General features: G+C 62.5%; 62 protein-coding genes and 1 tRNA gene (1 of these 63 cut by a window edge). 41 read left to right on the top strand and 22 right to left on the bottom strand.

The window, feature by feature from the left end; all coding sequences use genetic code 11:
* The 5 genes from uvrA to NKI61_RS15510 all read right to left on the bottom strand — a co-directional run.
* A protein-coding gene (uvrA, locus tag NKI61_RS15530) for an excinuclease ABC subunit UvrA (RefSeq protein ID WP_023739983.1) crosses the window boundary here: on the bottom strand, positions 1-2,436 show its 5' portion. It extends 486 nt beyond the left edge of the window; 2,436 of the gene's 2,922 nt are visible here — the first part of the coding sequence; it begins with the start codon at positions 2,434-2,436; the stop codon falls past the left edge of the window.
* A gap of 783 nt (positions 2,437-3,219) precedes the next feature.
* Positions 3,220-3,441: a hypothetical protein gene (locus tag NKI61_RS15525; RefSeq protein WP_033003135.1), complete on the bottom strand. Its 222-nt coding sequence runs from the start codon at positions 3,439-3,441 to the stop codon at positions 3,220-3,222.
* Positions 3,442-3,587: 146 nt separating this feature from the next.
* The gene (locus NKI61_RS15520) at positions 3,588-4,196 is read right to left on the bottom strand and encodes an ATP-dependent Clp protease proteolytic subunit (protein ID WP_023734315.1); all 609 of its coding nucleotides are present in this window, start codon (positions 4,194-4,196) and stop codon (positions 3,588-3,590) included.
* A 29-nt stretch (positions 4,197-4,225) separates the two neighbouring features.
* Complete coding sequence (locus NKI61_RS15515; RefSeq protein WP_023734316.1) at positions 4,226-4,693, bottom strand: SRPBCC family protein; 468 nt, start codon at positions 4,691-4,693, stop codon at positions 4,226-4,228.
* On the bottom strand, positions 4,690-5,004 hold the full coding sequence (locus NKI61_RS15510) for an ArsR/SmtB family transcription factor (protein ID WP_023670944.1): 315 nt from the start codon (positions 5,002-5,004) through the stop codon (positions 4,690-4,692). The genes NKI61_RS15515 and NKI61_RS15510 overlap by 4 nt, the downstream gene beginning before the upstream one ends.
* A gap of 133 nt (positions 5,005-5,137) precedes the next feature.
* Between NKI61_RS15510 and NKI61_RS15505 the strand changes: the two genes are divergently transcribed.
* From NKI61_RS15505 to NKI61_RS15490, 4 genes are all read left to right on the top strand, one after another.
* Positions 5,138-5,539 carry a hypothetical protein gene (locus NKI61_RS15505; protein WP_023734317.1) on the top strand — a complete coding sequence of 134 codons (402 nt, stop codon included), beginning with the start codon at positions 5,138-5,140 and terminating at the stop codon, positions 5,537-5,539.
* Between the two features lie 210 nt (positions 5,540-5,749).
* Positions 5,750-6,283 carry a single-stranded DNA-binding protein gene (gene ssb, locus NKI61_RS15500; RefSeq protein ID WP_023670946.1) on the top strand — a complete coding sequence of 178 codons (534 nt, stop codon included), beginning with the start codon at positions 5,750-5,752 and terminating at the stop codon, positions 6,281-6,283.
* 37 nt (positions 6,284-6,320) lie between these two features.
* Positions 6,321-6,719 carry a DUF2306 domain-containing protein gene (locus NKI61_RS15495; RefSeq protein WP_460221574.1) on the top strand — a complete coding sequence of 133 codons (399 nt, stop codon included), beginning with the start codon at positions 6,321-6,323 and terminating at the stop codon, positions 6,717-6,719.
* Between the two features lie 23 nt (positions 6,720-6,742).
* A complete protein-coding gene (locus tag NKI61_RS15490) occupies positions 6,743-7,168 on the top strand; it encodes an OsmC family protein (RefSeq protein WP_023734318.1) in 426 nt (141 codons plus the stop codon).
* A 16-nt stretch (positions 7,169-7,184) separates the two neighbouring features.
* On the opposite strand, the gene NKI61_RS15485 is transcribed toward NKI61_RS15490, so the two are convergent.
* The 3 genes from NKI61_RS15485 to NKI61_RS15475 all read right to left on the bottom strand — a co-directional run bounded on the left by NKI61_RS15485 (position 7,185) and on the right by NKI61_RS15475 (position 8,869).
* Positions 7,185-7,814, bottom strand: coding sequence for a MarC family protein (locus NKI61_RS15485; RefSeq protein WP_023670949.1), 630 nt, complete (start codon positions 7,812-7,814; stop codon positions 7,185-7,187).
* Positions 7,815-7,920: 106 nt separating this feature from the next.
* The gene (locus tag NKI61_RS15480) at positions 7,921-8,298 is read right to left on the bottom strand and encodes a VOC family protein (RefSeq protein WP_023734320.1); all 378 of its coding nucleotides are present in this window, start codon (positions 8,296-8,298) and stop codon (positions 7,921-7,923) included.
* 34 nt (positions 8,299-8,332) lie between these two features.
* Complete coding sequence (locus tag NKI61_RS15475; protein WP_023734321.1) at positions 8,333-8,869, bottom strand: hypothetical protein; 537 nt, start codon at positions 8,867-8,869, stop codon at positions 8,333-8,335.
* A gap of 87 nt (positions 8,870-8,956) precedes the next feature.
* Here NKI61_RS15475 and NKI61_RS15470 point away from each other — a divergent pair, with 87 nt between their 5' ends.
* Both NKI61_RS15470 and gyrA read left to right on the top strand, forming a co-directional pair.
* The gene (locus tag NKI61_RS15470; RefSeq protein WP_352512613.1) at positions 8,957-9,808 is read left to right on the top strand and encodes a helix-turn-helix transcriptional regulator; all 852 of its coding nucleotides are present in this window, start codon (positions 8,957-8,959) and stop codon (positions 9,806-9,808) included.
* 223 nt (positions 9,809-10,031) lie between these two features.
* Positions 10,032-12,821: a DNA gyrase subunit A gene (gyrA, locus tag NKI61_RS15465; RefSeq protein WP_023734322.1), complete on the top strand. Its 2,790-nt coding sequence runs from the start codon at positions 10,032-10,034 to the stop codon at positions 12,819-12,821.
* A gap of 57 nt (positions 12,822-12,878) precedes the next feature.
* On the opposite strand, the gene NKI61_RS15460 is transcribed toward gyrA, so the two are convergent.
* Positions 12,879-13,025: a hypothetical protein gene (locus NKI61_RS15460; RefSeq protein WP_023700785.1), complete on the bottom strand. Its 147-nt coding sequence runs from the start codon at positions 13,023-13,025 to the stop codon at positions 12,879-12,881.
* A gap of 194 nt (positions 13,026-13,219) precedes the next feature.
* On the opposite strand from NKI61_RS15460, the gene coaD reads away from it, so the two are divergent.
* From coaD to tgt, 7 genes are all read left to right on the top strand, one after another.
* Entirely contained in the window at positions 13,220-13,720 is a 501-nt protein-coding gene (gene coaD / locus NKI61_RS15455; RefSeq protein WP_023670954.1) for a pantetheine-phosphate adenylyltransferase, read from the top strand.
* Positions 13,721-13,888: 168 nt separating this feature from the next.
* Entirely contained in the window at positions 13,889-14,383 is a 495-nt protein-coding gene (locus NKI61_RS15450; RefSeq protein WP_245270985.1) for a peptidylprolyl isomerase, read from the top strand.
* Between the two features lie 43 nt (positions 14,384-14,426).
* Positions 14,427-14,939 carry a peptidylprolyl isomerase gene (locus NKI61_RS15445; protein ID WP_023730156.1) on the top strand — a complete coding sequence of 171 codons (513 nt, stop codon included), beginning with the start codon at positions 14,427-14,429 and terminating at the stop codon, positions 14,937-14,939.
* 12 nt (positions 14,940-14,951) lie between these two features.
* Positions 14,952-15,401: a DMT family transporter gene (locus tag NKI61_RS15440; protein WP_023730155.1), complete on the top strand. Its 450-nt coding sequence runs from the start codon at positions 14,952-14,954 to the stop codon at positions 15,399-15,401.
* A complete protein-coding gene (gene queA, locus NKI61_RS15435; RefSeq protein ID WP_352653616.1) occupies positions 15,401-16,489 on the top strand; it encodes a tRNA preQ1(34) S-adenosylmethionine ribosyltransferase-isomerase QueA in 1,089 nt (362 codons plus the stop codon). Before NKI61_RS15440 ends, queA begins: the two co-directional genes overlap by 1 nt.
* Complete coding sequence (locus NKI61_RS15430) at positions 16,479-16,748, top strand: hypothetical protein (RefSeq protein ID WP_023684641.1); 270 nt, start codon at positions 16,479-16,481, stop codon at positions 16,746-16,748. The genes queA and NKI61_RS15430 overlap by 11 nt, the downstream gene beginning before the upstream one ends.
* Positions 16,741-17,871, top strand: a complete 1,131-nt coding sequence (gene tgt, locus NKI61_RS15425; RefSeq protein ID WP_352839983.1) for a tRNA guanosine(34) transglycosylase Tgt — start codon at positions 16,741-16,743, stop codon at positions 17,869-17,871. Before NKI61_RS15430 ends, tgt begins: the two co-directional genes overlap by 8 nt.
* Positions 17,872-17,877: 6 nt before the next feature.
* On the opposite strand, the gene NKI61_RS15420 is transcribed toward tgt, so the two are convergent.
* Positions 17,878-18,300 (bottom strand): DUF4864 domain-containing protein, encoded by a 423-nt coding sequence (locus tag NKI61_RS15420; protein WP_023684643.1) that lies wholly within the window; start codon positions 18,298-18,300, stop codon positions 17,878-17,880.
* Positions 18,301-18,493: 193 nt separating this feature from the next.
* Here NKI61_RS15420 and NKI61_RS15415 point away from each other — a divergent pair, with 193 nt between their 5' ends.
* The 18 genes from NKI61_RS15415 to NKI61_RS15330 all read left to right on the top strand — a co-directional run bounded on the left by NKI61_RS15415 (position 18,494) and on the right by NKI61_RS15330 (position 36,562).
* A complete protein-coding gene (locus NKI61_RS15415; RefSeq protein WP_023700783.1) occupies positions 18,494-19,105 on the top strand; it encodes a DsbA family protein in 612 nt (203 codons plus the stop codon).
* A 68-nt stretch (positions 19,106-19,173) separates the two neighbouring features.
* Positions 19,174-19,410, top strand: coding sequence for an Lrp/AsnC family transcriptional regulator (locus NKI61_RS15410; protein ID WP_023670963.1), 237 nt, complete (start codon positions 19,174-19,176; stop codon positions 19,408-19,410).
* 273 nt (positions 19,411-19,683) lie between these two features.
* Complete coding sequence (locus tag NKI61_RS15405; RefSeq protein WP_023688618.1) at positions 19,684-21,096, top strand: circularly permuted type 2 ATP-grasp protein; 1,413 nt, start codon at positions 19,684-19,686, stop codon at positions 21,094-21,096.
* 147 nt (positions 21,097-21,243) lie between these two features.
* Positions 21,244-22,185: an alpha-E domain-containing protein gene (locus NKI61_RS15400; protein WP_023693403.1), complete on the top strand. Its 942-nt coding sequence runs from the start codon at positions 21,244-21,246 to the stop codon at positions 22,183-22,185.
* A gap of 85 nt (positions 22,186-22,270) precedes the next feature.
* Positions 22,271-23,065 (top strand): transglutaminase family protein, encoded by a 795-nt coding sequence (locus tag NKI61_RS15395; RefSeq protein ID WP_023670966.1) that lies wholly within the window; start codon positions 22,271-22,273, stop codon positions 23,063-23,065.
* 32 nt (positions 23,066-23,097) lie between these two features.
* Entirely contained in the window at positions 23,098-23,829 is a 732-nt protein-coding gene (locus NKI61_RS15390) for a proteasome-type protease (protein ID WP_023684646.1), read from the top strand.
* 90 nt (positions 23,830-23,919) lie between these two features.
* On the top strand, positions 23,920-25,335 hold the full coding sequence (locus NKI61_RS15385; protein ID WP_352839981.1) for a pyridoxal phosphate-dependent decarboxylase family protein: 1,416 nt from the start codon (positions 23,920-23,922) through the stop codon (positions 25,333-25,335).
* A 14-nt stretch (positions 25,336-25,349) separates the two neighbouring features.
* Positions 25,350-25,796: a hypothetical protein gene (locus NKI61_RS15380; RefSeq protein ID WP_352839979.1), complete on the top strand. Its 447-nt coding sequence runs from the start codon at positions 25,350-25,352 to the stop codon at positions 25,794-25,796.
* Between the two features lie 115 nt (positions 25,797-25,911).
* Complete coding sequence (locus NKI61_RS15375; protein WP_023670971.1) at positions 25,912-26,679, top strand: DeoR/GlpR family DNA-binding transcription regulator; 768 nt, start codon at positions 25,912-25,914, stop codon at positions 26,677-26,679.
* A 117-nt stretch (positions 26,680-26,796) separates the two neighbouring features.
* Positions 26,797-28,317, top strand: a complete 1,521-nt coding sequence (gene glpD / locus NKI61_RS15370) for a glycerol-3-phosphate dehydrogenase (RefSeq protein ID WP_352512604.1) — start codon at positions 26,797-26,799, stop codon at positions 28,315-28,317.
* A gap of 38 nt (positions 28,318-28,355) precedes the next feature.
* On the top strand, positions 28,356-29,435 hold the full coding sequence (locus tag NKI61_RS15365; protein ID WP_023684650.1) for an ABC transporter ATP-binding protein: 1,080 nt from the start codon (positions 28,356-28,358) through the stop codon (positions 29,433-29,435).
* Positions 29,436-29,445: 10 nt separating this feature from the next.
* Positions 29,446-30,537, top strand: coding sequence for an ABC transporter ATP-binding protein (locus NKI61_RS15360; protein ID WP_023730147.1), 1,092 nt, complete (start codon positions 29,446-29,448; stop codon positions 30,535-30,537).
* Entirely contained in the window at positions 30,538-31,404 is an 867-nt protein-coding gene (locus NKI61_RS15355) for a carbohydrate ABC transporter permease (protein WP_023670975.1), read from the top strand.
* 1 nt (position 31,405) lies between these two features.
* Positions 31,406-32,320, top strand: coding sequence for a carbohydrate ABC transporter permease (locus tag NKI61_RS15350; RefSeq protein ID WP_023670976.1), 915 nt, complete (start codon positions 31,406-31,408; stop codon positions 32,318-32,320).
* Positions 32,321-32,387: 67 nt separating this feature from the next.
* Positions 32,388-32,675 carry a DUF2160 domain-containing protein gene (locus NKI61_RS15345; protein WP_352839977.1) on the top strand — a complete coding sequence of 96 codons (288 nt, stop codon included), beginning with the start codon at positions 32,388-32,390 and terminating at the stop codon, positions 32,673-32,675.
* A 77-nt stretch (positions 32,676-32,752) separates the two neighbouring features.
* Positions 32,753-34,480, top strand: a complete 1,728-nt coding sequence (locus tag NKI61_RS15340; RefSeq protein ID WP_023684654.1) for an ABC transporter substrate-binding protein — start codon at positions 32,753-32,755, stop codon at positions 34,478-34,480.
* Positions 34,481-34,569: 89 nt separating this feature from the next.
* Complete coding sequence (gene glpK, locus NKI61_RS15335) at positions 34,570-36,063, top strand: glycerol kinase GlpK (RefSeq protein WP_023684655.1); 1,494 nt, start codon at positions 34,570-34,572, stop codon at positions 36,061-36,063.
* Between the two features lie 22 nt (positions 36,064-36,085).
* Positions 36,086-36,562: a DUF6882 domain-containing protein gene (locus tag NKI61_RS15330; protein WP_023684656.1), complete on the top strand. Its 477-nt coding sequence runs from the start codon at positions 36,086-36,088 to the stop codon at positions 36,560-36,562.
* Positions 36,563-36,652: 90 nt separating this feature from the next.
* On the opposite strand, the gene NKI61_RS15325 is transcribed toward NKI61_RS15330, so the two are convergent.
* Positions 36,653-37,144, bottom strand: a complete 492-nt coding sequence (locus tag NKI61_RS15325; RefSeq protein ID WP_023739972.1) for a BA14K family protein — start codon at positions 37,142-37,144, stop codon at positions 36,653-36,655.
* 322 nt (positions 37,145-37,466) lie between these two features.
* On the opposite strand from NKI61_RS15325, the gene NKI61_RS15320 reads away from it, so the two are divergent.
* Positions 37,467-37,542: transfer RNA gene (locus NKI61_RS15320), tRNA-Lys, on the top strand.
* A 49-nt stretch (positions 37,543-37,591) separates the two neighbouring features.
* Here NKI61_RS15320 and NKI61_RS15315 read toward each other — a convergent pair.
* From NKI61_RS15315 to NKI61_RS15290, 6 genes are all read right to left on the bottom strand, one after another.
* Positions 37,592-38,653: an ABC transporter ATP-binding protein gene (locus tag NKI61_RS15315; protein WP_352839974.1), complete on the bottom strand. Its 1,062-nt coding sequence runs from the start codon at positions 38,651-38,653 to the stop codon at positions 37,592-37,594.
* Positions 38,654-38,692: 39 nt separating this feature from the next.
* A complete protein-coding gene (locus NKI61_RS15310) occupies positions 38,693-39,514 on the bottom strand; it encodes a carbohydrate ABC transporter permease (protein WP_023700756.1) in 822 nt (273 codons plus the stop codon).
* A complete protein-coding gene (locus NKI61_RS15305; protein ID WP_352512600.1) occupies positions 39,515-40,453 on the bottom strand; it encodes a carbohydrate ABC transporter permease in 939 nt (312 codons plus the stop codon). It lies immediately after the preceding gene.
* Positions 40,453-41,790: an ABC transporter substrate-binding protein gene (locus tag NKI61_RS15300; protein ID WP_023819934.1), complete on the bottom strand. Its 1,338-nt coding sequence runs from the start codon at positions 41,788-41,790 to the stop codon at positions 40,453-40,455. Before NKI61_RS15300 ends, NKI61_RS15305 begins: the two co-directional genes overlap by 1 nt.
* A 66-nt stretch (positions 41,791-41,856) precedes the next feature.
* Positions 41,857-42,516 (bottom strand): GntR family transcriptional regulator, encoded by a 660-nt coding sequence (locus tag NKI61_RS15295; RefSeq protein WP_352839972.1) that lies wholly within the window; start codon positions 42,514-42,516, stop codon positions 41,857-41,859.
* Between the two features lie 23 nt (positions 42,517-42,539).
* Positions 42,540-43,424 (bottom strand): dihydrodipicolinate synthase family protein, encoded by an 885-nt coding sequence (locus NKI61_RS15290; protein ID WP_352839970.1) that lies wholly within the window; start codon positions 43,422-43,424, stop codon positions 42,540-42,542.
* Between the two features lie 250 nt (positions 43,425-43,674).
* Between NKI61_RS15290 and NKI61_RS15285 the strand changes: the two genes are divergently transcribed.
* A complete protein-coding gene (locus NKI61_RS15285) occupies positions 43,675-44,817 on the top strand; it encodes a hypothetical protein (protein ID WP_352839967.1) in 1,143 nt (380 codons plus the stop codon).
* 218 nt (positions 44,818-45,035) lie between these two features.
* Here NKI61_RS15285 and dprA read toward each other — a convergent pair whose 3' ends face one another.
* The 4 genes from dprA to NKI61_RS15265 are packed head-to-tail and all read right to left on the bottom strand — an operon-like array spanning position 45,036 to position 49,067.
* Complete coding sequence (gene dprA, locus NKI61_RS15280) at positions 45,036-46,163, bottom strand: DNA-processing protein DprA (protein ID WP_027049461.1); 1,128 nt, start codon at positions 46,161-46,163, stop codon at positions 45,036-45,038.
* A complete protein-coding gene (gene plsY / locus NKI61_RS15275) occupies positions 46,160-46,765 on the bottom strand; it encodes a glycerol-3-phosphate 1-O-acyltransferase PlsY (protein ID WP_023696534.1) in 606 nt (201 codons plus the stop codon). The genes dprA and plsY overlap by 4 nt, the downstream gene beginning before the upstream one ends.
* A gap of 56 nt (positions 46,766-46,821) precedes the next feature.
* Complete coding sequence (locus NKI61_RS15270) at positions 46,822-48,108, bottom strand: dihydroorotase (protein ID WP_352839965.1); 1,287 nt, start codon at positions 48,106-48,108, stop codon at positions 46,822-46,824.
* Positions 48,105-49,067 (bottom strand): aspartate carbamoyltransferase catalytic subunit, encoded by a 963-nt coding sequence (locus NKI61_RS15265; RefSeq protein WP_352839963.1) that lies wholly within the window; start codon positions 49,065-49,067, stop codon positions 48,105-48,107. The genes NKI61_RS15270 and NKI61_RS15265 overlap by 4 nt, the downstream gene beginning before the upstream one ends.
* A 195-nt stretch (positions 49,068-49,262) precedes the next feature.
* Between NKI61_RS15265 and NKI61_RS15260 the strand changes: the two genes are divergently transcribed.
* The 3 genes from NKI61_RS15260 to NKI61_RS15250 all read left to right on the top strand — a co-directional run bounded on the left by NKI61_RS15260 (position 49,263) and on the right by NKI61_RS15250 (position 51,944).
* Complete coding sequence (locus tag NKI61_RS15260) at positions 49,263-50,891, top strand: DNA alkylation response protein (protein WP_031253397.1); 1,629 nt, start codon at positions 49,263-49,265, stop codon at positions 50,889-50,891.
* A gap of 124 nt (positions 50,892-51,015) precedes the next feature.
* On the top strand, positions 51,016-51,603 hold the full coding sequence (locus NKI61_RS15255; RefSeq protein ID WP_352839961.1) for a hypothetical protein: 588 nt from the start codon (positions 51,016-51,018) through the stop codon (positions 51,601-51,603).
* Positions 51,603-51,944 (top strand): DUF6105 family protein, encoded by a 342-nt coding sequence (locus tag NKI61_RS15250; RefSeq protein ID WP_023693426.1) that lies wholly within the window; start codon positions 51,603-51,605, stop codon positions 51,942-51,944. Before NKI61_RS15255 ends, NKI61_RS15250 begins: the two co-directional genes overlap by 1 nt.
* On the opposite strand, the gene ruvX is transcribed toward NKI61_RS15250, so the two are convergent.
* Positions 51,862-52,368 (bottom strand): Holliday junction resolvase RuvX, encoded by a 507-nt coding sequence (ruvX, locus tag NKI61_RS15245; RefSeq protein ID WP_352839960.1) that lies wholly within the window; start codon positions 52,366-52,368, stop codon positions 51,862-51,864. The two genes, NKI61_RS15250 and ruvX, sit on opposite strands and share 83 nt — an antisense overlap.
* Positions 52,369-52,531: 163 nt before the next feature.
* Here ruvX and NKI61_RS15240 point away from each other — a divergent pair, with 163 nt between their 5' ends.
* The 5 genes from NKI61_RS15240 to NKI61_RS15220 form a co-directional block, all read left to right on the top strand.
* Positions 52,532-53,239: a metal-dependent hydrolase gene (locus tag NKI61_RS15240; protein ID WP_352674498.1), complete on the top strand. Its 708-nt coding sequence runs from the start codon at positions 52,532-52,534 to the stop codon at positions 53,237-53,239.
* A 44-nt stretch (positions 53,240-53,283) separates the two neighbouring features.
* Positions 53,284-53,700, top strand: a complete 417-nt coding sequence (locus NKI61_RS15235) for a hypothetical protein (RefSeq protein ID WP_352674499.1) — start codon at positions 53,284-53,286, stop codon at positions 53,698-53,700.
* Between the two features lie 110 nt (positions 53,701-53,810).
* The gene (gene gatC, locus NKI61_RS15230) at positions 53,811-54,098 is read left to right on the top strand and encodes an Asp-tRNA(Asn)/Glu-tRNA(Gln) amidotransferase subunit GatC (RefSeq protein WP_352839958.1); all 288 of its coding nucleotides are present in this window, start codon (positions 53,811-53,813) and stop codon (positions 54,096-54,098) included.
* Between the two features lie 7 nt (positions 54,099-54,105).
* Positions 54,106-54,561 carry a GNAT family N-acetyltransferase gene (locus NKI61_RS15225; protein WP_023671000.1) on the top strand — a complete coding sequence of 152 codons (456 nt, stop codon included), beginning with the start codon at positions 54,106-54,108 and terminating at the stop codon, positions 54,559-54,561.
* Positions 54,561-55,129 (top strand): amidase (locus NKI61_RS15220; RefSeq protein ID WP_352839957.1); only part of this gene is annotated, 569 nt, incomplete at its 3' end. The genes NKI61_RS15225 and NKI61_RS15220, both read left to right, overlap by 1 nt.

The raw sequence follows: 55,129 nt of genomic DNA, 5'->3' as shown, positions 1-55,129 counted from the left end.
CATGTCCAGGACGTCGGCGATCGACTTGCCCTTGAACAGGACGTCGAGCGTCTCGCGGTTGTAGCGCTTGCCGTGGCAGACGTCGCACGTGACGTAGACGTCGGGCAGGAAGTGCATCTCGATCTTGATGACGCCGTCGCCCTGGCAGGCCTCGCAGCGGCCGCCCTTCACGTTGAAGGAGAAGCGGCCCGGCTGATAGCCGCGGGCCTTGGCCTCGGGCAACCCGGCAAACCAGTCGCGGATCGGTGTGAAGGCGCCGGTGTAGGTGGCCGGGTTCGAACGCGGTGTGCGGCCGATCGGCGACTGGTCGATGTCGATGACCTTGTCGAGGAATTCGAGGCCCTCGATGCGGTCGTGATCGGCCGGATGCTCGCGCGAGCCCATGATGCGGCGCGACGCCGCCTTGAACAGCGTCTCGATCAGGAAGGTCGATTTGCCGCCGCCAGACACGCCGGTGACGGCGGTAAAAGTGCCGAGCGGGATTTCGGCAGTGACGTTCTTGAGATTGTTGCCGCGCGCGCCGACGATCTTCAGCCGGCGGTTTTTCTTGGCCTCGCGCCTGACACCGGGCGTGGCGACTTCGAGCGCGCCCGACAGATATTTACCGGTGATCGAGTTGGGATTGGCCATCACCTGCTGCGGCGTGCCCTGGGCGATGATCTCGCCGCCATGAATGCCGGCGGCCGGACCCATGTCGACGACATAATCGGCATGCAGGATGGCGTCTTCGTCATGCTCGACGACGATCACCGTGTTGCCGATGTCGCGCAGATGCTTGAGCGTGTCAAGCAGGCGGGCATTGTCGCGTTGGTGCAGGCCGATCGACGGCTCGTCCAGCACATAGAGCACGCCGGTGAGGCCGGAGCCGATTTGCGACGCCAGACGAATGCGCTGGCTCTCGCCGCCCGACAGCGTGCCGGAATTGCGCGACAGCGTCAGATAGTCGAGGCCGACATCGTTGAGGAAGCGCAGGCGGTCACGGATTTCCTTGAGAACGCGCACCGCGATCTCGTTCTGCTGGTCGTTGAGATGTGGCGGCAGTTCGGTGAACCACTGGTCGGCCTTGCGGATCGACAGCTCTGTGACTTCGCCGATATGCTTGCCGGCGATCTTCACCGCCAGCGCTTCCGGCTTCAGCCGGTATCCCTTGCAGACCGGGCAGGGCGTCGCCGACATGAAGCGCTCGATCTCCTCGCGCATCCAGGCGGATTCGGTTTCCTTCCACCGCCGTTCGAGATTGGGAATGACGCCCTCGAACGTCTTGGTGGTCTTGTAGGAGCGCAGGCCGTCATCATATTGGAAGGTGACCTCGCGCTCGCCGGTGCCACGCAGGACGGCATCCTTTGCCTCTTCGGTCAGGTCTTTGAACTTGTCGCCGAGCTTGAAGCCGTATGCCTTGCCCAGCGCTTCCAGCGTCTGCGCATAATAGGGCGAGGTCGATTTCGCCCACGGGCTGACGGCGCCGTCGCGCAGCGAGACGTTTTCGTCCGGCACGATCAGGCTGGCGTCGATGGCGCGCTGATTGCCGAGGCCGTCGCAGGTCGGGCAGGCGCCGAACGGGTTGTTGAACGAGAACAGCCTGGGCTCGATCTCCGGAATGGTGAAGCCGGAAACCGGGCAGGCGAATTTTTCCGAGAACAGGATGCGCTCATGCGTCTCGTTCTTCGATTTGTTGACCGAGTCCTCGCCGGTCTGGCTGGCGTCGAGCGGCCGATCGGCGAACTCGGCCACCGCCAGCCCTTCCGCCAGCTTGAGCGCCGTTTCGATGGAATCGGCAAGCCGTGTCGCCAGGTCACCGCGCACGACGATGCGGTCGACGACGACGTCGATGTCGTGCTTGTACTTCTTGTCCAGCGCCGGCACGTCGGCGATCTCGTAGAAGACGCCGTCGACCTTGACGCGCTGAAAGCCCTTCTTCTGCAGCTCCAGCAGTTCCTTGCGATATTCGCCCTTGCGGCCGCGCACGATCGGCGCCAGCAGGAAAAGGCGCGTGCCTTCCTCGACAGCCAGCACCCGGTCGACCATCTGGCTGACCGTCTGGCTTTCGATCGGCAGGCCGGTCGCCGGCGAATAGGGGATGCCGACGCGCGCGAACAGCAGGCGCATGTAGTCGTAGATCTCGGTGACGGTGCCGACTGTCGAGCGTGGGTTCTTCGACGTGGTCTTTTGCTCGATCGAGATGGCCGGCGACAGCCCGTCGATCTGGTCGACATCCGGCTTCTGCATCATTTCGAGGAACTGGCGCGCATAAGCCGACAGGCTCTCGACGTAACGGCGCTGGCCCTCGGCATAGATGGTGTCGAAAGCAAGCGACGATTTGCCGGAGCCCGACAGGCCGGTCATGACGATCAGGCTGTCACGCGGCAGGTCGAGATCGACATTCTTCAGGTTGTGTTCGCGTGCCCCGCGAATGGAAAGGTATTTATGGTCGGCCATCGCCGGTCGCCGCCTCAGGTCTGGTGTCAGTGGGATCGGCGGGTTTTCCCGGCCATTCCCTATGTAGGTATTTTTGCCGCCACGTCGAGAGACGCCACACTTCTCGACCAAAGCCGTTTAACCGTCTTTCGCGCGAAGGGGCAAGCGGAAAGAACAAAGGCCGAACACGCTCCTGACAAAGCTGTGCAGAAACTGACAAGGGTGTTTCAGAAACTGACCCTGACGTAAGCTCCCGGCGATCACATTTTCCGTAACCGGCTATTCAAGGTTGACGTCGTCGAATCGGGGGCGCACTCTGCCGGAGTCAACGGAGCCGGCCGTCTTTGATGGCCTCGCCGCCCATAGCGGCCTGCGAGACGCCGCAGGTTTTTGCGATTTGTGCTTCGGATTGACACCAGTCGCAACGGACATAGGAGCGGAGCATGACGCCACCGGATAGTCCCTTGAGGCTCCACCTGCTAGTGGAGCCGCGGCGGGCATAAGTGCCAGGTAGTTTCAAGGCATTGGAGTGTATGCGTCCAAACGAACGCATCGCGTCAGTCCAACAAACCACCAGACAAACCGTGACCTGCCGAATCCCACAAAAATCAGAGACGGATAGTCGGATCGTCGGCTGAATGCCGCGAAGCATCCGAAGTCAAAGTCGGTATAACACTACCGGCAGTTTGGATTTGGAATCCAAGAAAAGCCCCGACCGTTAGCGGAAGCAACGGCGGGGCTGTTCTTTTGCGAGGAAGTCGTCGGCGCAGGCTTTCTCTCCCGTATAGTAGCTGGGAGAAGGGGCTACCGGCGCGGCGGCTTGATCCCACCCGTGCCGACATCGACAGTGATGCTGCCGGAAATCTTGACATCGGTGTCGCCGATCTTGAACGTGCCGTTCTCGCCGGCAGGCAGCGCGTCGTCCGGCTCCGGCTGCGGCGCGGGCTTGGCGATGCGGTAGTCGCCGGTCACGCCGGGCAGGGCGCCTTTCCGCGACGTGCTGGTGCTGCCCCCGGCAAAGGCCATGCTCGATGTCGCCGCCGTGATGGCAATGGCTATGGTCAGTCTGTTCAGGTGGTAGCGCATGGCAAGACTATAGTGCCGCGCTCAAGGCGAGGCCAGACCAGCGGCGTTGAAATTGAGGGAACACCGGCCTGCATTCAATCCGCCGATCAGGCCGCCGCCTTTTTGCGGGTGTCGAACACATGGTCGACGAGGCCCCACTCCTTGGCCTCCTTGGCGGTCATGAAGAAATCGCGGTCGAGCGTGCGTTCGACCTCTTCATAGGTGCGGCCGCAATGCTGCGCATACAGTTCCGTCATGTGCCGTTTGGTGCGCAAAATGCCTTCGGCATGGCGCTGGATGTCGGAGGCCTGGCCTTGGAAGCCGCCCAGAGGCTGGTGCAGCACGATGCTGGCGTTGGGGAGCGCGATGCGCCGGCCCGGCGTTCCCGCCATCAGCAGGAACGAGGCCATCGAGGCGGCAAAGCCCATGCACACCGTCGATACCGGGCAACTGACAAATTGCATCGTGTCGTAGATGGCGAAGCCGCTGGTCACCACGCCGCCCGGCGAGTTGATGTAAAGCGAGATCTCCTTGTCGGGGTTTTCGGATTCCAGCGACAGGAGCTGGGCGCAGACCAGCGCCGACATGCCGTCATTGATCTCGCCATTGACGAAGATGATGCGCTCGCGCAGCAGCCGCGAGAAAATGTCGAAGGCGCGTTCGCCGCGGCTCGATTGCTCGATCACCATCGGCACCAGATTGGCAAAGCCGCTCATCTCATTGTCTCCGTTTTGATTTTTCCGGTTCAGGCAGCGCACAGCAACAGGCGTGGCGCGTTGGCGGCGACAGGCGGTTTGGGCTTGTATGCGCGCAGCGAGAGCCGGCAGCCGGCGCCGGCCATCGCAACCGCAGGCGTCAGGACAAACCCGTCATGGACGATGCGCAGATGCGTGCCGCCGGAAACGGTGCGGGCGAGTGTGAAGGTGACGATGCTCTCCAGCTCCTCGCGGTCGGCGTCGCCGGAACGCTCGCGCCAGGAATAGCGCAGCAGGCGCCCCGGTTCGGCATCGAGCACTTCGCACTCGATCGGCTTCTCAGGCCGGGCAAAGGCAAAGCGGCTGCCGGTTTCCGGATTGATGTCGTTCGGCATCATCCATTCCGCCAAGAGGTCCGGCACGGTCAGTGCCCGCCACACCTTTTCCGGTGCGTCCGGCAGATCGCATTCGAAGGCGAGGGCATCTTTGGCGGTCTGCGTCTGCTTTTCGTCGGTCATTGGTCCATGTCCTTCAAAACGGCCTTCAGTCTTTCGATGCGCTCCGGCCAGAATGCGCGGTAGCGTTCGATCCAGCCGAGCAGCGGCTCGAGCCCTTGCGGATCGGCGCGATAGTAGGCGTTGCGGCCGGCGCGTCTTTCGCTGACCAGGCCTGCGCCGCGCAGCACGGCAAGGTGCTGCGACACCGCCGGCTGCGACACGCTCATGCCAGTGCGCAACTCCGACACGCTCATCTCGCCGGAAGTCAGCCGCTCGTAGACGGCGCGTCGCGTCGGGTCGGCCAGGGCGCGAAAAATCTCTGCTTCGATCATGGCAAAAGCATAAGTCGATACTTATCGATTTGGCAAGGGGTGTTTTGAATGCCCGGTATTGATTGGATCCTGCCGGGCCTCTAATCCACGGGGAACAAGATGGGCCGATCATCGCGAGGCAGGAGTAGTATTTATGAATTCCAACGTCGATCTTTCGTCCGCCGAGAACCTCAACGAGGCTCTGAGGCTCTATCGCCGCCTCGTCCTCGGTATAGGCGCCATCGCCGTCATCGGTTTCGTGGCCGTGATCTTGTTGGCCAAGTTGGGTACGGCGCTATCGCCGCCATACGGGATTTACATCTTCGGCGAAGGATTGGGGACCTGGGGCCTGATCGCGGTGGTAGCGGCGCTCGTCGCTCAGGTCTGGTGGCACGGGCGCGCGATCGGGAAATTGCTGAATGACCCGGCTCTGAAATCTGAACCTGCAGTCGGGCTGATGTCGGCACCAACCGTGATCGCACAGCGCGCCCATACCATGGGCATGGAGTGGAGCGGCTTTTTCGGTCCGTTGCGACCAGCTAAAAAACGGCGCTGACGACACCGCTTCTCGCCGCTGCGTGTCAGCTAAATCCACGCGCCCGCGTCGGCGATTGCTGCCATTCCTTGACAATCCGTGGTTAACAGTATAGGAACGAAAAGGGAACAAAAACCTTGTGGGAAAAGCCAGCCGCGGCAAGCCAGGATTGTCCGCGGCCTGTAAGGTGAACGACTTGAAATTTGTTTCGGATGAGCGCGGAGAAGTGTCATGGCGGGTAGCGTCAACAAGGTCATTCTGGTCGGTAACCTCGGCGCGGACCCTGAAATCCGCCGCCTGAATTCTGGTGACCCGGTCGTCAACATCCGCATCGCCACGTCGGAAAGCTGGCGCGACAAGAACTCCGGCGAGCGCAAGGAAAAGACCGAATGGCACAACGTGGTCATTTTCAATGACCAGATCGCCAAGGTCGCCGAGCAGTACCTGAAGAAGGGCATGAAGGTTTACGTCGAAGGCCAGCTGCAGACACGCAAATGGCAGGACCAGACCGGCGCCGACAAGTACACGACCGAAGTCGTGTTGCAGAAATTCCGCGGCGAGCTGCAGATGCTCGATTCTCGCGGCGAGGGCGGCGGTCAGGTCGGCAACTATGCCGGCGGCGGCGGCGCGAGCCGTGGCTCGGATTTCGGCCAGTCTGGCCCCAATGAGAGCTTCAACCGCGGCGGCAACAGCGGTGGCGGCGGTTCCAAGGGCGGCGGTGGCGGCGGCTCGTCGCGCGAACTGGACGACGAAATCCCGTTCTGAGCTGACGATAGTCAGCGATATCTGAGGAGAGGGCGCCATGTCGCTCGGACCGCTTCTGTCGGCGCGCCCTCCCATTCCATGGCACGCCTTCGCGGCCCTTGCCGCGCTGGCCATTGGCGCTACGCAACTGGCACTGCCGAAAGGCACGACGCGCCATCGTGTCGTCGGCTATACCTGGGCGGCGCTGATGCTGGTCGTCGCCATCTCCAGTTTTCTGGATCCAGCAGATACGCCTCGTCGGTCCGTTCAGCCCGATCCATCTCTTGTCGATTTTAGTGTTGATCGCCGTGCCGCTGGCGGTCTGGCACGCGCATATGCATCGGGTCGCCAACATCGCAGGGTCATGATATCGCTGTATGTTTTCGCCCTGATCGGCGCCGGCGTGTTCACGCTGCTGCCAGGGCGGATCATGCACACGGTCGTCTTCGGCCAGTGACGCTTTCTGAAAGGAAGATTGCCGTGAAAGCGCGGATCAAATGGGTCGAGGAGCGCACCTTCGTCGGCGAGTCCGGCAGCGGCCACAAACTGGTGCTGGGGACCGCCCCCGGGCCGGAAGGCAAGACGCCGGGTCCGAGCCCGATGGAACTGGTGCTGATCGGCACCGGCGGCTGCTCGGCCTATGATGTCGTCCACATCCTCGAAAAAGGCCGCGAGGCGATTGAGGACTGTGTTGTCGAACTCGACGCCGACCGGGCCGAAACCGACCCGAAAGTCTTCACCCGCATCCACATGCATTTCATCGTCACGGGCCACGCGCTGTCGCACGACAAGGTCCAGCGCGCCATCAACCTATCGATCGAGAAATACTGCTCGGCCTCGGCCATGCTGGCCAAGACGGCTGTCATCACCCACGATTTCAAGGTCGTCGATACGGCGGTGGAGTAGGGAGTAGGGCTGCCGTTTACCCCGCCATCAGCGCCTTGATGCCATCCGCGACGAACTGAACCGCAAGCGCGGCCAGGATGACGCCGAGCAGGCGGGTCAGGATCGAGCGGCCGGTCTGGCCGAGGATGCGGTCGATGCGCTCCGACAGCACGAACACCAGATAGGTGATGGCAAGACAGACGAAGATGATGCCGACAAGCGCCGCTTGTGCGGCAAAACCCTGGAAAGAGCCCGACAGTAGCACGGTCGCCGAAATCGCACCGGGGCCGGCGATCAGCGGGATCGCCAGCGGGAAGGCCGCGATATTGTGGATCATGTCCTTGGTGATGGCGACGTCGCCGATCTTCTCCTTGCGGTCCTGGCGGCGCTCAAACACCATTTCGAACGCGATGAAGAACAGCAAAAACCCGCCGGCGACGCGGAAAGCCGGCAGCGTGATGCCGAACACCGACAGGATGGACGCCCCGGCCACCGCAAACAGCGCCATCACCAGGAAGCCGATGATCGAGGCGCGCACCGAAACCTGCTGACGTTCCTCGCGGTTCATGCCGCGTGTCACCGCGAGGAAGAGCGGCGCGAGACCTGGCGGGTCGATGGTCACCAGAATGGTGACGAAGGCGTTGAACAGGCTGTCGAAACTCGGCATCGCTGACCCCTCCCGCCGGGCCGGACCCCTGCGCCACGATAGTGGTAGAGCAAAGCCTGGCCGGTGGGAACCGTCTGAGATGCCGATACCGGAGACGCCGGCTATGTTAGGCGGCAGCGTTGCAACAGGCCTCCAGACGATAGCCGTCGGGATCGACGACGAAGGCAGCGTAATAGTTCTCGCCATAGTCGGCGCGCAGGCCCGGCGCGCCATTGTCGCTGCCGTCTGCACGCAAGGCGGCGGCATGGAAGGCAACGACACTCTGCCTCGTCGGCGCGGTAAAGCAGAAATGCAGACCGGACTTCTCGTCCGATGGCACTGGCCGCGCCGCGTCGTTCACCCACAGCGCCACGGTTTGCGCACCATAACCCAGTGAGCCTGGCGACTGGCTGAGGCAGGAATAACCGAGCGGCTTTAGCGCGGCATCGTAGAAGGGCTTCGAAACGTTGGTGTCGCGGACGCCGATCGAGACATGGTCAAGCATGCTTTTTGTCACCTTTTTGCAATATGTTGCGTCATCAGTCGTGGGCGACGCGGCGCGCCAGGAACTCGACTTCGAGACGCCATGTCTTGCCATCGTCGTGCGAACGCTCGCCGAGCCAGCGGAAGCTGTCTTTGGTGATGCGCGAAAAGCTCCAGCGGACCGAGGAACCAGTGCCGTCGGCGCCGACCTGCACAATTGTGTCGCCTTCGGCGCGACCAAGCTGGCGGCTGTAGTATTGGTTTCGCGGGTCGCTCCAGAAGATGTGCCAGGCATCCGAGCCGGGATCATAGGCCCGCAGCGTTGTGCCATAGAAAGTCCATCTGCCGACCGAGGGCGAGGGGCTGGCATCGCGCGCGGGCAGGATCCATACATCCTGGATCGCCCTGCCTTCCAGGACCCAACCGAAATGCACCTCGCCGCGTCCGGTGAGAACCGTGCCGTCCTCGAGATGGCGCGTGGCATCGAATGTCCAGGCGCCGACGAAGCGGCCGTAGAGATCCAGCTTTTCAGCCAGGCCGGGATTGGGGCCGTCGCTATGGAGCGCTTTGGCAAAGGAGGATGTACCGATCATACTTGCTGCCTTCGTTGTGTCAGGAGGCTGCAAGCGATAGGCCCCGACCGGGTGTCGCGCTTGGGAAAAATTGCTATCTTTCAAGCCATGACGACGAGCGAACAAAACCTGGCATCGGGGCAGGGCTGGCATGTGTCCGACGTGCTGTGCACGGCCGGCGCCGGCGACCGCCCGTTCGAGGAGGCGCACGACACCTTCTGCGTTGCCGCTGTCACCAGCGGCACCTTCCGCTACCGCACCAGGCAAGGCGCCGCCATGCTGGCGCCGGGCGCGATCCTGCTCGGCAATGTCGGCGCCTGCTATGAATGCGGGCATGAGCATGGCGCCGGCGACCGTTGCCTGTCCTTCCACTTCGCTCCGGCCTATCTCGACCGCATCGCCAGCGACGTGCCCGGCGCGAGCAAGCTCGCCTTCGGCGTGCCGCATATGCCGCCTTTGCCGGCGCTCGCATCGCTGCTGGCCGAGGCGGAAGCGGCGCGCGAGATGGTCGACATCGACGCCTTTGAGGAGCTTGGCCTGCGAATTGCCGGCGCAGCACTGGCTGTTGCCGGCGCAGCACTGCCTGTGGCCAGCGATGCGGTGCCGGGCGTCCGACCGCCGAGCCGCCGCGACCAGAAACGGGTTGCCGAGGCGGTGCGGCAGATCGAGCTCAATGCCGGCAGGCCGGTCTCGCTTTCCGAGCTTGCCTGCGCGACTGCGACCAGCCCGTATCATTTCCTGCGCACCTTCCGGCAGGTCGCCGGCATGACGCCCTATCAGTTTCTGCTGAGAACCCGGCTGCACCGCGCGGCGGTGCGGCTGCGCATGTCAGGCGATGCCATCTCGGAAATCGCCTTCGAGGCCGGTTTCAACGATTTGTCGACGTTCAATCGCCGTTTCCGGCGCGTCATGGGTGAGACGCCTGGCCACTATCGCTCCCGGCGGGTGGCTACCCGCTGACGCGTCTGTCTGCCTCCAGATACGCTCTTGACTTGGAAAACTGTCCTTCGCAGGCTTTTGCCCCTGGCGGCGGCGAATGCGTTATGGCCAAATCGTCGCAATCAGAGGTATCCATTTGAATTTACCGCTGAAATTGTCGTTGGAAAAGCACCACGAATATTGGAGTTTCGGCCGTGCTTCCTATATAAGCGGTCAATGATTCCTGATTAGATTGTGATCCGATTTGACCGACCAAAAACCCCCGCGCGGCGCCGACGGCGGCCCCACCGGCATCGAGCCCATCTCCATCATCGAGGAGATGCAGAGCTCCTACCTCTCTTATGCCATGAGCGTGATCGTCAGCCGTGCGCTGCCCGATGTGCGCGACGGCCTGAAGCCGGTGCACCGCCGCATTCTCTATGCGGCGCATGAGAGCGGTTACCACTGGAACCGCAAATATGTGAAGTCGGCCCGCCCGGTCGCCGACGTGATGGGCAAATACCATCCGCATGGCGACGCCTCGATCTACGACGCCTTGGTGCGCATGGCGCAGGACTGGTCGCTGCGCGTTCCGCTGATCGACGGGCAGGGTAATTTCGGCTCCATCGACGGCGATCCGCCGGCGGCGATGCGCTACACCGAATCGCGGCTGACCAAGGTCGCACATGAACTCTTGGAGGACATCGACAAGGAAACCGTCGATTTCCAGGAGACTTATGACGCATCCGACACCGAACCGAAGGTGCTGCCGGCCCGCTTCCCCAATCTTCTGGTCAACGGTTCCGGCGGCATCGCCGTCGGCATGGCCACCAACATCCCGCCGCACAATCTGGCCGAGATCTGCAACGGCGCCATCGCCATCATCGACAATCCGGCGATCGATTTGCCGGCGCTGATGGAGATCATTCCGGGTCCCGATTTCCCGACCGGCGGCATCGTGCTCGGCCGTTCCGGCATCTACAGCGCCTATGCGACTGGCCGTGGCTCTATCGTCATGCGCGGCAAGGTCAATGTCGAACAGCGCGGAAACGACCGTGAATCGATCATCATCACGGAAGTCCCGTACCAGGTGAACAAGGCCTCGATGATCGAGAAGATGGCCGAACTGGTGCGCGACAAGCGCATCGAAGGCATTTCCGACATTCGCGACGAAAGCGACCGCCAGGGCTACCGCGTCGTCATCGAGCTGAAGCGCGACGCCGTCGCCGACGTCATTCTCAACCAGCTTTATCGCTTCACGCCGCTGCAAACCTCCTTCGGCGCCAATATGGTGGCGCTGAACGGCGGCAAGCCGGAAGTGATGAACCTGACCGACATGCTAAAGGCATTTGTCGGCTTCCGCGAAGAGGTGATTAGCCGGCGCACGAAGTTCCTGCTGCGCAAGGCGCGTGACCGTGCCCATGTATTGGTCGGTCTCGCCATAGCCGTCGCCAACATCGACGAAGTGATCAAGCTGATCCGCACCGCGCCCGATCCGCAGACGGCGCGCGAGCAGTTGATGGAGCGGCGCTGGCCCTCCGGCGACGTCGAGTCATTGATTCTGCTGATCGACGATCCGCGCCATCGCATCAATGAGGATGGCACCTATAACCTGTCCGAGGAACAGGCGCGCGCCATCCTCGAACTGCGCCTGCAGCGCCTGACTGCGCTCGGCCGTGACGAAATAGCCGACGAGCTGAACACCATCGGCGACGAGATCAAGGATTACCTCGACATTCTGTCGTCCCGCGCCCGCATCCAGCAGATCGTCAAGGACGAGCTTGCCGCCGTGCGCGACGAGTTCGGCACGCCGCGCCGCACCGAGCTCACCGACGGCGGCGCCGACATGGAAGACGAGGATCTGATCCAGCGCGAGGACATGGTCGTCACCGTCAGCCATTCCGGCTACATCAAGCGCGTGCCGCTGTCGCTCTACCGGGCGCAACGCCGCGGCGGCAAGGGCCGCTCCGGCATGTCGACCAAGGAAGAGGATTTCGTCACCCGGCTGTTCGTCGCCAACACGCATACGCCGGTGCTGTTCTTCTCCTCGCGCGGCATCGTCTACAAGGAAAAGGTCTGGCGGCTGCCAATCGGCAATCCGCAGTCGCGCGGCAAGGCGCTGATCAACATGCTGCCGCTGGAGCAGGGCGAGCGCATCACCACCATCATGCCGCTGCCCGAGGACGAGACCAGCTGGGGCGAACTCGACGTCATGTTCGCCACCACGCGCGGCACCGTGCGCCGCAACAAGCTGTCCGAATTCGTCCAGGTCAACCGCAACGGCAAGATCGCCATGAAGCTGGAGGAGGAGGGCGACGAGATCCTCGGCGTCGAGACCTGCACAGACAATGACGATGTGCTTTTGACCGCCAGCTCCGGCCAGTGCATCCGCTTCCGCGTTGGCGATGTGCGCGTCTTCCAGAGCCGCAATTCGGTCGGCGTGCGCGGCATAAGCATGGCCGAGACCGACCGCATCATCTCCATGTCGGTGATCGAGCATGTCGATGCTTCGCCGGCGGAACGCTCCGCCTACCTCAAGCGGGCAGCACTGGAGCGGCGGCTTGCCGCCGAGGTGACCGGCGAGGAAGAAGAGATTGCACTCACCAATGAGGAGATTGGCGAGGAGACCGAGCTTTCCGACAGCCGTTACGAAGAGCTCAAGGCGCATGAGCAATTTGTGCTGACGGTGACCGAATATGGCTACGGCAAGCGCTCGTCATCCTACGATTTCCGCCTGACCGGACGCGGCGGCAAGGGCATCCGCGCCACCGACGTGTCGAAGGTGGCCGAGATCGGCCAGCTGGTGGCGACTTTCCCGGTCGGCAATGACGACCAGATCATGCTGGTTTCGGACGGCGGCACGGTCATCCGGGTGCCGGTCAACGGTATCCGTTTCGCCAGCCGCGCCACCAAGGGCGTGACCATCTTCAACACCGCCGAAGGCGAAAAGGTGGTTTCGGTCGAACGGATCTCGGAGCCGCAGGCCGACGAGGATGTCGAAGAGAGTGTCATTGAGGCCGTGGCCGGAGATGCCGTACCGGACAGCGCCGAATAGGTTTTGACCAACAACGCCGGCCCGATGGGCCGGCGCAAACAAGAAACTAGCAATAAATCAGGGGTGACGGTGGGGCCAGCGAGCGCCGAAACCTTCGAACCGCTTTGTCCGGACACGGACGCGCTCTGCCTCGCTATGCAATCCGAATGCGGTGGCGATCAGCATGGCGACGGTCATTGCGGTGGCGAGCATGTAGATCAGCATGTGCGTGTTCTCCTGCGCCTATCCAACGGTTAGATCGGGTTTTGGTTTCATCTTCCGAAGTGCAAACTAGCGAACGCGGCGTGAAGTCTTCGTGATCAAGGCATTCATCTGTCGTTCATGTCTGCGAAAAGGTTCACGCAGATGTTCCCAATCGCATTTGCCTTCCGCCCAATGCCCCGCTAGAAGCACCTCCCATGACCGATCGCATCGCCCTTTATGCCGGCTCCTTCGACCCGCTGACCAACGGCCATCTCGATGTGCTGAAGGCATCGCTGGCTGTCGCCGACACGGTTTATGCGGCGATCGGCACCCACCCCGGCAAGACGCCGCTGTTTTCCTTCGACGAACGGGTGAAGCTGATCGAGGCCGCGACCAAGGCCGAATTTGGCCGCGACGGCGACCGTATCAAGGTCGTCGCCTTTGACGGGCTGGTCATCGACGCGGCCCGCAAGCATGGCGCCTCGATCATGATCCGCGGCCTGCGCGACGGCACCGATCTCGATTACGAGATGCAGATGGCCGGCATGAACGAGACCATGGCGCCGGAACTGCAGACGGTTTTTCTGCCCGCCAGCCCATCGGTACGCACCATTACCGCCACACTTGTGCGCCAGATAGCCTCGATGGGCGGAGACATCCGTCCCTTCGTACCGGCCGCCGTTGCCGGTGCGCTCACCGCCAAATTCGCGAAATAGTGCATGTCGCCCCAAAGTGGATGCCGGTTTTTGGGCAACGACATGCACCCTAACAAAGACCTTCGGAGATCCCTTATGCAGCTGAAAAAGCTCGCCTCGTTCCTCGTCGTGCTTGCCGGTCTCGTGACCGCATCCGTTTCGGCCTTCGCCGCCGAACCGGAAAACACCATGGTCATCACCTTGAAGAACGGCGACGTCACCATCGCGCTACGCCCCGACCTGGCACCCAAGCATGTCGCGCAGATCAAGAAGCTGGTGCGTGAAGGCGCTTATAACGATGTCGCATTCCACCGGGTCATCAACGGCTTTATGGCGCAGACCGGCGACGTCAAGTTCGGCAACATGAAGAAGGGGTTCAGCCCCGAGGCCGTCGGCACCGGCGGTTCAGACCTGCCCGACCTGCCGGCCGAATTCTCGCAGAGCGAACATTTCAAGCGCGGCACGCTCGGCATGGCCCGCTCGCAGGACCCGAACTCCGCCAATTCGCAGTTCTTCATCATGTTCGCGCCGGCGCCGAACCTCGATGGCCAGTACACCATCGTCGGCAATGTCGTCAGCGGCATCGAACTGGTGGACAAGATCAAGAAGGGTGACGAGGCCGACAACGGCACGGTCAGCGAGCCCGACCGCATGATCAAGGTACGCATCGCCGCCGACAAGTAAACCAATCAAATCAATCTGTTTTCTGAGATAAAGGATATACGACATGGCTGAGATCAAGGACCGCGAAAACGCGCTCATCCTGGAAACGACCAAGGGCAAGGTCGTCATCGAACTGTTTCCCGACCTGGCTCCCGGCCACGTCGCCCGCATCAAGGAACTGGCGCGTGAAGGCGCCTATGATGGCGTGGTCTTCCACCGCGTCATCGAAGGCTTCATGGCGCAGACCGGCGACGTGAAGTTCGGCAATTCGACCAAGCCCACTTTTGCCCCCTCCCGCGCGGGCATGGGCGGCTCGGAAAAGCCGGACCTGAAGGCTGAGTTCTCCAACGCCAACCATGGTCGCGGCACCTGCTCGATGGCCCGTTCGCAGAACCCGAACTCCGCCAATTCGCAGTTCTTCATCTGCTTCGACGATGCCGCCTTCCTCAACCGCCAGTACACGGTCTGGGGCCAGGTCATCGAAGGCATGGACAATGTCGACAAGATCAAGCGCGGCGAGCCGGTGGTCGATCCCGACAAGATCGTGTCGCTGAAGGTCGCGGCCGACGTCAAGTAAGGACAAACGACGATGATGGGCGTGGTCTGGTCGCTGCTCGGCATCCTGTCCGGCGCCTTCATCGCCATTCAGGCACCGATCAACTCGCAGCTGGCGCGCGGCCTGGGGCTCCCGGTCGCGGCGGCGGCGTTTTCGTTCCTGTCGGGTGCGGTTGTGCTCGGCATCATCTCCGTCGCCGTTGTGCGGCTGCAGGACATCTCGCTCGACTGGAAGGCGCCGGCGCCCTGGCTGTTCATCGCCGGCGGCATGCTCGGCGGTTTCTATGTCACGCTCTCGACCATTCTTACGCCGCGCATTGGTGCAGCCGCGCTGATGGCGTTCCTGGTTGCCGGCCAGTTGCTGGCCGGCATGCTGATCGACCGCGTCGGCTTTCTCGGAGTGGCGGTGCGCGAGATTTCGCTCGGCCGCATCGCCGGCGCGGTGCTGCTCTTGGCCGGAGCGCTGCTCGTTCGGCTCTACTGATGCGCGTCGACCTCTTCGACTTCGACCTGCCTGAGGAGCGCATCGCGCTTCGCCCGGCCGAGCCGCGCGACAGCGCCAGAATGCTGGTGGTCAGGCCGGGCGAGGGTCTTTCGGATCGCACGGTTGGCGACCTGCCGTCCCTGCTCAGGGCTGGCGATGTTCTGGTCTTCAACGACACCAAGGTCATACCTGCCCAGTTAAGAGGCATCAGGCGACGCGGCGAAGCGCAGGCGCAGGTCGACGCCACGCTGCATATGCGCATGGCGCCTGACCGCTGGCTGGCCTTCATGCGGCCGGGCAAGCGCGTCGCCGCCGGCGACCGCATCCATTTCGGCCATGACGGCAATTCCTGTTTTCTCGGCCAACTCGACGCCACGGTGATCGAGAAGGGCGACGCCGGCGAGGCGTTGCTCGGCTTCGACCTCTCCGGCCCGTTTCTCGACGAGGCGCTGCATGCCGTCGGCCACATCCCGCTGCCCCCCTATATCGCCTCCAAGCGCGACGACGACGCGCGCGACCTGACCGACTACCAGACCATCTATGCCAAAGAGGAAGGTGCTGTGGCAGCGCCCACCGCCGGCCTGCATTTCACGCCGGAACTGTTTGCAGCACTCGACGCTAAAGGCATCGAACGCCGCTTCGTCACCTTGCATGTCGGCGCCGGCACCTTCCTGCCGGTCAAGGCGGACGACACCGCTGACCACAAGATGCATGCCGAGACCGGCTCGGTCAGCGAAGCAACAGCCGACGCTCTGAATGGCGCCAAGGCGCGGGGCGGGCGCATCATCGCTGTCGGCACGACCTCGCTGCGCCTGCTGGAGAGCGCGGCACGGCCTGATGGCTCGCTGACCGCCTGGTCCGGCCCGACCGACATCTTCATCACGCCGGGCTATCGGTTCAAGACCGCCGACCTGCTGATGACCAATTTCCATCTGCCGCGTTCGACGCTGTTCATGCTGGTTTCGGCCTTCAGCGGCCTAGATACGATGCGTGCGGCCTATGCTCATGCCATCGGGAACGATTACAGGTTCTATTCCTACGGAGATGCAAGCCTGCTTTATCGAGCGGAGATGAGCGATGGACGATGACTTGCAGGCCTTTGATCGCGAAAGCCTGATCGCCGAAGTGAAGAAATTGCGTGCCGGCATTCGCCAGCACCGAGATTCTACCGGCCATGATTTATGCTGGCATCATCCCAACCTGTGGGACCTGCTGCCGGAAAAGACCGATCCATCGATTGCTGTGCCGCCATGGCCGAAATTCATGCGCGGCTGCATCCAATACCGGCAGTCGCTCGACAGGCAGGCGCCAGGCGCGCCTGTCCATGACAAGGAATTCAATGGCTGAGACATTCACCTTCAAGATTCTCGCCACCGACGGCAAGGCGCGGCGCGGTGTCATCGACATGCCGCGCGGCGAAATCCGCACGCCGGCCTTCATGCCGGTCGGCACCGGCGGCACGGTCAAGGCCATGTATATGGACCAGGTGCGCGGCGTCGGCGCCGACGTCATTCTGGGCAATACCTATCATCTTATGCTGCGGCCAGGCGCCGAGCGCGTGGCGCGGCTTGGCGGCCTGCATGAGTTCGCCCGCTGGCCACAGCCGATCCTGACCGACAGTGGGGGTTTTCAGGTCATGTCGCTGTCGAAGCTCAGAAAATTGACCGAGAAGGGCGTCACCTTTCGCTCGCACATTGACGGCGCTGCCTACGAGATGTCGCCGGAGCGCTCGATCGAGATCCAGGGCCTGCTCGATTCCGACATCCAGATGCAGCTCGACGAATGCACAGCGCTGCCGGCCGACCTCAAGCAGATCGAGCGCGCGATGGAGCTGTCGATGCGCTGGGCCGAGCGCTGCAAGACAGCGTTCGGCGACCAGCCCGGCAAGGCCATGTTCGGCATCGTCCAGGGTGGCGACAACGCAGCACTCAGGGTGCGCTCGGCGCAGGCGCTGAGCGCGATGGAGCTGAAGGGCTATGCCGTCGGCGGCCTGGCCGTCGGCGAGCCGCAAGCGGTGATGCTGGATATGCTGGAGATCACCTGTCCGGAATTGCCTGACAACAAGCCTCGATATCTCATGGGCGTCGGCACGCCGGACGACATCGTGAAATCGGTGGCGCGCGGCATCGACATGTTCGACTGCGTGATGCCGACCCGCGCCGGCCGCCATGGCCTGGCCTATACCAGGCGCGGCAAGGTCAATCTCAGGAATGCCCGCCATGCGGACGATCCGCGGCCGCTGGACGAGGAGAGTGACTGCCCGGCGGCACGCGACTATTCACGCGCCTATCTGCATCATCTCGTGCGCTCGCAGGAGGCGCTGGGCGCGATGCTTCTGACGTGGAACAACCTGTCTTACTATCAGAAGCTGATGCAGGACGTTCGCGCCGCGATCGAGGCAAAGGCCTTCGAGGCGCGCACATCAGACATTTCAGAGGGATGGGCGAGGGGCGATATTCCGGTGCTATAAGCACATCTAGGTGCTGAGCGAATTCGCTGCGCGCAAGCTGCAGCCGGTGATTTGAAAGCTGCCGTCGGGCTGCTGTTCCAGCGTGTAGACCGCCTCATAGTCCTTGCCGTCGGGCCCAACGATCAGCACTTGCTGGATTAGCGAAGTTGGCCCCATCTGCTCGACCTTGCCGAAGGAATAGCTCTGCGGCTGGCGCACCGGCGGATAGCCGTTGGTCACCATGTTCATGAAGGTGTCGACGGTCGGAAAGATGCGCTTCACATTTGGAGCGGCGAAACTGTACGCCTTGGCGCCATCATTGGCGATGAGCGCCTTCAACTGACCATCGATGACGGCCTGGCCGGCCTTGACTTCGGCGTCGCCGGCAAGGGCTGCCGACACGAACAACGCGAACAGCAATGAAACAACTGCGAATGCGGTGCGGCGCATGGCCTGTCTCCATTGTCCCCCAACAAAACCTGTCCCGGGACGCATCATACCATACGCTTTGCGGAGCCTCACGGTTTCAGCAACCGCAATATTCGCCACGCAAGTGCCACATGATCATGCTTAAGCCTCCTTTAACGCGGGGCGCGCATCGTAGGGACGGGTGGGGACCCGTTCGCGCAACCAGGGGACGACCATGTTCAAGCAGCCGATCGACCGGCGCCTTTTGCTGAAGGGCGCGGCAAGCCTCGCAGTTTTGGCCCCCTTGCCCGCCTGGGCAAGCACTGGGCCGACCGTCACGGAAGTCGCCTTTGATCCCGCCATTCCAGCGCTCGGCAACCCCGATGGCGACGTCACCATCGCCGAATTCGTCGACTATCAGTGCCCGATCTGCAAGCTCGTCTTCGTCGAACTGAAGAAGTTGATGGAAGAGGACAGCGGCGTTCGGCTTGTGATGAAGGACTGGCCGATCTTCGGCGACGTGTCGCGCGACGCGGCGCGGGTGACGCTGCTGAGCGGCGAACACTATGGCGCGGCGGTCGATGCGCTGATGACCAACCAGCGCGGCCTTTCGGAACGCCGCACCAACGACATCCTTTCTTCCGTCGGTGTCGATGTGGCGATGGTGCGTGCCGACCTCGCCATCCGTGAACCCGATATCGACGCTGCCCTTGTCCGCACCGAAGTCCAGGCGACGGCGTTCAAGCTGCGCGGCACGCCAGCCCTGGTCATCGGCGGCAACTTGTATCGGCGCGGCATGCCGGTGTCCGAACTGAGACAAGCCGTCGCCAAGGCGCGCTCGGCCTGATGCTTGAAAGCAGGGCGGCAGTCTGCCACAAGGGCCGCTTGTGTGCTGAAGCTTGATCGGGACCGGCAATGAAGACGTTTTTCATGCAGATAAAGTGCGATCTGGGCAAGTCCTACGAGGTCGCCAGCGCGCTCGCCGATGCCGAAATCGCCTCGGAAATCTACTCGACCGCCGGCAATTACGACCTGCTTGCCAAATTCTACGTCGACGACGAGGAAGATGTTGGTCACTTCGTCAACGAGAAGGTACAGATTATTCCCGGAATCAAGGACACCTTCACGGTCGTCACTTTCCGCGCTTTCTAAAGCAATTCCAGGAAAAGTGTGAAGCGGTTTTCCGTCCGGAATTGCGTCGAAGCAAAAAGCCATGGCAGGTCGCCGTTGCCATGAAACGGTGAACTGCTATGGCCGCATCAGGCACTTGCCCGGCGACAAGGCAGAGCCTGATTAAGGTCCCGTTCCGACTGCCCGAATTTTGGGCAGTCGAAACATACTGATCGCCGATATCCTCCAAATCACCGATTGCGCTTGATTTTCTCCCGCGACGCCAGTGAAATGGCGTCACAGGGGAGTATGCGATTGGCAGCGTTCGATGAAATGCTTCCGGAAGTTTCCGGGCTGAGACAACCGTATACGGCTTACGACCGCTGGCTGAAGGAGCAGGATCCGGCCAGGCTTACCGAAAAGATGCAGGACGCCGAGCGCGTCTTCCGCAAGACCGGCATTACCTTCGCCGTCTATGGCGAGCAGGAAGCCTCCGAGCGGCTGATCCCCTTCGACATCGTGCCGCGCATCATCTCCGGCAATGAATGGCGAAGGCTGACGCAAGGCATCGAGCAGCGCGTGCAGGCGCTGAACGCTTTCCTCGACGACATTTACCACCGCCAGGAAATCCTGCGCGCCGGCCGCGTGCCGAGGGAGCTGATCGCCAGGAACGAGGCGTTCCTGCCGGAAATGATCGGAGTGCGGCCACCGGCCGGCGTCTACACCCACATTATCGGCGTCGATATCGTCCGGATCTCGGAGAACGAGTTCTACGTGCTGGAGGACAATGCGCGCACGCCGTCGGGGGTCTCCTACATGCTGGAGAACCGCGAGACGATGATGCAGCTCTTTCCCGAGCTGTTCCAGCAGATCAAGGTGCGGCCGGTGGAGAATTATCCGCAATTGCTGCGCCAGTCGCTGGCGGCAGTGCGGCCGCAAAGCACCAAGGGGGCACCGACCATTGCCGTGCTGACGCCGGGCAGCTTCAACTCCGCCTATTTCGAACATGCCTTCCTCGCCGACCAGATGGGCGTGCAACTGGTCGAAGGCCAGGATCTGCGCGTTGTAGACGGCCACGTCGCTATGCGCACGACCGAAGGCTACAAGCAGATCGACGTGCTTTACCGGCGCGTCGACGATTCCTTCCTCGATCCGCTGACCTTCCGGCCGGAATCGGCCCTTGGCGTGCCCGGCATCATGGACGTCTACCGCGCCGGCAACATCACCATCGCCAACGCGCCGGGAACCGGCATCGCCGACGACAAGGCGATTTATTCCTACATGCCCGACATCGTCGAGTTCTACACCGGCCGCAAAGCCATCCTCGGCAACATCCCGACCTGGCGCTGCTCGGAGCCCGACAGCCTGAAATACGTGCTCGAACACATCCATGAGCTGGTCATCAAGGAAGTGCACGGCTCCGGCGGCTACGGCATGCTGGTGGGGCCGGCTGCGACCAAGAAGGAATGCCAGGATTTCGCCAAGAAGCTGCAGGCGAAGCCTTCCAACTACATCGCCCAGCCGACGCTGGCGCTGTCGACCTGCCCGATCCTGACAGAAAAAGGCCTGTCGCCGCGCCATGTCGACTTGCGACCCTATGTTCTGGTCTCCGACCGAATCCAGATCGTTCCCGGCGGCTTGACGCGGGTGGCGCTGAAGGAGGGTTCTTTGGTCGTGAATTCCTCGCAAGGCGGCGGCACGAAGGATACGTGGGTGTTGGACGATTAGGTAGGGAATAGGGCAGTAGGCAGTAGGCAGTAGGCAGTAGGCAGTAGGCAGTAGAGGGACAAGAAATGCCATATTCCACAGAGATTCAAATGCTTACTAATCCCTACTCACTATTCCCTACTCACTAGCCCCGAAGGGCCACTTCACATGCTTCTCGGCCGCACCGCCAACGGGCTCTACTGGATGAACCGCTATATCGAGCGGGCGGAAAACATGGCGCGTCTGGTCGATGCCGGCCTTCGCATGGCGCTGACCCGCACCCAGAGCGCGTCGGAAGAGTGGAATTCGGTGCTGCTCAGCGCCGGCTCCGACGTCACCTTCACGCAGAAATACAAGGACTATACCGCCGCCAACGTCGCCGACTTCCTGCTGCGCGACACCTCGAACCCGTCGAGCACGATGTCGGCGATCGAGACCGCTCGCAACAATGCCCGCATGGTGCGCACCGCGCTGACGCGCGAGACCTGGGAGAGCATCAACGAAGCCTGGATGGCCCTGAAGCGCATGCTGGCAAAGCCGATCGACGAGCGCGACCTGCCGAGTGTGCTCGACGCCATCAAACGCGAGACGGCGCTGATCCGCGGCTCGTTCTACGGCACGATGCTGCGCAACGAGATCTTCGACTTCTCGCAGCTCGGCACCTATGTCGAGCGGGCCGACAACACGGCACGCATCCTCGACGTGAAATACTACGTGCTGCTGCCGTCGATCTCCTGGGTCGGCTCGAGCCTCGACAACTACCAATGGGAATCGATCCTGCGCTCGGTGTCGGCGCACCGTTCCTATCGCTGGGTCTATGAGGCCGACTACAAACCCACCAACATTGCCGACTATCTGATCCTCAATGTGCGCATGCCGCGTTCGCTGACCTTCTGTTATCGTTTTCTTGCCGAGCATCTGAAGTTCCTCGGCGACGACTATGGCGACCGTCATGCCTGCCACGCCACCGTCGACAGGACACAGGCGATGCTGCAGGCAGGGTCGATCAAGGACATATTCGACGCCGGCCTGCACGAATTCCTGGCCAGGTTCATTCAAGACAACACCAAGCTTGGCGAAGAGATCGCACAAGATTACCGGTTCAATTGAGCATGATCGCGAACCGGAGGGCCGCGCTAGCGACAAGTGGGACCCGGTTTTCGGATAAGATCATGCTTACAAACGGAAAATAGGCATGCGGCTCAAGATCACCCACCGTACCGAATACCGCTACGACGCGCCGGTGCACTATCTGTTGCAGCGGCTACGCCTGTTACCGGTCAGTGGCCCGACGCAGACCGTGCTGTCCTGGGCGCTGAAGATCGAGGGCGCGCGCGAGGAAGTCCGCTTTAACGACCATTTCGGCAACGATAACAGGCTGTTGAGCGTCGAGGGCGAGCGCGACTTCATCACCGTCGAGGCCTCCGGCGAGGTTGTCACGCGCGACACAGCGGGCGTCTCGGGTCCGCATCACGGCTTTGCGCCGCTGTGGCTGTTCAGCCAGGAGACAGCTTTGACCATCCCCGGCGAGGGCATAAGCGAGCTTGCCGCGGCGGTCGGCAAAGGTACCGACATCGAAAGGCTGCATCGGCTGATGGCGCTGATCGTCGAGCGCGTCGCCTACACGCCGGGCACCACCAGCGTGACGACCCCGGCGGAAGAGGCATTGGCGCTGAAGACCGGCGTTTGCCAGGATCACAGCCACATCTTTGTCACCGCAGCCCGCGTTATGGGTTTTCCGGCCCGCTATGTCAGTGGCTATCTGATGATGGATGCGGCCATCGAGCAGGCGGCAAGCCATGCCTGGGCCGAAGCTCATGTTCAGGGTCTCGGCTGGGTCGCCTTCGACGCCGCCAACGGCATTTCCCCCGATGAACGCTATGTCAGGGTAGCCACCGGCCGTGATTATCGCGACGCCTCGCCGGTGTCGGGAATTCGACTGGGACAGGCGGAGGAACAGCTTGCAGTCACCGTCACGGTAGAGCAGTAGTCTCCGGCAAGATCGCTGCCTGAAGAGATTCCATGACTTATTGCGTCGGCCTCAAGATCGATCGTGGGCTCGTGTTCATGTCGGACACGCGCACCAATGCCGGGATGGATTCGATCTCCACTTTCAAGAAGATGCATGTCTGGGAAGAGCCAGGCGAGCGCGTCATCGTGCTGATGTCGGCCGGCAATCTGGCCACGACGCAGGCCGTGGTCAGCCTGCTCGACGAGCGCACCAAGGCGGTGGCGGAACGCCACGCGACGTTGCTCGAGACCCCATCCATGTACCAGACGGTGCGGCTGGTCGGCGACACCGTCAAGGAAGTCATCGCCAGTTCGTCGCCTGCCGGCGAAAAAGCAGATTCCTATTTCAACGCCTCCTTCATCCTCGGCGGCCAGATCAAGGGCAGCCCGCCACGGCTGTTCATGATCTATCCCGAGGGAAATTTCATCGAATCCACTGACGACACGCCGTTCTTCCAGATCGGCGAGACCAAATACGGCAAGCCGATCATCATCCGTGCCTATGAAAGGACGATGAGCCTGGCTGAAACGGTCAAGCTCTTGCTGGTATCGTTCGATTCGACGCTGAAATCGAACCTGTCCGTCGGCCTGCCTCTCGACCTTCTGTTCCTTGAGGAGGACACGTTCACGGTGGGTTTGAAAAAGCGCATCGGCCAGGACGATCGATATTATCGTGCTATTTCCGAAGGCTGGTCGAACGCGTTGAAGACAGCCTTTGCCAGCCTGCCGGATTTTCCGGGGTAGCGCGGGAACCTTCGTCGCGGTTGCCTGTCTCTATTTAACATGTTAATCAAAATTCAAACGGCTGGGCTGATCGGCGCGTCGGGAGGATCCATGGACAACGAGCAATTCCGCGACTGGTCGAGGCGCGCCGCCGACTGGGGCGCTGATTACCGCGCCGGCCTTCGCGATCGGCCCGTGCGACCTGCCGTAGCGCCGGGCGAGATCTTCAGGAGCATCGAAGCTTCTCCGCCGGAGGCCGCGGAATCGATGGAGACGATCTTCGCCGATTTCGAAGCCAAGATCGTGGCCGGCATGACGCATTGGCAGCATCCGCGTTTCTTTGCTTATTTCCCGGCCAATGCAGCACCCGTCTCGGTGGTGGCCGAATATCTGGTCTCTGCGATGGCCGCGCAGTGCATGCTGTGGCAGACTTCGCCGGCGGCGACAGAGCTTGAGACGCGCATCGTCGACTGGATGCGCCAGGCGCTCGGCCTGCCCGAAGGCTTTTCCGGCGTGATCCAGGACTCCGCATCATCGGCGACGCTGGCCGCCGTGTTGACCATGCGCGAGCGCACGCTCGACTGGCAGGGCAACAAGAAGGGTCTTTCCGGGCAGGGCAGGCTGCGCGTCTATTCCTCCGACCAGGTGCACACCTCGATCGACCGCGCCATCTGGGTCGCCGGCATTGGCGAGGAAAACCTCGTCCGCATTCCCGTCGCCGGCACCTACCGCGCCATGGATACCGCGGCTTTGGAAGCGGCGATTGTTGCCGACCGCGCGGCCGGCCTGTTGCCGGCCGGCATCATCGCGTGCGTCGGCGGCACCAGCACCGGCGGCACCGACGACATCGCTGAAGTGGCCGCGGTGGCCAAACGCCAGGGGCTCTATCTGCATATCGACGCCGCCTGGGCCGGATCGGCGATGATCTGTCCGGAATACCGGCATTTCTGGACCGGTGTCGAGCGCGCGGACTCGATCGTCTTCAACCCGCACAAATGGCTGGGCGCGCAATTCGACTGCTCGATCCAGTTCGTCCGCCAGCCGGAGGATCTCGTGCGCACGCTGGCGATCAAGCCGGATTATCTGAAAACTCGCGGCCATGACGGCATCATCAACTACTCCGAATGGTCGGTGCCTCTCGGCCGTCGCTTCCGGGCGCTGAAGCTGTGGTTCCTGCTGCGCGCCCATGGCCTCGAGGCGCTGCGCACCATGATCCGCAATCACGTCGCCTGGAGCGAAGGCATAGCCGGGCGCCTGGCCGAGGAGGAGGATTTCGAGCTCGCCAGCCAGCCGATGCTGTCGCTGTTCTCGTTCCGGCATCGCGCCGCATCCGGCGTTGACTCCGACGAGCACAATTTGCGTCTGGTCGACGCCATCAACAATGACGGCCGTATCTACCTGACGCAGACGCGTGTCGATGGGCGGGTCGCCATCCGCTTCCAGGCAGGCCAGTTCGAGACAACCGCGGCCGATGTCGATACCGCCTTCACTGTCATCTGCGAGTGTGCAAGATCCCCGAAGGACTGACAGGGATTGCCCGGGTGGTTGCCGCCGCCGGGGCAAGCCAGCAAGGACTTGCGAGCAAGCATATGGCCGGAAGGGCCGAAGGGGTTAGCCAGAATCTGACGGGCGTCTGGAGCGGGCGCTATTTCTATCCGCGCGAACTGCCGCCGGTTTCCTTCGTTGCAACGCTGATCGAGACGGCAACCAGCTTGACGGGGATGACCCACGAACCGGCGGCGACCAGCACGGCAAGATACGCAAGCCTGCAGGGGCAGCGAGAGGGCAACGCCGTCTCCTTTACCAAGACATACGACAAGGCCGAATTGAAGGCGCACTCGATTCACTACAGCGGCATCATCAACGGTGATGCAACCGAGATCAAAGGCACTTGGCGAATCCCGGGATACTGGTCCGGCAATTTCCTGATGATCCGCTCGCCAGGTAAAGTCGCGGCTGTCACCCGCAAGGTGGCGGAGCGGGTCTGAGCCGTATCTGCCCGGTTCGCCTTTGCAATCATCGATATTTCATTAGCCGGCGTCTCCCTTTTCATTGCTTTCGTTTTCAGCTACAAACAAGAAAAACGAAAACGGGAGGTTCTCAGTGTATTTGTCGCCGCGCCATGCCGAAATCATCCAGATGGCGAAGGACCATGGCCGTGTGCTGGTCGATGACCTCGCCACGCATTTCAACGTGACGCCACAGACCATCCGCAAGGACCTCAACGATCTCTGCGACCAGCGGCTGCTGACGCGCATCCATGGCGGGGCCCTGTTCCCGTCCGGCATCGAGAACATGGAGTATGAGGCGCGCCGCAAGATTGCCGCCGACGAGAAGGAGGCCATCGGCCGCGCGGCGGCCAGGCTGATACCCGACAACGCCTCCCTGTTCATCAACATCGGCACCACGACCGAGTCGGTCAGCAAGGCGCTGCTCGACCATACCGGGCTGATGGTCATCACCAATAATATCAATGTTGCCAACAGGATGCGCATCTATCCTTCGATCGAGGTGGTAATCGCCGGCGGCGTCGTGCGTGGCTCCGACGGCGGCGTTGTCGGCGAGGCCGCGGTCGATTTCATCAGGCAGTTCAAGGTCGACTATGCGGTGATCGGCGCCTCGGCCATCGACCATGACGGCGCGTTGCTCGATTTCGACTTTCGCGAAGTGAAAGTGGCGCAAGCCATTATCGCCAATGCCAGGCATGTCATCCTGGTCTCCGACCAGACCAAGTTCGAACGCACCGCGCCGGTTCGCATCGGCCATCTCTCGCAAGTCAACACCTTCATCACCGACCGTTGCGACATCCCGTCGGTGCGTAAGATCTGCGAGGAAGCGGAGGTTCAATTGATCGAAACGTCGCTCGGCTAGGCTATCGATCACGGTCCCGTTACATTTCGTTTGACATTCGTTCTTATTTCGAAATAATCCCGATACGGTTTCGTAACAACTCAAAAATGCTGCAATGCGAAATCGCGGGAGGGATTTGTGGACGCAGTCCGTGACATCTTCGTCATCGGTGGCGGCATCAATGGCTGCGGCATCGCCCGCGACGCCGTTGGGCGGGGCTTTTCGGTATTTCTCGCCGAGATGAACGATCTTGCCAGCGGAACCTCCTCCGGCTCGACCAAGCTGATCCACGGCGGTCTGCGCTACCTCGAATTCTATGAGTTCCGGCTGGTGCGCGAGGCGCTGATGGAGCGCGAGGTTCTGTGGAAGAACGCGCCGCACATCATCTGGCCGATGCGCTTCGTGCTGCCCTATGCCAAGGGCCTGCGCCCGGCCTGGCTGATCCGGCTCGGCCTGTTCCTCTACGATCATATTGGTGGCCGCAAATTGCTGCCGGCGACCCGGACACTGGACATGTCCAAGGATCCGGCGGGCAAGCCGCTGAAGCCGCTGTTTCACAAGGCCTTCGAGTACTCGGACGGCTGGGTCAACGATGCCCGGCTGGTGGTGTTGAACGCGCGTGACGCCGCCGACCGCGGCGCCACCATCCGCACCCGCACGAAAGTCGTCGGGGCGCGGCGCGAAGCCGATCTATGGGCGATCCGCGTGGAAGACGTGCGGACGGGAGATGCCGACGAGGTCAAGGCCCGGCTGCTGGTCAATGCCGCCGGTCCATGGGTCGACCACGTCCTGTCGACCACCGTGGGCCAGAACGACGTGCACAATGTGCGCCTGGTGCAGGGCAGTCATATCGTCATCAAAAAGAAATTCGATGATCCGCGCGCCTACTTCTTCCAGAACAAGGACGGGCGCATCATCTTCGCCATCCCTTACGAGGAAGAATTTACGCTGATCGGCACCACCGATCGCGACTATCCCGGCGATCCGCATGACGTGAAGATCAGCGACACCGAGATCGACTATCTCTGCGCGGCGGCGAGCGAATATTTTGCTGAAGCCGTGACGCGCCCCGACATCGTCTGGACCTATTCGGCCGTGCGCCCGCTCTACGACGACGGCGCTTCGAAGGCGCAGGAAGCGACCCGCGACTATGTGTTGAAAGCCGATGGCGGCGAGGGCAAGGCCCCGATCGTCAACGCTTTCGGCGGCAAGATCACCACCTACCGCCGGCTGTCGGAATCGATGCTGGAAAAGATCGAAGGTTTTCTCGGCAAGCGCGGCAAGCCGTGGACGGCGAACGCGCCCTTGCCAGGCGGCGATTTCCCGGCCACCGGTTTCGACGCCCAGGTGGCGAAGCTGAAGAGCGCCTATCCTTTCCTCGACCAGCGCCTGGCGCGTCGGTTGACCAGGCTTTACGGCACGCGCGCGCAAGTGCTGCTCGGCCTCGCCAAGTCGAACGCCGATCTCGGCCGCAATTTCGGCGCCGATCTCTATGAGGCCGAGGTACGCTACCTCAGCGAAAACGAATGGGCGCTGACCGCCGAAGATGTATTGTGGCGTCGCACCAAGCGCGGTCTGCATCTCAGCCGCGAACAGGCCTCGGCGCTTGACGAATTCATGCGCGGCATAAGCCGGCGCCATGTCGCGGCAGCGGAATAGGGAAGGCGATTGATGCACAAAGCCTGGGAGGAGGCATCATGCTGGAACTGAGAAACGTGACGAAGATGGTCGGCGCGGTGGAGCATATCCGCGACGTGTCGCTGACGCTTCAGCACGGCTCGCTCAACGTTTTGCTCGGGCCGACACTGTCGGGCAAGACCAGCCTGATGCGGCTGATGGCCGGGCTCGACGTGCCGACCACCGGTTCAGTCTGGTTCGACGGCCAGAATGTCACCGGCATGCCGGTGCAGCAGCGCAAGATCGCCATGGTCTATCAGCAGTTCATCAACTACCCCGCGATGACCGTCTACGAGAACATCGCCTCGCCGTTGCGCGTCGCCGGCACCGACCAGGCCAAGATCGACAAGGAAGTCCGCAACGCGGCAGGGCTTCTGAAGCTCACACCCTATCTCGACCGCACGCCGCTCAGCCTGTCCGGCGGACAGCAGCAGCGTACGGCGCTGGCCCGCGCCATCGTCAAGAATGCCAGCCTGGTGCTGCTCGACGAGCCGCTCGCCAATCTCGACTACAAATTGCGCGAGGAGCTGCGCGCCGAACTGCCCAAGATATTTGCCGCCGCCGGCACCATTTTCGTCTACGCCACGACTGAGCCGCATGAAGCCTTGCTGCTCGGCGGCAATACGGCGACGCTGTCCGAGGGGCGGATCACCCAATTCGGGCCGACCATCGACGTCTTCCGCAAGCCGATCGACCTGGTGACGGCGAAAACCTTTGCCGATCCGCCGCTCAACACCATCGTGCTGGCCAAGAAGGGCCCGGATTTCCTGCTCGAGGGCGGCGTCAAGCTGCCGGTGCCGGCCGAACTCGCCGGCATTGCCGACGCCAATTACACGATCGGCTTTCAGCCGCATCATCTGTCGCTGGAGCGGCCCAACGCTGCCGCGGTGCCGGTGCGCGCCAAGGTGACGATCACCGAGATCACCGGCTCGGAAAGCTTCATCCACCTCGATTTTGCCGATGCGCGCTGGGTCATGCTGACCCACGGCATCCGGGATTTCGAGCCGGACGCCGAGATCGAGGTGTTTATCGATCCGCGCCACATCATGGTCTTCGACAGCAACGGCAGCGCCGTCGCCGCGCCGAAGCTTGCGGCCTGAGGGGGAAGAGATGGCGCGCATCGACGTCAACCATGTCAGGCACTCCTACCTGCCCAATCCGCAGAAGGATGCCGATTTTGCGCTGCGGGAAGTGCACCACACATTCGAGGATGGCGGCGCCTATGCGCTGCTTGGGCCCTCGGGTTGCGGCAAGACCACGCTGCTCAACATCATTTCGGGACTTCTGCACCCCTCGCACGGTGAGTTGTTGTTCAACGGCAAGGACGTCACCAATCTGTCGACGCAGGAGCGCAACATCGCGCAGGTGTTCCAGTTCCCGGTCATCTACGACACCATGACCGTTTACGACAATCTTGCCTTCCCGCTGCGCAATCGCGGCGTGCCGGAGGCCGATGTCGACCGCAAGGTGCGCGAGACGCTGGAGATGATCGACCTGGCGTCGTGGGCGAAGAAGAAGGCGAGGGGCCTGACCGCCGACCAGAAGCAGAAGATCTCGCTCGGCCGCGGCCTGGTGCGCTCGGATGTCAATGCCATCCTGTTCGACGAACCGCTGACGGTTATCGATCCGCACATGAAGTGGGTGCTGCGATCGCAGTTGAAGCAACTGCACCGCCGCTTCGGCTACACCATGGTCTATGTCACCCATGACCAGACCGAGGCGCTGACCTTCGCCGACCAGGTCGTCGTCATGTATGATGGCGGCATCGTCCAGATCGGCACGCCGGCTGAATTGTTTGAGCGCCCGCGCCACACATTCGTCGGTTACTTCATCGGCTCGCCCGGCATGAACGTCATGCCGGTGGCGATCGACGGCAAGACCGCGACCATTGGCAGCCAACGCATCGAGCTGCCCGGCGCGCCAAAGACCGCCGCTGGGAGCTCCGGCGCCATCGAACTCGGCATCCGCCCCGAATATGTCAGGCTCGGCCGTGACGGCATGGCGGTTAAAATCAGCAAGGTCGAGGATCTCGGCCGCCACAAGGTGGTGCGCGCCAGCCTCGAAGGCCGCGAGATCGCTGCCGTCATCGGCGAGGACGAGAGCGTGCCGGCCGACCCAAAGGTTCGCTTCGATCCGGCCGGCATCAACATCTATGCCGATTCCTGGCTGGTTGAGATGGGGCGTGTCGAGATGGGGGCATAGATGGAAAAGACCTGGAACAACAAGGCCTGGTTCCTGGTGCTGCCGGTGCTGGTGCTGGTGGCGTTCTCGGCCGTCATTCCGCTGATGACGGTCGTCAACTATTCGGTGCAGGACACCTTCGGCAACAACGTCTTCTTCTGGGCAGGCACCCAGTGGTTCGAGGAACTGCTGTCGTCCAGCCGCTTCTGGGAAGCGATGGTGCGCAACCTGATCTTCTCCTTCATCATTCTGGCCATCGAAGTGCCGCTCGGCATATTCATCGCGCTCAACATGCCGAAGAAGGGCTGGGGCGTGCCGGTCTGCCTGGTGCTTATGTCGTTGCCGCTGCTCATTCCGTGGAACGTCGTCGGCACCATCTGGCAGGTCTTCGGCCGCAACGACATCGGCCTGCTCGGCTACTACGTCAACGCGCTCGGCATCGACTACAATTACGTTCAGGATCCGTTCGACGCCTGGGTCACCATCATCATCATGGACGTCTGGCACTGGACCAGCCTTGTCGTGCTGCTCTGCTATGCCGGCCTGGTTTCGATCCCGGATGCCTTCTACCAGGCGGCCAAGATCGACGGCGCCTCGCGCTGGGCGGTGTTCCGTTATATCCAGCTGCCGAAGATGCAGCGTGTGCTTTTGATCGCCGTGCTGTTGCGCTTCATGGATAGCTTCATGATCTACACCGAGCCATTCGTCGTCACCGGCGGAGGCCCCGGCAACTCGACCACCTTCCTGTCGATCGACCTCGTCAAGACCGCGCTCGGCCAGTTCGACCTCGGTCCGGCAGCCGCCATGTCGCTGGTCTACTTCCTGATCATCCTGTTGTTGTCATGGGTGTTCTACACCGTGATGACCAACTACGACGCGGAGCGCTGAGATGAGCGGCGCCAACGAAAGAGCCGACAGAGTGAGCGAAACCACCGCTTCGGGAAAATTGGCGAGCACGCTTTCGCAGGATCAGGTCGCCCGGCTGATGCGCAAGCGCGGCGAGGAATCGCGCTGGTGGTGGATCGTGCCGACGATCTACATCATCGTGCTTCTGCTGCCGATCTACTGGCTCATCAATATGAGCTTCAAGACCAATGCCGAGATCGTCTCCTCGCTGACGCTCTATCCGCATCAGCCTACGATCGCCAACTACGTTACTATCTTCACCGATGCGTCCTGGTATTCGGGCTACATCAATTCGATCACCTATGTGGTGATGAACATGGTGATCTCGGTGGCCGCAGCGCTGCCGGCGGCCTACGCCTTTTCGCGCTACCGCTTCCTCGGCGACAAGCATCTGTTCTTCTGGCTGCTGACCAACCGCATGGCGCCGCCGGCGGTGTTCGCGCTGCCGTTCTTCCAGCTCTATTCGGCCTTCGGCCTGATCGACACCCACATCGCGGTGGCTCTGGCGCACTGCCTGTTCAACGTGCCGCTGGCGGTGTGGATCCTAGAAGGCTTCATGTCGGGCGTGCCGAAGGAGATCGACGAGACAGCCTATATCGACGGCTACTCCTTCCCGCGCTTCTTCGTCAGGATTTTCATGCCGCTGATCGCCAGCGGCATCGGTGTCGCCTGCTTCTTCTGCTTCATGTTCTCATGGGTGGAGCTGTTGATCGCCCGCACGCTGACGACGACCGACGCCAAGCCCATCGCCGCCACCATGACCCGCACCGTCTCGGCCGCCGGCATGGACTGGGGCCTGCTTGCCGCCGCCGGCGTGCTGACGCTGATTCCCGGCGCGCTCGTCATCTGGTTTGTCCGCAACTACATCGCCAAGGGCTTCGCCCTGGGGAGGGTGTGATGAAACAAAAGCACGGGTTCATCCTCACCACCACCGCCAAGGGCTTTGCCCTGGGGAGGGTGTCACCATGAATCCCGACCTCACCTGGATGGCGTGGACGTGGCCGACGGCGGCGTTCTTCGGCACCATTCTTCTGCTGCTGTGCGGCATGGCGTTTTGGGAATTTGCCTCGCCGGGCGGCAATCCGCGCGTCGGCATCCTGCGCTTCGAGACGACGCGCGGCGACCGTCTTTTTCTGTCGCTGCTTGGCAGCGCCTTTATCCATCTCGCTTGGCTGGGTCTTGTCGGATCCAACCTGTGGTGGGCTCTCGCTCTCTCCGTGGTCTACGCCGTCGGCGTGTTCCGCTACGTATAGAGGGGGAAACTGTTGGATCGACCGCGTGCCGGCGGCCGTTCCAGATCGCACTTGAAACCTAAATGTGGAGGAAACCTATGCGACGGCAATTTTTAACATCAACAACTGCCCTTGTCCTGTTGCTCGGGGTAGGCAACGCCTACGCCGGAATGGATGAGGCCAAGGCGTTTCTGGACAAGGAAATCGGCCCGCTGTCGACGCTCGACCGCGCCGGCCAGGAAGCAGAAATGCAGTGGTTCATCGATGCCGCGAAGCCTTTCGCCGGCATGGACATCAAGGTCGTGTCCGAAACCATCGCCACCCACCAGTATGAATCGCAGGTGCTGGCGCCGGCCTTTACCGCCATCACTGGCATCAAGATCACGCATGACGTCATCCAGGAAGGCGACGTCGTCGAGAAGATCCAGACCCAGATGCAGACCGGCCAGAACCTTTATGACGGCTGGGTCAACGATTCCGACCTGATCGGCACCCACTGGCGCTACCAGCAGGTCCGCAACCTGACCGACTGGATGGCGGGCGAGGGCAAGGACGTTACCAATCCGAACCTCGACCTGAAGGATTTTATCGGCACCTCCTTCACCACCGCGCCGGACAAGAAGCTCTATCAGCTGCCCGACCAGCAGTTCGCCAACCTCTACTGGTTCCGTTACGACTGGTTCAACGACGAGAAGAACAAGGCCGACTTCAAGGCGAAATACGGCTACGACCTCGGCGTTCCCGTGAACTGGTCGGCCTATGAGGACATCGCCGAGTTCTTCACCGGCCGCGAGATCGATGGCAAGAAGGTCTATGGCCACATGGACTATGGCAAGAAGGACCCGTCGCTCGGCTGGCGCTTCACCGACGCCTGGCTGTCGATGGCCGGCAACGGCGACAAGGGCCTGCCGAACGGCCTGCCGGTCGACGAATGGGGCATCAAGGTCAACGAGAAATCACAGCCGGTCGGCTCCTGCACGGCGCGCGGCGGCGACACCAACGGCCCGGCTGCCGTCTACTCGATCCAGAAATACCTCGACTGGCTGAAGGCCTACGCTCCGGCCGAAGCCCAGGGCATGACGTTCTCCGAATCCGGCCCGGTGCCGGCACAGGGTGCGGTCGCGCAGCAGATATTCTGGTACACCGCCTTCACCGCTTCGATGGTCGACGCCGGCGCCAAGGCGGTGCTGAACGAGGACGGTACGCCGAAGTGGCGCATGGCCCCGTCGCCGCATGGCGTCTACTGGAAGGACGGCATGAAGCTCGGCTATCAGGACGTGGGTTCCTGGACGCTGATGAAGTCGACGCCGACCGACCGCGCCAAGGCCGCCTGGCTCTACGCGCAGTTCGTGACCTCGAAGACGGTCGACGTGAAGAAGAGCCATGTCGGCTTGACCTTCATCCGCGAAAGCACGATCCACGACAAGAGCTTCACCGAACGTGCGCCGAAGCTCGGTGGTCTGATCGAGTTCTACCGCTCGCCGGCCCGCGTTCAGTGGTCGCCGACCGGCACCAACGTGCCCGATTATCCGAAGCTGGCACAGCTCTGGTGGCAGGCGATCGGCGATGCCTCGTCCGGCGCCAAGACGGCGCAGGAAGCCATGGACTCGCTCTGCGCCGAGCAGGAAAAAGTCATGACCCGCATCGAGAAGTCGGGCGTCCAGGGCGATATCGGCCCGAAGATGGCCGAAGAGCATGACCTCGCCTACTGGAACGCCGACGCGGTCAAGAACGGCAATCTCGCGCCTCAGCTGAAGATCGAAAACGAGAAGGAAAAGCCGATCACCATCAACTACGACGAACTGGTGAAGAGCTGGCAGAAGTAATCTTGGCGTACGCGCCAGGATCATAGTGAACGGGGAGGCGGCATCTTGCCGTCTCCCCTGTTTGTATAGGCGAGCTACCGGGAGGACTAATGACCGGATACATCCTTGCAATCGACCAGGGTACGACATCGACCAGGGCGATCCTGTTCGACGGCGCGATGAAGGTCGCCGGCAGCAAGCAGCAGGAATTCACGCAGCATTATCCTGCCTCCGGCTGGGTCGAGCATGATCCGGAAGAGATCTGGGCAAGCGTCGTCGCGACGGTCAAAGGCGCGCTGAAGGCCGCCGGCCGCGAGGCCTCGGATGTGGCGGCGATCGGCATCACCAACCAGCGCGAAACCGTCGTCATCTGGGACAAGGCGACTGGCAAGCCGATCCACAATGCCATCGTCTGGCAGGACCGCCGCACCGCGCCGCTGTGCCAGAAGCTGAAAAAACACGGCCTGGAGAAAAAGTTCACCAAAAAGACCGGCCTTCTGCTCGATCCCTATTTCTCCGGCACCAAGATCGCCTGGATGCTGGACAAGGTAAAAGGTGCGAGAAAGCGCGCCGAAAAGGGCGAACTGCTCGCCGGCACCATCGACAGTTTTTTGATCTGGCGGCTGACCGGCGGCAAGGTGCATGCGACGGATGCCACCAACGCCTCGCGCACGCTGGTCTACAACATCGAGAAAAATGTCTGGGACGACGAGCTGCTCTCCATCCTGCGCATCCCGGTGGCGATGCTGCCTGAGGTCAAGGATTGTGCCGACGACTACGGTGTGACGGAAAAAGGCCTGTTTGGCGCCGAAATCAAAATCCTTGGCGTGGCCGGCGATCAGCACGCAGCGACCATCGGCCAGGCCTGTTTCGAGCCAGGCATGATGAAATCGACCTATGGCACCGGCTGCTTTGCGCTGCTCAACACCGGCGCCGATCTGGTGCGCTCGAAGAACCGGCTGTTGACCACCATCGCCTATCGGCTGAACGGCAAGACTACCTATGCCTTGGAAGGCTCGATCTTCATCGCCGGTGCCGCCGTGCAATGGCTGCGCGACGGCATCAAGGTGATCGGCAAGGCCGAGCATAGCGGCGTTTTGGCGGCAACCGCCGACCCCACGCAGAACGTCTATCTGGTGCCGGCTTTCGTCGGTCTCGGCGCGCCGCATTGGGACGCCGAGGCGCGTGGCGCGATCTTCGGGCTGACGCGCAACTCAGGCCCGGCGGAGTTTGCCCGCGCGGCGCTGGAATCCGTCGCCTACCAGACCCGCGATCTCCTCGACGCAATGCGCAAGGACTGGAAGGGGGCGTCGGCCAAAACCGTGCTTCGCGTCGACGGCGGCATGGTGGCCTCCGACTGGACCATGCAGCGGCTGGCCGATATCCTCGATGCGCCGGTCGATCGCCCGACCATTCTGGAGACGACGGCGCTGGGCGCAGCGTGGCTTGCCGGCTCGAAGGCGGGTGTGTTGCCGAAGGCGAAGGATTTTGCCAGGAGTTGGGCGCTCGAGCGCCGCTTCAAGCCGGACATGGATGCCACGGTGCGCTCGGCAAAGCTCGCGGGCTGGCGCAATGCGGTGCGCCGGACGCTGAGCGCGCGGTAGTAAATCATGGCGGGGGAAGGGGATGAATCCACACTGGTATGGGGCCTGGCGCGACGAGGCTGTCGAACAATTGGATGCAAAGAATGCACGCTTGCAGCAGGAGTTCCGACTCGGCAGTTGGCCTCGCTATGACTATGATCTGACAGAAGGAAAGCTTCTGTTCTCGGACAACGGCATCACCAAGGTCGTCGCCGAAATCCAAATCGCCGGATCGACGAGTGCCAAGGCCAGCAACTGGCTCTGGGCTTGGGCAAATTCAAACCTGCCTGGCGACCTGCTTGCCGACGCAGAGCTGGTTCGGTCTTTCGGACAGGAGCATTCCATTGATGAGCTGGCTCAACCCTATGCGATAGATTTGAACAACGACCTGGAAGTGCTCGGCTGGAAAATGACCGCAGCTGCGGTTCGAATCTGCAACGGCCTCGGCGCATACCGTTCTCCGCGTGGTGAAGGCGGAGCCCTGTATCTGATCTTCAAGAGCGTCAATTGGGCCAGCTAATCCGCCCCGCCCGTACCCAAGCAACCTACGGAAAAGCCCGCGCCGTTGCCGGCGCAGGCTTTTCTACTCAACACTTGGTACCAACTCAGCTCAATAGGGCGAATTGCACTGTTGACGCGGGCCGTAATTGGGCTGGAATGTGTTGTCCGAAGCGCGGTACGACCGATAGCGGTCGTAGCACCACTGCACATGGGCATCGCCGCGGTTGTTCTCGCTGTTGACGATCGCACCGGTGATCAAGGCGCCGGTGGCGAAGGCAGCCAGCGGGAACCAGTAGTCGCCGTGACGGCGATAGCCGCGGTGATATTCGCGATAGCCGCGATGGCCATTCCAATAGCTGCCGCCATCATTGTTGCGCGAGAACTGGCGGCCTACGCGGAAATCGCGATTGCCGGAATTGCGGTTGCCATGGCGCATCCACCGCCAGTTGTCATGACGAGAATCGCCCACATTCACGATGTCGGACGAAGTTGCTGATGACTGGGGCACGAACATCTGGGTGGCATTGGCCGGCATAGCGGCGGCCGCGGCAAACGAAATTGACAGGGTGGTCGCCAGTAGACCCGTTGCGATCTTGTTCATGATCTTCTCCTTGAAGGGTGGTTGACGTCCCTTGTGAGACGAAAACGGCCCGCTCGTGCGATGGTTCCCACCAAAACAGTAAGTTGCTGATTTGTAATGTTTCTCGAATGTGGCGCGTGAGAAAAGGCGCGTCTCGCGCGCCAACAGATCGAACCGGCGACCACGTTGCGGGAACGGCTCACCGGGCTGGTGACGACGCAATTTGCGGCGCGTCTGGCAATGGCTGAAACCCCGGTCGAACGGCCATCTTTTTCCGGTTGACCGGTCGCGGCACTCTCCCTATGTTCCGCGCAATTTCGAGGGCGGCCTTTAGAGCCCGCGGGAGCGCGTAGCTCAGCCGGTAGAGCAACTGACTTTTAATCAGTAGGTCTCGGGTTCGAACCCCGACGCGCTCACCAGAAATATTTCGTGCGGAAGTTGCTCCCTGTCAGCAGCCCCCATCGCCGCCTACAATCGCCGCCCGGTCTTGACGTCGAACAGATGAGCACAGGCGCGGTCGATCTCGATGCGCATCTGCTCGCCCTGTTTCAGTGCCAGCCGCTCGCGGAAAAGGCAGGAGATTTCTTCTCCGGCGCAGTCGACCCTGGCAAAGATTTCCGAACCCGTTGCTTCCAGAAGCACGATCGTGCCGGGGATTCCTTTGGCGGTCGTCGCTCGGATGTGTTCGGGCCGGATGCCGTAGATGAGGTCGCCGCCGGGAATGTTGGTCAGGTCGATGCCTTCTGGCAGCGGCAAGATCAGTCCACCGGCGCTGCGGAAAACGCCTTCCTCGACATGGCCGCGAATGAAATTCATCGCCGGCGAGCCGATGAAGTCGGCAACGAAGAGGTTGGCCGGGCGATCGTAGAGATCGAGCGGCGCGCCGATCTGCTCGACAAGGCCGTCATGCAGCACGACGATCTTGTCGGCCATGGTCATGGCCTCGATCTGGTCGTGGGTGACGTAGATGGTGGTGGTTCCCAGCCGCTGGTGCAGCGCCTTGATCTCGCCGCGCATCTGCACGCGCAATTTGGCGTCGAGATTGGACAGCGGCTCGTCGAACAGGAACACCTGCGGGTCGCGCACGATGGCCCGGCCCATGGCGACGCGCTGGCGCTGGCCGCCGGAAAGCTGACGCGGATAGCGGTCGAGCAGCTTGTCCAGGCCGAGAATGCTGGCGGCCCTGCCGACGCGGCCGGCGGTGTCGGCCGGATCGGCTTTCTTGATCTTCAGGGCAAAGCCCATATTGTCGGCCACCGTCATATGCGGATACAGCGCGTAGTTCTGGAACACCATGGCGATGTTTCGGTCGCGCGCCCTGAGATTGTTGACGACGCGATCGCCAATGGCGATCCTGCCGCCCGAGATCGTTTCCAGTCCGGCAATCATGCGCAGCAGCGTCGACTTTCCGCAGCCCGACGGCCCGACCAGGATGACGAATTCGCCATCGACGATGTCGACGCTGACATCGTGGATGATCTTGGCGGCTCCGAAAGCCTTCTGAACGTTGTTGATTGTTACCGATGCCATTGGATTTCTCCCGGAAATGAGTGATGTCGGGGCCGTGCCTCAGCCGCCCTTGACGGCGCCTGCGGTCAGCCCGGCGACGATCTGCCTTTGCGCGAACAGGGTCAGCACCAGCACCGGCAGCGTCACCACAAGTGCTGCGGCGGCGAGCGGACCCCAGCTCACCTGCTCGTAGGAAAGCATGTTGTAGACGGCGACCGGCAGCGTGCGGGTCTCGCGGCTGGCGAGCACAATGCCGAAGACGAAATTGTTCCATGAGAAGATGATCGACAGGATGAAGGCGACGACAATGCCCGGCTTGGCGATGGGCAAGGCGACCAGCCGGAACACCTGCCAGGAACTGGCGCCATCGATGTTGGCCGCTTCTTCCAGCTCCATCGGCGTGGTCTCGAAATAGCCGATCATCACCCAGACCACGATCGGCACCGTCACCACCAGATGGATGATGATCTGCGGCCACAGCGTGCCGAGAATGCCGACCCACTGGAACAGCAGGAACAGCGGAATGAGATAGGAAAGCCCCGGCGTCATGCGGGCGATCATGATGACCACCGCCGAGCGTTCGGCCTTGAGCCGCGCGATGCCATAGCCGGCCGGCACGCCGATCAGCAGCGCCAGCAACGTTGCCGTGCCCGTCACCAGAACCGAATTCCAGAAATAGAGCAGGAAATTGTTCTCCTCGAATACCTTTACATAATTCGACCAGGCGAGATGTTCCGGGATCAGGATCGGCGGGTATGCACCGTTGTCGATCTCGAACTTCAGCGACAGCGAGATCATCCAGAGGAAGAACAGGATCGCCGGCGAGACGAAGACCAGAGCCGCGAAAAACAGCCCGATCCGGTTGAGCAGCCGTGAACTCATCTATTTGCCCTCCACCCCGATCCATTGGGAGCGCTGGCGCAGCATCAGCAGGATGAAGGACAGCGCGACGATGACGATGAAGAACACCACGGCCATGGCCGAGCCATAGCCGATGTCGTAGTAGGAGAAGGCGGTGTTGTAGAGATAGATGTTGATGGTTTCCGAGGCCGTGCCCGGTCCGCCCTGGGTCATGGCATAGATGATGTCAAAACTTTTCAGCGCATCGATGGTGCGGATGATCATCGCGATCATCAGGAACGGCGCGATCATCGGCAAGGTGAGATAGCGGAATTGCTGCCAGGCGTTGGCGCCATCGATCTCGGCGCTCTCGAAGGGCTCGCGCGGCACGGAGGCCAAGCCGCCCAGCACGATCAGCATCACCAGCGGCGTCCACTGCCAGGTCTCGACCGCAACCAGGGACGGGATGACCGTCCTGGCATTAAAGATCCATTCCTGCGCCGGGATGCCGACCAGCGACAACAGATAGTTGAGCACGCCAAGCTGGGGATGGAACATCATCGTCCAGACCAGCGCCACGGCGACTGGCGTTGCCATCATCGGCATGACGAAGACGCCGCGCAACAGGCCGCGCAGCGGAAATTTGGCGTCGAAGATCAGCGCCGCGACAGTGCCAAGGAACATCGGCGCCGCAACCGAAAGCGCCGTGTAGGTCAGCGTATGGAAAAGCGATTCCCAGAAGCGTTGGTCGACGGCCAGCCGCAGGTAATTTTCCATCCCGGCAAAGCTTCGCGCCTGGCCGAGGGTCCAGCGGTTGACGCTCATCCACAGCGTGAAGGCCCAGGGAAAGACGATCACGGCGCCGATGACGACGAGCGCCGGGGCGACGAAAGGCCAGTAGTTGGGAGCCAGACGGATGGTCTGGCTCCCTTCGATGGCTTGCGTCGTCACCCCGGTGCGTTCTGGGGTGATGGCGGACATCAGCCTTGCTCGCTCCGGTCGAGCACCGGCTGGAACTGCTCGGTGGCCTTCTTCAGTTCCTCCGCCGGATCGGCGCCGGCGATCAGATTGGTCAGCGCCACGCCATAGATGTCGCGGAACTCGGTGACCGGAATGATGACCGGCAGCGACAGCCGGCTGACATTGCCCGAGCCGACCACGGCATCGAGCCAACTCGCCGGCATGGTGACGCCTTCGCGCACCTTGGGATCTTCCAGCACCGACTTGCGGAACGGCACGCCGGCACCCGCCTGCAGCAGGCGCGCGCCCATGGCGGGCGAAATCGCCCACTGGCAGAAGAGGTAGGCGGCCTCCTTCTTCTCGCTGGTGGCCGTCACGCCGAGGCCGTCGCCAAAGGTGCCGGCGGCATGCGCCTTGGGCCCCTTGGGCATGACGCCGTAGCCAACCTTGCCGACCACTCGTGACTTTTCCGGATTTTCCATTGGCGGGGCAAAGCCGACGCCATCGAACCACATCCCGATCTTGCCTTGCAGGAAGGCGGACTGGGCTTCGGCCCAGTTGAATCCGGTGACGCCTGGAGGCGCCGACTTGGTCATCAGCCGCTGGTAGAGGCTGGCCGCCTCGACCGCCTCGGGCGAGGTCGTGCGCAGCTTGCCCTTGTCGTCGAGCGGCGTCATGTCGTAGCCGAGCATAAGCGACGTCCACACCGGCGTGTTGGCGTTCTTGAGGCCGCGGGCGACAAATCCATAGGTGTTGGTCGACGGGTCGGTCAGCGCTTCGGCCGCCGCCACCAATTGCTCGAAGGTTTCAGGGTATTTGAGGCCCTTGGCCTCGAACAATTCCTTGTTCCAGTAGACGATCCAGTAGTCGACTGAGAACGGTAGCGAGCGCAGCACGCCCTGGCCGTCCTTGGCAAACAGCATGCCGGCATCGGCGAAATCGGTTTCCACCAGCGCAGGATCGGTCAGGGTCGAGTCAGCGAGATAGCCTGATATGTCGGCCAGCCAGCCGCCCTTTTCGAACTGCCGCTTCTGCACGTGGTAGCTCAGATGCACGACATCGAAGCTCGGCTTGCCGGAGCTGAGTTCGATCACCGTCTTCTGGCGCTGCTGCTGTTCCGGCGTCGCTTCGGCATTGACCTTGATCCCGGTCAGTTCCTCGAACTCGGCGATGTATTTTATCAGCGTGTCGCTGCGCGGGCTTTTCACCAGATTGACGTCAAGCGTCGTTCCCGCAAAGCGCTTCCAGTCGACGCCGGCGGCAAAGCTTGGGCGAACACCGGCAAAGCCGGCGGCGGCAAGGGCGGCGGTTCCCTGGAGGAGTTGCCTCCTGGTTGGGTTGAACAGATTGGACGACATTTTCTTCCTCCCGGTTGTTGTCGTTGTCGATTGCGCCGCAGCGACCGCGGCGCGGCTCATGCTTCCTCAGATTTGCAGCGCCAGCCGGCGCGCCTTATCGATATGCTGGCTAATGGCCTCGACCGCCTTGCCAGGGTCGCGGCTCTGCATCGCATCGATCACCGCCAGGTGCTCGCGCATGACCGGCACGACGCGCCCGTCGATACGGAACCGTTCCTGGTGGATCAGGCGGATCTTCACCGAATTGACCAGATAGGCCTTGGCGATGATCTCGTTGCCCAGCGCATCGATGAACGTGTCGTGCATGGCCCAGTCGATGGTCTGCGCCTTGGCCTCCATCTCCGGCGTCGGGGTTTGCGCCAGCGCCTGGGCAAGCATGTCCTCATGCTCGCGCCGCAAGCGGGCAAGCTCGGCATCGGAGGCGCTTACCGTAAACAGCGCCACCGCTTCACGCTCCATGAACAGGCGGAACTGAAAGGCCTCGCGGATCAGGCTGATGTCTATATGGGCGATCTGCATGCCGCGCTGCGGGATGGTCGTCAGCAGTCCTTCCGCCTCGAGACGCGGCACGATCTCGCGAATGGCGCCGAGTGGCAGTCCGGTGAAGGCAACCAGCTCACGTTGCGACACGAACTGGCCCGGCTTGAAGTCGCGCGCCAGCAAATGCCGCGTGAAGCTGGCATAGGCCTTCTCCCTGAGGGTGGTCGGGTCGTTGCCGTCTTCCATTTCGGCGCGCTTCCCTTTGCCGGTCAGGCCGGTTCCCTGGCAAACAGGCTGTCATAGGCTGCGGCAAGCTGCTGCTGCCCTTGCAACGCAATCGGCTCCAGCGGCGGACGGACCGCCAGCCAGCGCTCGTCGCCGGTCTTGCGCGCCACCATGACCTTTACCGCGGGGGTGACCGGATATTTCAGCAATTCGAGCACAAAACTTTCGACGCGAGGATCGTCGCGCCCGTCCTCGGCCATGGCGCGGATTTCGTCCGGCACGAAATTGGCCATGCCCGAGATTGCACCTTGAGCACCCAGTCGCACCGCACGCGCCAGATGCCTTTCATCGCCGATCAGGATCACCAGATCGCCATAGGCGGCAAGCAGCGCCTCGCTGTAGCTCCAATTTCCACCGGAATCCTTCACCCCGGCGACCACGTCGGGAAAAGCAGTGCGCAATCGGCCGATCAGGCCAAGCGAAAGCTGCACCATGGTAACCGAAGGGATGTTGTAGAGCAGCACGTCACGGGCGAGGGGGCCAAGCGCGGCAAAGACGGCGGAGAACCAGCCGAAAAGGCCCTCCTCGCCGACATTCTTGAAGTAGCTCGGCGGGGCCAGCAGAATGTTTCGGGCGCCTCGCTGCAAGGCATGCTGTGCCTGTTCGGCGGCGTCTTCGGCGGCGTCGACCAGCACGCCGGCAACGAGTTGATGCGGCAAGATTCCAGCAGCCAGCATGGCTTCGTTCACCGACCGCCGCTCCGTCGTGCCCACCGATGCGCCTTCCCCTGTGGTGCCGAAAAGCGTCACGCTGCCGCAACCCTGCGCCAGGCAACTTTTGGCCTGAGCGATCATGAGGGCGGTGGCGATATGCCCTCGGGCATCGAAAGGTGTGGCGAGAGCGGCCGAAAGGCCAAAGCGTGATGTCACCGGAAGGTCTCCGAAGTAGGTGTGTATGCCGTGTTAGCACACTAACATGTTAGTCGTAAATTGGGGTGGTGCGCTTTTTTAACAGCGGAGGGCCTTATCGAGCGGTTCACGGGTTCGAAGCTCATGGCGGATCGAGACCATTGGCGAAACAGCAGGATGGCCCAGTGTTCGGGCGCGGAGCGGCAGCTCCAACCTTGTCCCCATCCCAGTCGATGGCTAAACTCAGCCTTTCCCAGGGGAGGGTTCTGACATGACACTTCAGCTTTCGGCGGATGCTGTCGCTCCTAAGGCGGCGGCGCCTCAAAAATACCTCTTCGGCCCGGTCGCCGATTTCCTCATGCTGGGCGGCAGCGCCTTTCTCATCCTGCCGGTGCTGTTTCTCGTTCCGCTCGAATATGAAGGTCCGGTGGCCGCAACGATGGTCTTCGTGGCCTATCTCGTGAACTATCCCCACTTCGCCCACTCCTACCAGCTCTTCTACCGCAATTTCGGGCGCAAGGTGACGGGCGACGGCTACGACAGGAGCCTGCAGCTCCGTTACATCTTCGCGGGCATTGTCGTGCCCCTGGTCATGGCCGGGTTCTTTGCCTATGGCGCCGCGGCGGCGAACACGCGCCTGCTCGGCTATGCCACCAACGCCATGTTCTTTTTTGTCGGTTGGCACTACGTCAAGCAGGGCTACGGCATGCTGATGGTGGATGCGGTGCTGAAGCGCAAATTCTTCGACGACCGCGACAAGAAGGTGCTGCTGGTCAACTCCTATGCCGTGTGGATCCTGGCATGGCTGCAGACGAATACGGCGGTCACCCAGGGCAAATATTATGGCCTGGACTATTACACATTCACGGCCCCTTCCTGGATTACCGACATCGGCGTGCTGGCGGCCGTTGCGTCGACGGCGGCCACGCTGTTGATGCTGGTCAATCGCTGGCGGAAGAACGGTGGCGGCCTGCCCTATAACGGTTTGGTGGCCTATGTCGCGTCGCTCTATCTCTGGATCCTGATTGCGCGCGTAAACCCGCTTTGGCTGCTGATCGTTCCCGCGCTCCACTCGCTGCAGTATCTCGCCGTGGTCTGGCGCTACCAGACGAACGTCGAGCGAGACAGTTCCGATGCCGAAGGCGATCCGCAGCCGAAAATCCTGTCCTTTCTTGGCCCCCTCTACAGGTTTCGGCTCCTCGGCTTCATCGTCGGCGGCACGGCCCTTGGCTATCTCGGCTTCTGGCTGATCCCATCCGCGCTGACGGCTTTGATTCCCTATGACAGGCAAGTGCTGGGGTCATCGCTGTTCTTCTTCATCGTGCTCATCTTCATCAATGTGCACCATTATTTTCTGGACAATGTGATGTGGCGCCGTGGCAATCCGGAGGTATCGAAGTATCTGTTCCGCTGACTGATGCGCAGACTGTCGAGCCCGGTTTTCGTCAGCTGTCGAGTATGCCATTGCGAGCGTGATCGTCAGTGCAACGGAGAGCCCTGGAATGGCGAAGTGCTTTTCCGAGAGCCGCCTGGAAAAATACCCTGCGGTGGCATCTGTACCGGCGTTGGCGCCGCCGGCGTGACCCTCGACGCGTGAGTTGCGGCCGACGTGCGGCGGGATCGGCTGGAACGTCATGAAACCAGTGAGACATTGCCGCCGGCATGGCGCTCGATGCGGCCGGCAAGGTCGAGTTCCAGCAGCACCATGGAGACTTGCGCGGCGTTGAGGCCGGTGTGGCGGATGATCTCGTCCACGCCCACCGGCGTTGGGCCCAGCGCCTCGAGCACGGCGCTGCGTTCGTCCTCACCGGGCGGGGGTGTTGCCGAAAAATCGGGTGCCTTTTCTGGCGGCGCAATGCTTCGCGTTCGCGTGCCCGCCAAGGGTGCGATCGCACCGGAAACGTCGGCCGCCTCGGTGACCAGGGTGGCGCCATCCTTGAGCAGCCCGTTGGAGCCGGCGCAGCGCGGATCGAGCGGCGAACCCGGTACGGCAAAGACCAGCCGGCCCATCTCGCCGGCCAGGCGCGCGCTGATCAGCGAGCCGGAGCGTTGCGCCGCTTCGATCACCACCAGTCCGAGGGCGGCGCCCGCGACAAGCCGGTTGCGGCGCGGAAAATCCTGCGCCCGCGGCTGCCAGCCGAACGGCATTTCCGAAATGACGGCGCCGCCACGCTCGGCAATGTCGTCGCACAAGCCGATATTTTCGGGCGGGTAGGGGACATCGAGCCCACCGGCCAGCACACCCACTGTACCAGTCGAGAGACTGCCCTGGTGTGCTGCCGTGTCGATGCCGCGCGCCAGGCCGGAAACGATGACGTAGCCGTCGCGGCCAAGATCCGCCGCCAGCATGCGCGCCATCTTGATGCCGGCGAGCGACGCGTTGCGGGCGCCGACGATGGCCACCGCCGGCAGGCGAAAGACGGCTGCCTCGCCCTTCACGGCAATCAGTGGCGGCGGATTGTCCATGTTTTTCAGCATCGGCGGGTAGTCGGCCTCGCCGATGCCGACGAAGCGGGCGCCGTTTTCACTGGCTGCGTCGAGTTCCGCTTCGGCTTCCTCCACGGAAGGAATGCGCATGATCCTTTTGGCTCCGCCCGAAATCATCAGCTCGGGCAGCATCTCCAACGCCGCCTCGGCCGAACCAAAGCGGTTGATCAATTCGCGAAACGAGGCCGGGCCGACATTTTGGGTGCGGATCAGCCGCAGCCAGCTCAGCCGCTGCCGGTCGCTGAGGCGCGGCCCGGCGGCGGGCTTGCTCAACCCTTGGCTCCGATCTTGCCTTCGGTGCCGGCAAGAAGGCGCGAAATGTTGGCGCGATGTTTGAAGATGACGATCAGGCTCATCACCAGGAACAGCCCGGCGGTCTCAGGTGTGCTCCAGAAATAAAGCGCGATCGGCACGATGACTGCCGCCGTCAGCGCTGCCAGCGAGGAATAGCGAAACAGAAAAGCCATCGCCAGCCAGACGACGATAAAAATCAGCGCCACATGCCAGCCGAGCGCGATCAGCACGCCGAGATAGGTCGCCACGCCCTTGCCGCCCTTGAAACCGAGCCAGACCGGAAACAGATGGCCAAGGAAGGCGCCAAGGCCCGCCCAGAGTCCAAGGCCAGCCCACAGTCCGTAGTCGTGTCCAAAATGGCGCGCGATCATCACCGCCGCCGTACCCTTCAACGCGTCGAGCACCAGCGTCGCGGCGGCGAGGCCCTTGTTGCCGGTGCGCAGAACGTTGGTGGCGCCGATATTGCCGGAGCCGATTTTGCGCACATCGCCGAGGCCGGCCGCGCGGGTGATCAAGAGGCCGAAGGGAATCGAGCCGAGGAGATAGCCGAACAGCAATGCCAGGATAACGTTATAACTCATTGTTTGCCCCCGCATTTCCCCAGCAACATATCGGTCTGCGACGTGGCGCGATCGCTCTAGCTCGAAAACACTGTGCGGCCCGCCACCAGCGTTTGCAAGACCATGCCTTGCAGCCGCGCACCTTCGAAGCAGGTGTTTTTCGAGCGCGAGCGGATGCCGCTTTCACTCACGATCCAGGGTTCTTCAAGGTCGATCAGCGCAAGATCGGCCGGCGCTCCCGGCTTCAGCGTGCCGCCCGGCAGGCCGAACAGCCTTGCTGGTGCGGTGGACAGTGTTTCGACCAGCCGAAGTAGCGGCACGTCGCCATTGTGGTAGAGCCGAAGCGCTGCTCCAAGCAGCGTCTCCAACCCGATCGCGCCGGCAGCTGCATCGGCGAAGGGAAGGCGCTTGGTGTCGACATCCTGCGGGTCGTGCGAGGAGACGATGATGTCGATCGTGCCGTCCTTGACCGCCTCGATCATGGCCAGCCGGTCTTCCTCCGCGCGCAAAGGCGGCGTCAGCCGGAAGAAGGTGCGGTATTCCCCGACATCGTTCTCGTTCAGCGACAGATTGTGGATCGCTACGCCCGCCGTGACATTGGCCTTGTCGGCTTTCGCGCGCGTCATCGCTTGCGCTGCCATCGCCGTCGAGATCTTGGCCGCGTGGTAGGCGCCGCGCGTCAGCCGTGCCAGCGCCAGGTCGCGCTCCAGCGGGATGGACTCGGCCTCGCGCGGAATGCCGGCAAGGCCGAGCCAGCTGGCATACAGGCCTTCATTCATCACGCCTGCCGAAGCGAGGTCGCCATCCTGTGTCTCATGTGCGATGACGCCGCCGAAATCGCGGGCATAGGTCAGCGCCCGGCGCATCACCAGTGCGCTGGATATTGTGTGCCGCCCATCGGTGAAGGCGACCGCACCGGCCTCGCGCAACAGGCCGAATTCGGTCATCTCGCGACCGGCGAGGCCTTTGGTGATCGCCGCCGCCGGAAAGATGTTGACGCTTGCCGTGTCCCGGGCGGTGCGCAGCACGAATTCGACCAGCGCGACATTGTCGATCACCGGGTCCGTGTCGGGCATCATAACGATGGAGGTAACGCCGCCGGCCGCCGCCGCAACGCTGGCCGAAGCGATGGTCTCGCGATGTTCGCCGCCCGGCTCGCCGATGAAGACGCGCGCGTCGATCAGGCCGGGAATGATTGCCTTGCCGGCGCAGTCGACCACGGTGGCTCCCGCCGGCAGGCCCTGGTTCAGGGCAGCCTTGCCGGCGGCAACGATCTTTTTCCCCTCGACGATGACGGTGCCGACCTCGTCGATGCCGCGTGACGGGTCGACGATGCGGGCGCGCTCAAAGACCGTCGTGCTCATGCGCTCCGGCCCTCGTTGCGGCGCGGGTCGAGCAGCGCTTCCATCACCGCCATGCGCACGGCGACACCCATCTCGACCTGTTCCTGGATGACGCTTTGCGGACCGTCGGCGATTTCGGACGCAATCTCGACGCCGCGGTTCATCGGCCCGGGATGCATGACCAGCGCGCCGTCCTTGGCGGCCTTCAGCTTTTCGGCATCGAGGCCGAAATAGCGGAAATATTCGCGCACCGAAGGCACGAAGGCGCCTTCCATCCGCTCACGCTGCAAGCGCAGCATCATCACCACGTCGGCGCCCTTGAGGGCCTCGGCCATCGAGCGCGAGACGATGACGCCCATTTTCTCGATGCCGGACGGCAGCAGCGTCGACGGCGCCACGACCCGCACCTGCGCGCCAAGCGCGTTCAACAGCATGATGTTGGAACGCGCGACGCGCGAATGCAGGATGTCGCCGCAGATCGCTACGATCAGTTTCGACAGCGGCCCCTTGGCACGGCGGATGGTCAGCGCGTCGAGCAGCGCCTGCGTCGGGTGTTCATGCGCGCCGTCGCCGGCATTGACCACCGAGCAGCCAACCTTCTGCGCCAAAAGGGCGGCGGCGCCCGCCGATTGGTGGCGGATGATCAGGATGTCGGGCCGCATGGCGTTCAGCGTCATCGCCGTGTCGATCAGCGTCTCGCCCTTCTTCACCGAAGAGCTCGCCACCGACATGTTCATGACGTCGGCGCCGAGCCGTTTCCCGGCCAGTTCGAACGACGACTGCGTGCGCGTCGAGGCTTCGTAGAAGAGGTTGATCTGGGTGCGGCCGCGCAGCGTCGAGGTCTTCTTTTCGCACTGCCGCGAAATGGCGACGGCGCGATCGGCCCGGTCGAGCAGAAGCTCGATGTCACCGGGGGAAAGATCGCGGATGCCCAGAAGATGGCGGTGAGGATAAAGCGGCAGGGACGAAGCGTCGGTCATCTCAAGGCGCTGCTATAGGGGGGAGAATTCCTTGCCGCAAGCGCCAGCTTGGGATTGCTGCCTTTCTCCCCGGTATTTTCGTCGCGCGCGCCGCCTGGCTTGGGCTATATCTAGCCGATTGCTTCGGATTCGAAGCCTTGTGATGATAGGCCTTTCTACCGTTAGAAGGCCCTTCTACTTTCAGAAGGATTGGGCGTGAACGACGACGTGACCAACCAGCCGCCGCCGCTGACGGGCGGCAACGCCTGGCGGGGCGATCCGTTGCTGATCCAGCTTGCCGAGCGCTTTTCCGATCCGGTGCGCAAGGACCTCGACGGGCTTGGCCGGTTCGTCCTGACGCAGGAGGCGCAGGAGCTGGCGCGCCTCGCCAATGTCGAGACGCCGAAGCTCCGCACGCATGACCGTCAGGGCCGGCGCATCGACCTCGTCGAATTCCATCCGGCCTATCATGCGCTGATGCGCCGCTCGGTTGCCGGCGGCCTGCATTCCTCGATCTGGGAAAACGGCGATAGCGAGATCGGCCGTCGCCATCAGGTGCGCGCCGCGCGTTTCTACCTGACCGCCGAACTCGAGACCGGGCATCTCTGCCCCATCACCATGACCAGCGCTTCGCTGGCCGCCCTGATGGCCAGCCCAAAGCTGTTTCGCGAATGGGCGCCGCGCGTGACGACGCGCAAATACGACCAGAGCCAGAAGCCGCCGGTCGACAAGGCCGGGCTGACGCTCGGCATGGGCATGACCGAAAAGCAGGGCGGCACCGACGTGCGCGCCAACACCACACGGGCCGAACGCGCCGGCAGCGGCTTTTATCGCCTCACCGGCCACAAATGGTTCATGTCGGCGCCGATGTCGGACGCTTTTCTCGTGCTTGGACAGGCGCCGGAAGGGCTTTCCTGTTTTCTCGTCCCGCGCATCCTCGGCGACGGTTCCGGCAACGGCTTCCGCTTTCAGCGGCTGAAGGACAAGCTCGGCAACCGCTCCAACGCCTCATCGGAGGTAGAGTTCGTCAACGCCATCGGCGAGATGGTCGGCGAGCCCGGCGCCGGCATAAAGACGATCATGGACATGGTCACGCTGACCCGGCTCGACTGCGCCGTCGCCTCGTCGGCAATCATGCGAGCGGGGCTGGCTGAGGCCGTGCATCACGCCCGTCACCGCCAGGTGGCCGGCTCGACGCTGATCGAACAGCCGCTGATGCAGCGCGTGCTGGCGGACATGGCGCTCGATGTCGCCGCCGCCACGGCACTCTCGTTCCGACTGGCGCGCTCCTTCGACGAGGCTGCCGGCGACCGCGGCGAGGCTGCCTTTGCCCGCGCCATGACCCCGGTGGTCAAATACTGGGTCTGCAAGATCGCGCCGCCACTGCTCTATGAGGCGATGGAGTGCCTCGGCGGCAATGGCTATGTCGAGGAAGCGCCGCTCGCCCGCTACTACCGCGAAGCCCCGGTCAATGCGATCTGGGAGGGCTCAGGCAATGTCATGGCGCTCGACGTGCTGCGCGTGCTCGGCCGCGCGCCCGGCCTGTTCGAGGAGGTGCTGGCCGGCATCGACCGCGATCTCGGCGCCGGCGGACGCGGAACCATTGGCGTGCTCAAGGCGGCCATGCAGGTCGCCGGCACCGATGAGGGGTCGGCCCGCCTGCTGACCGAACAGCTGGCGCTGTCGGCGGCAGCTGCGGAATTGCGCCGGCTGGGGGCAGGGCGGATTGCGGACGCCTTCGTCGAGACGCGGCTCGCCGGCCAGTGGCGCAACACCTATGGCATGCTCGATTCGCGCCACGATGCGCGCATGATCATCGACACGCTCTATCCGCCGGTGAATTGAGGGCCTTCCGCCAGGCCGTGAACGAATTTGCCTGCCAGTGGACAGCCGTTAACCTTAACGAATGGTTTCCGTTGCAGCCGCAGGCCGCAGACCCCACTGTCTTTGTCACCAAAGCAGGAATGCCATGCGGCACATTTTGACGTCCTTTCTGGCCTTGCACTGGGCGCTGGTTTTCGCCCTGCTGGCGTTCATCTGTGTCGATGGAAACCGCGGCGTTGCGGGCGCTCTGGGCGTGCTCGGCGTGGTCGTGGAAAACACTCGTCTGGCCGATCTCGACAATGCTGCCGTCGTGGCGCCGCTGGCCATCGCCTTGCTGGTCGTGGCGGTGCTGTTTTGCTGGGTCTTCGTCGAGAGCCTGGTTAACGCCGCAGCGAGCCCGGACGGAGCCGACAGTGTGGCGCGGACCGCCTTCATTTCGGCATCCGCGGTGTTGTCGCTGATCCTGATCGGCGGCGCAGCGCGAGGCATCAACGGCCTGTTTTTGGTTGTCGCCGTGCAATTGGCGGCACTTCTGGCCTCCTATGTCGCCATACTGGCCGAGCGGAGGTCGGTCTTCGCTGTCATGGTTTCTCGGGAGGCAGAGAGCCGCGCCACCGCCCATGCCATGGCCAAGGGTGCCGCGCACGGCTCCTTGCTGTCGCGCATTTCCGGCCGTCCGGACATTGGTCCCAGCGGTCCCAGAGGCGGTTCCAGCCGCAGGGACGGTCACTGATGCGCACGCTGTTCGCATTGTGGGCCGCGCCACTCGCTCTGTTCTGGGGCTGGTTCTTCCTGTCGCTCAACGACATCAATTTCGGCTACGTCATGCTCAGCCGGCAGCTGCATGATTTCGTGTTCCAGCTCTACGGGCAGATGCTGGGCATCGATCCGGCGATCATTCCGGGCATGGTGGCAAGGGCCTGCGTTTTTGACGGCTTCCTGCTGATGGCATTGTGGGCGTTTCGCCGCCGCCGCAACATCACGGCCTGGGTCAGGCGGCAGGCGGGGAATCCGGTTCCGTCCGATCGCGTGGGTCAAGCGACTGGAGCCGGTCCAGAACTCCCTGCAGAATAAAGGCCGCAGCCGCCGAATCGATCTTGCCGGCGCGCTTTCGGCGCGAGAAATCCATCTCGATCAGCGTCCGCTCCGCCGCCACCGTCGACAGCCGCTCGTCCCACAGCACGAAGGGCAGTTCGGTTATGCCTGCCATGTTGCGCACGAAGGCGCGCGACTTCTGGGCGCGGGGACCTTCCGAACCGTCCATGTTGATGGGAAGACCGAGTACAAACGCACCCACATTGTCCTTCTGCAGCTGCGCGAGCAGCGCTGCCGCATCCAGCGAAAACTTTTTGCGCAGGATGACCGGGCGCGGATGGGCGAAGGACAAGCCGCGGTCGGAAACGGCGACACCGATCGTCTTGTCGCCGAGGTCGAGCCCGGCCAGCGTCCTGCCGCCTTCCAGCCGTGCCGGCAGATCCTCGATTGCTATGATGCCCAACGGCTTTCCCCACCAGCGTTACCGTGACCCAGTCTATCGCTACCCAGACTTGCCGTCACAAAGAGCGCGACACGTTCTTTTGAACCGCGAGCACACTATGTCACTTTAATTTTGCTGCCGGCGTTCTATCTTCCGGCGCAACCAAAATCGAGGAACACGATCGATGAAATTGACCTGGTACGGACATTCCGCCTTCCGCGTCGAGACATCAGGCGCGACCATCCTGATCGACCCCTATCTCGTCGGCAACCCATCATGGACGAGCGGCTGGGAGGGGCCGGCGGAAGGCGTCACCCATGTGCTTCTGACCCACGGCCACAGTGACCATGTCAGCGGCGCGGTGGAGGTGCTGAAGAAGAGCGGCGCCCAGCTGGTCGCCAATTACGAGATCTGCATGTACCTGGTCGGCAAGGGCGTCGACGGCAAGAAGATCAATCCCGGCAATCATGGCGGCACCGTCGATTGCGGTGCCTTCACCACCACATTCGTGCAGGCACTGCATTCCTCGTCGTTTGGGCTCGATGGCGGCCAGAACGTCTACCTCGGCAATCCCAACGGGCTGGTCCTGCATTTCCCGGAGGACAAGACGCTCTACCATATGGGCGACACCGACATCTTCTCCGATATGGCGCTGATCGAGGAATTGCATGAGCCGAAGATCGGCCTCGTGCCGGTCGGCGACCGCTTCACCATGGGCGGCGCAGTGGCGGCCCTGGCCTGCCGGCGCTTCTTCAACTTCGACACGGTCGTTCCCTGCCATTTCGGCACCTTCCCGATCATCGACGCGACGGCGGAGAAGTTCGTGGCCGGCCTCGAAGGGTCAGGTGTCGACGTAGCCTTGCCAGCGATCGGCCAAACGATCACACTATAAAGCGATCGTTTGAACGATCCCTTGTCGCAAAGGGGAATTAAACCATGGGCTTGAGAGTGACTCTTTGCGTGTCGATGCTGGTTGCGGCGTCGCCCGCATCCGCCGCCGAGGACTTCATCAAGGGCGTTTACCTCCAGACCCAGGAGCTTTGCGCGCAAGCCAAAAAGGACACGCTGCAGACGCTGATCGACACCGGCAATGTCATCTTGTCGGCGGACGGCCTGCAAAGCGTCGAGTATAATTGCGAGTTCGTCCAGGTCACCAAGGCGACGCGCTCGCCGAGCTGGGCGGTCACTGCCATCTGCCAGGAGCCGGGCTTTCTCTTTCCCGATATACTGTCGATCACGCAGATGAACGTGACCCAAATCGACATCGTCTCGGTGCGCCCGACCGCCGACGAAGGCGAGCAGGCCGGCAATGGCGGCAGCTATTATCTGTGCGAGGGTGTATCGCTGCCCTAGGCTGAAATGCCGCCCTGGCATGAACGGGCTCTATCCCCAAGCACGATCGATGTTGCGCGGCACGCGCCACGCCGCTATAGCGCCATCTGGTTTTCCCAAAGGCTAAAGACATGTCCGTTGATCTGCAAACTGTGAAGCGCGTCGCGCGTCTCGCCCGCATTGCGGTGAGCGAAGAGGATGCCGAGCGCATGACCGGCGAGCTGAACGCCATTCTGGGCTTTGTCGAGCAGCTGAACGAGGTCGATGTCTCCGGCATCGAGCCGATGACATCGGTGACGCCGATGGAGATGAAGAAGCGCCAAGACATCGTCACCGACGGCAACAAGGCCGCCGATATCGTCGCCAATGCGCCGGCCACTGACGAGAATTTCTTCCTCGTGCCGAAGGTCGTGGAGTAGGCGGCCGATGGCAATCGAGATCGCGATCGAAACGCCGCTGCAGGACGATGTCCGAGCTTTGGTCGAGGAGCTCAACGCGGCTCTGCTCGAACTGACGCCGCCGGAGCATTGCTACCATCTGACGGTCGAGCAGATGGCTGGCGACGACACCACCGTCTTTATCGCCCGCGACGACGGGCAAGCCATCGGCTGCGGCGCGCTGAAGCGCCATGATGCCCGAGTCGGTGAGGTCAAGCGCATGTACACGCGGCCTTCGCATCGGGGCAGGAAGATCGGCGCCAAGATCGTCGAACATGTCGAAACGCTAGCGCGCAGCGAAGGGCTGAAGCGTCTGGTGCTGGAAACCGGCGACCGCCATCCCGCCGCCTGGACCGTCTATGAACGCGCCGGCTTCTCGCGCTGCGGGCCGGTGCTGGATTATCCCGATTCCGAGTGGTCGGTGTTTTACGAAAAGAGCCTTTGATGAGCGAACTGACCCATCTGACAATTTCGCAGGCGCGCGCCAAGCTGCGCGCCAAGGAGATTTCTGCCGTCGAAATCACCGAGGCCTATCTCGGTGCCATCGAGCGCGCCAATCCGGTGCTCAATGCCTACATCGTCGTCACCGGCGACAAGGCGCGCGATATGGCCAAAGCTTCCGACGCCAGGCTCGCCAAGGGCCAGGGCGGTGCGCTGGAGGGCATCCCGCTCGGCATCAAGGATCTGTTCGGCACCGAAGGTGTCCACACCCAGGCCTGCAGCCATGTGCTCGACGGCTTCAAGCCGCGCTACGAATCGACAGTCACCGCCAATTTGTGGGCAGACGGCGCCGTCATGCTGGGCAAGCTCAACATGGACGAGTTCGCCATGGGCTCGTCCAACGAGACCTCCTATTACGGCCCTGTCGTCAATCCGTGGCGGCGTTCGCGCCTCGACACGGTGGTGATGCCGACCACGCATCAGGGCGATGGCGGTTTCGTTTCGGCCGGCGGCACGAAGACCGCGCGCACGCTGGACAATGCCCAACTGGTGCCGGGGGGCTCGTCGGGGGG

This window comes from Mesorhizobium sp. M0514 (assembly GCF_040321145.1).
Lineage (GTDB): Bacteria > Pseudomonadota > Alphaproteobacteria > Rhizobiales > Rhizobiaceae > Mesorhizobium.
The sequence above is the reverse complement of the archived record's forward strand: the minus strand, read 5'-3'. Positions and strand labels throughout refer to the sequence as shown.

Excerpts from the sequence above, each read along its gene's own strand:
- NKI61_RS15420 (WP_023684643.1), bottom strand. The coding sequence starts at position 18,300 with ATGCGCCGCACCGCATTCGCAGTTGTTTCATTGCTGTTCGCGTTGTTC.
- glpK (WP_023684655.1), top strand. The coding sequence starts at position 34,570 with ATGACCGGATACATCCTTGCAATCGACCAGGGTACGACATCGACCAGG.
- NKI61_RS15295 (WP_352839972.1), bottom strand. The coding sequence starts at position 42,516 with ATGGAAGACGGCAACGACCCGACCACCCTCAGGGAGAAGGCCTATGCC.
- NKI61_RS15520 (WP_023734315.1), bottom strand. The coding sequence starts at position 4,196 with ATGAGCGGCTTTGCCAATCTGGTGCCGATGGTGATCGAGCAATCGAGC.
- NKI61_RS15400 (WP_023693403.1), top strand. The coding sequence starts at position 21,244 with ATGCTTCTCGGCCGCACCGCCAACGGGCTCTACTGGATGAACCGCTAT.
- NKI61_RS15390 (WP_023684646.1), top strand. The coding sequence starts at position 23,098 with ATGACTTATTGCGTCGGCCTCAAGATCGATCGTGGGCTCGTGTTCATG.
- ssb (WP_023670946.1), top strand. The coding sequence starts at position 5,750 with ATGGCGGGTAGCGTCAACAAGGTCATTCTGGTCGGTAACCTCGGCGCG.
- plsY (WP_023696534.1), bottom strand. The coding sequence starts at position 46,765 with ATGAGTTATAACGTTATCCTGGCATTGCTGTTCGGCTATCTCCTCGGC.
- NKI61_RS15225 (WP_023671000.1), top strand. The coding sequence starts at position 54,106 with ATGGCAATCGAGATCGCGATCGAAACGCCGCTGCAGGACGATGTCCGA.
- NKI61_RS15255 (WP_352839961.1), top strand. The coding sequence starts at position 51,016 with ATGCGGCACATTTTGACGTCCTTTCTGGCCTTGCACTGGGCGCTGGTT.
- NKI61_RS15440 (WP_023730155.1), top strand. The coding sequence starts at position 14,952 with ATGATGGGCGTGGTCTGGTCGCTGCTCGGCATCCTGTCCGGCGCCTTC.
- NKI61_RS15310 (WP_023700756.1), bottom strand. The coding sequence starts at position 39,514 with ATGAGTTCACGGCTGCTCAACCGGATCGGGCTGTTTTTCGCGGCTCTG.
- NKI61_RS15410 (WP_023670963.1), top strand. The coding sequence starts at position 19,174 with ATGAAGACGTTTTTCATGCAGATAAAGTGCGATCTGGGCAAGTCCTAC.
- NKI61_RS15510 (WP_023670944.1), bottom strand. The coding sequence starts at position 5,004 with ATGATCGAAGCAGAGATTTTTCGCGCCCTGGCCGACCCGACGCGACGC.
- NKI61_RS15340 (WP_023684654.1), top strand. The coding sequence starts at position 32,753 with ATGCGACGGCAATTTTTAACATCAACAACTGCCCTTGTCCTGTTGCTC.
- NKI61_RS15365 (WP_023684650.1), top strand. The coding sequence starts at position 28,356 with ATGCTGGAACTGAGAAACGTGACGAAGATGGTCGGCGCGGTGGAGCAT.
- NKI61_RS15515 (WP_023734316.1), bottom strand. The coding sequence starts at position 4,693 with ATGACCGACGAAAAGCAGACGCAGACCGCCAAAGATGCCCTCGCCTTC.
- NKI61_RS15385 (WP_352839981.1), top strand. The coding sequence starts at position 23,920 with ATGGACAACGAGCAATTCCGCGACTGGTCGAGGCGCGCCGCCGACTGG.
- NKI61_RS15300 (WP_023819934.1), bottom strand. The coding sequence starts at position 41,790 with ATGTCGTCCAATCTGTTCAACCCAACCAGGAGGCAACTCCTCCAGGGA.
- NKI61_RS15265 (WP_352839963.1), bottom strand. The coding sequence starts at position 49,067 with ATGACCGACGCTTCGTCCCTGCCGCTTTATCCTCACCGCCATCTTCTG.
- tgt (WP_352839983.1), top strand. The coding sequence starts at position 16,741 with ATGGCTGAGACATTCACCTTCAAGATTCTCGCCACCGACGGCAAGGCG.
- NKI61_RS15480 (WP_023734320.1), bottom strand. The coding sequence starts at position 8,298 with ATGCTTGACCATGTCTCGATCGGCGTCCGCGACACCAACGTTTCGAAG.
- NKI61_RS15305 (WP_352512600.1), bottom strand. The coding sequence starts at position 40,453 with ATGTCCGCCATCACCCCAGAACGCACCGGGGTGACGACGCAAGCCATC.
- NKI61_RS15470 (WP_352512613.1), top strand. The coding sequence starts at position 8,957 with ATGACGACGAGCGAACAAAACCTGGCATCGGGGCAGGGCTGGCATGTG.
- NKI61_RS15475 (WP_023734321.1), bottom strand. The coding sequence starts at position 8,869 with ATGATCGGTACATCCTCCTTTGCCAAAGCGCTCCATAGCGACGGCCCC.
- NKI61_RS15270 (WP_352839965.1), bottom strand. The coding sequence starts at position 48,108 with ATGAGCACGACGGTCTTTGAGCGCGCCCGCATCGTCGACCCGTCACGC.
- NKI61_RS15485 (WP_023670949.1), bottom strand. The coding sequence starts at position 7,814 with ATGCCGAGTTTCGACAGCCTGTTCAACGCCTTCGTCACCATTCTGGTG.
- NKI61_RS15350 (WP_023670976.1), top strand. The coding sequence starts at position 31,406 with ATGAGCGGCGCCAACGAAAGAGCCGACAGAGTGAGCGAAACCACCGCT.
- NKI61_RS15415 (WP_023700783.1), top strand. The coding sequence starts at position 18,494 with ATGTTCAAGCAGCCGATCGACCGGCGCCTTTTGCTGAAGGGCGCGGCA.
- NKI61_RS15325 (WP_023739972.1), bottom strand. The coding sequence starts at position 37,144 with ATGAACAAGATCGCAACGGGTCTACTGGCGACCACCCTGTCAATTTCG.
- gatC (WP_352839958.1), top strand. The coding sequence starts at position 53,811 with ATGTCCGTTGATCTGCAAACTGTGAAGCGCGTCGCGCGTCTCGCCCGC.
- NKI61_RS15345 (WP_352839977.1), top strand. The coding sequence starts at position 32,388 with ATGAATCCCGACCTCACCTGGATGGCGTGGACGTGGCCGACGGCGGCG.
- NKI61_RS15355 (WP_023670975.1), top strand. The coding sequence starts at position 30,538 with ATGGAAAAGACCTGGAACAACAAGGCCTGGTTCCTGGTGCTGCCGGTG.
- NKI61_RS15330 (WP_023684656.1), top strand. The coding sequence starts at position 36,086 with ATGAATCCACACTGGTATGGGGCCTGGCGCGACGAGGCTGTCGAACAA.
- NKI61_RS15445 (WP_023730156.1), top strand. The coding sequence starts at position 14,427 with ATGGCTGAGATCAAGGACCGCGAAAACGCGCTCATCCTGGAAACGACC.
- NKI61_RS15250 (WP_023693426.1), top strand. The coding sequence starts at position 51,603 with ATGCGCACGCTGTTCGCATTGTGGGCCGCGCCACTCGCTCTGTTCTGG.
- NKI61_RS15430 (WP_023684641.1), top strand. The coding sequence starts at position 16,479 with ATGGACGATGACTTGCAGGCCTTTGATCGCGAAAGCCTGATCGCCGAA.
- queA (WP_352653616.1), top strand. The coding sequence starts at position 15,401 with ATGCGCGTCGACCTCTTCGACTTCGACCTGCCTGAGGAGCGCATCGCG.
- NKI61_RS15235 (WP_352674499.1), top strand. The coding sequence starts at position 53,284 with ATGGGCTTGAGAGTGACTCTTTGCGTGTCGATGCTGGTTGCGGCGTCG.
- NKI61_RS15360 (WP_023730147.1), top strand. The coding sequence starts at position 29,446 with ATGGCGCGCATCGACGTCAACCATGTCAGGCACTCCTACCTGCCCAAT.
- NKI61_RS15450 (WP_245270985.1), top strand. The coding sequence starts at position 13,889 with ATGGTCATCACCTTGAAGAACGGCGACGTCACCATCGCGCTACGCCCC.
- coaD (WP_023670954.1), top strand. The coding sequence starts at position 13,220 with ATGACCGATCGCATCGCCCTTTATGCCGGCTCCTTCGACCCGCTGACC.
- NKI61_RS15395 (WP_023670966.1), top strand. The coding sequence starts at position 22,271 with ATGCGGCTCAAGATCACCCACCGTACCGAATACCGCTACGACGCGCCG.
- NKI61_RS15315 (WP_352839974.1), bottom strand. The coding sequence starts at position 38,653 with ATGGCATCGGTAACAATCAACAACGTTCAGAAGGCTTTCGGAGCCGCC.
- NKI61_RS15505 (WP_023734317.1), top strand. The coding sequence starts at position 5,138 with ATGAATTCCAACGTCGATCTTTCGTCCGCCGAGAACCTCAACGAGGCT.
- NKI61_RS15525 (WP_033003135.1), bottom strand. The coding sequence starts at position 3,441 with ATGGCCTTTGCCGGGGGCAGCACCAGCACGTCGCGGAAAGGCGCCCTG.
- NKI61_RS15495 (WP_460221574.1), top strand. The coding sequence starts at position 6,321 with ATGTCGCTCGGACCGCTTCTGTCGGCGCGCCCTCCCATTCCATGGCAC.
- NKI61_RS15240 (WP_352674498.1), top strand. The coding sequence starts at position 52,532 with ATGAAATTGACCTGGTACGGACATTCCGCCTTCCGCGTCGAGACATCA.
- NKI61_RS15460 (WP_023700785.1), bottom strand. The coding sequence starts at position 13,025 with ATGCTGATCTACATGCTCGCCACCGCAATGACCGTCGCCATGCTGATC.
- NKI61_RS15285 (WP_352839967.1), top strand. The coding sequence starts at position 43,675 with ATGACACTTCAGCTTTCGGCGGATGCTGTCGCTCCTAAGGCGGCGGCG.